This is a genomic window from Novosphingobium bradum, from assembly GCF_042646485.1.
Classification (GTDB): Bacteria; Pseudomonadota; Alphaproteobacteria; order Sphingomonadales; family Sphingomonadaceae; genus Novosphingobium; species Novosphingobium bradum.
The window spans coordinates 23,094-79,854 of sequence record NZ_JBHRTQ010000010.1; the positions used below are offsets into that span (position 1 = coordinate 23,094).

Genomic DNA, 56,761 nt, shown 5'->3' on the forward strand with positions numbered 1-56,761 from the left:
TGGTCACCCGGCTCTCGTCCCAGGGGCGCACTTTCGGGGGGGCGTCGAAGTGCTCCCAGTTGGCGAGGATATGGTGCGCCGCCGCCTCGCCGAAGACGAAGCATTCGAGCAGCGAGTTGGAGGCGAGGCGATTGGCGCCGTGCAGCCCGCTTTCGGTGCATTCGCCCGCGGCATAGAGGCCGGGCAGGTCGGTGCGGCCATCGAGGTCAATCATCACCCCGCCGCAGGTATAGTGCTGGGCGGGGACCACCGGGATTGGCTGGCAGGTCATGTCGATCCCCAGCCCCAGCAGCTTCTCGTGGATCGTGGGGAAATGGCCGCGCACGAATTCGGCGGGCATATGGCTTATGTCGAGGTGAACGTAGTCCAGCCCGTACTGCTTGATCTCACTGTCGATCGCGCGGGCAACGATATCGCGCGGGGCCAGCTCCATCCGCTCGGCATCGTAGAAGGCCATGAAGCGCTTGTTGGTGCGCGGGTTGATCAGCCGCCCGCCCTCGCCGCGCACAGCCTCGGTGATGAGGAAGTTCTTGACCTCCAGGTTGTAGAGGCAGGTCGGGTGGAACTGCATCATCTCCATGTTGCCCACCCGCGCGCCCGCGCGCCAGGCCATGGCGATACCATCGCCCGTGGCGCCGCGCGGCGCGGTGGAGAACTGATAGACCCGGCCCGCCCCGCCGGTGGCCAGCATGGTCGCCCGGGCGGTGTGCGCTTCCACCTTGCCGGTGGCCTCATCCAGAGCATAGACCCCCCAGACCCGGCCCGAGCCCGAATAGCGTTCCTCGTGGTGGCCGGTGATGAGATCGATGCAGGTGCGCCCGGCCAGCAGGGTGATGTTGGAACTGGCCTCGGCCGCCTTGAGCAGCGCCGCCTGGACCGCCCAGCCGGTCGCATCGTCAACGTGGACGATCCGCCGGTGCGAATGTCCGCCCTCGCGGGTGAGGTGGAGATTTTCGCCGTCGGAGTTGAACGGAACGCCCAGCTCCACCAGCCGGTCGATCGCACCGGGCGCCTGGCTGATCACGAATTCCACCGTTTCCTGGCGGTTCAGCCCGGCACCGGCCACCATGGTGTCGCGCACGTGGTTCTCGAAGGTGTCGCCGGCATCGAGCACGGCGGCGATCCCGCCCTGCGCCCAGGCGGTGGAACCGCTGGTCAGCGAACCCTTGGCCAGGACCAGCACCTTGAGCCGTTCCGCCAGCGCCAGCGCCGCGGTCAGCCCGGCCGCGCCCGATCCGATCACGATGACGTCGTGTTCCATTGCCGGGCTCTCCCTGGTCAGGCCGCGTGGGCCGCGCTGGTGAGCGCCACGAACACGTCTTCCAGATCGGCCTCGCGGGTGGTCACATCGTCAATCGCCAGGCCGTGCCCCTGAACCAGCGCCAGGACCTCGCCGGCATTGGTGCGGTCCTTGTCGTAGGTGATCTCGATCGTCCGCTCCCCGGTCACCTGGGCCTTGAGGAAGGCCGGGTGGCTGGGCAGGCTGGCGCCGGCGGGCAGATCACGGTCAAGGGTGAGGACGACGATCTTCTCGCGCGCGGTGGAAAGCAGCTCGGCGGTGGACTTGTTGGCGATCAGCCGGCCGTGGTTGATGATCGCGATCCGGTCGCACAGTTGCTCGGCCTCTTCGAGGTAATGGGTGGTCAGCACCACCGTCACCCCTTGCGCGTTCAGTTCGCCCACAAGCTCCCACAATTGCCGGCGCAGTTCCACGTCGACCCCGGCGGTCGGCTCGTCAAGCACCAGCACGGGGGGCGAATGGACCATGGCCTTGGCGATCAGCAGCCGCCGCTTCATGCCCCCTGAAAGCGTGCGGGCATAGGCATTGGCCTTGTCCGAAAGATGCACCGCGCCCAGCAGTTCGAGCGTGCGCCGTGCCGCGCGTGGGACGCCATAGTAGCCGGCCTGGATCTCCAGCACCTCGGCAGGCGTGAAGAAGGGATCGAACACGATCTCCTGCGGCACGATCCCGATCGAACGCTTGGCGTTGCGGACATCATGGTCGATGTCGAAGCCCCAGATCGAAACCTGGCCGCTGGTTTTCGTCACCAGCCCGGCAAGGGTGTTGATCAGGGTGGACTTGCCCGCGCCATTGGGGCCAAGCAGGCCGAAGATCGTGCCCTGGGGCACGTCGAAGCTGACATCGTCCAGCGCCAGCTTGCCCAGCTGGCCCTTGGCGCCGGCATAGCGCTTGACCAGGTTGCGGATGGAGATTGCAGCTTCAGCCATGGTCTGAGGCTCTTGCGGCAGCGCGGGCTTCGCGTAAAGGGCCGAACAAGCAATCGCCAAGGGAACCGGCACGATGAACGACCAGCCCGAGACCGTCCCCGAGACCGTTTATGTCACCACCCACCGCGTGAAGTGCGACGGCGCGGACAATGTCCCTGGCGGCGCCGCGCTGGGCCACCCGCGCGTCTGGCTGGAGATCGACGACAAGGGCTATGTCGATTGCGGCTATTGCGACCGGCGCTTCGTCCTCAAGGACGGCCACGCTCACTAACCGGCTCTTTCCCCCCGGCCCGCGCGCTCCTATATCCCGGCGATGACATCCCCGATCATCGCCGCCAATCCGCGCTCGCTGCTTTACCGTTCCGGCCAGCTTTCCCCCGAAGACGCGCAAGCTCTTGCCCGGGAAACGCTGAAGGCTTGCGACGATGGCGAGCTTTACCTCCAGTTCATCGCCAGCGAATCGTTCGGCTTTGATGATGGGCGGCTGAAAACGGCGGACTATTCGCGCGATGCCGGGTTCGGCCTGCGCGGCGTTTCCGGCGAGATGACCGGCTTTGCCCATGCCAACGAGATTTCCGTGGCCGCGATCCGCCGCGCGGGCGAAACGCTGCAATTGCTCGATCCGGCCAAGGGCGCGCGGGCCGCGCCGCCGCTGGCCACCAACCGCCACCTCTATACCGACGCCTCGCCGCTCGATGCGGTGGGCTTCGCCGCCAAGGTTGCCCTGCTCGAAACAATCGACGCCGCGGCGCGCGCGCGCGATCCGCGGGTGGTGCAGGTTTCCGCCTCGCTTTCGGCCAGCTGGTCGGTGGTCGAGATCGTCCGGCCCGACGGCTTTTGCGCCACCGACGTGCGCCCGCTGGTGCGGCTCAACGTCTCGATCGTGGCAGAACAGAACGGGCGGCGCGAGACCGGCTCGTTCGGCATGGGCGGGCGGCGGCTCTATGATGATCTGTTCCAGCCCGAAACCTGGAACCGCGCGATCGACGTGGCCTTGCAACAGGCGCTCACCAATCTCGAATCGGTCGATGCCCCGGCGGGCGAGATGACCGTTCTGCTCGGCCCCGGCTGGCCCGGCGTGCTGCTGCACGAAGCGGTCGGCCACGGGCTGGAAGGTGATTTCAACCGCAAGGGCACCAGCGCCTTTTCGGGCCGCATCGGCGAGCGCGTCGGCGCACCCGGCGTCACCGTGGTCGACGATGGCAGCCTCATGGGCCGGCGCGGCTCACTCTCGATCGATGATGAAGGCACCCCCACCCAGGAAACCGTGCTGATCGAGGACGGCATTCTCAAGGGCTATATCCAGGACCGCCTCAACGCCCGCCTGATGGGGGTGGCCCCCACCGGCAACGGCCGGCGCGAGTCCTATGCCCACGCCCCGATGCCCCGGATGACCAACACCTTCATGCGCGGCGGCCATGACGATCCGGCCGAACTGCTTGGGCGGGTGAAGAACGGCATCTTCGCCAAGGCCTTCGGCGGCGGGCAGGTGGATATCGTCTCGGGCAAGTTCGTGTTTTCCTGCACCGAGGCCTATAGGATCGAGAACGGCAAGCTCGGCGCGCCGATCAAGGGCGCCACCCTGATCGGCGACGGGCCTTCGGTGCTCACCCGGGTCATCGGCATCGGCAACGACATGGCGCTCGATGAAGGCGTGGGGATGTGCGGCAAGGGCGGGCAGAGCGTGCCGGCCGGCGTCGGCCAGCCCACCCTGCTGGTCGAAGGCCTCACCGTGGGCGGCACGGCCTAGGTTCCCGCCGCTCAGCGCCGGTTCAGCCGGGCCGTGGCACGATCGTTCCAAGCTGCCGGAGTCCCGCCATGCGCCAGACCTTCCTGATCCCCGCCCTGCTCGCCAGCGCGGTGCCCGTCGCCCCCGCCATCGCCGCGCCGCGCCCGTCGCCCGAGGCCCAGCTCGAGAAGCTGCTGGCCGGGCGGACGGCGGGCCAGCCGGTGAGCTGCATCAACCCGCGCATCAGCAGCGAAACCCAGGTGATCGACCATACGGCGATCGTCTATGGCTCGGGCCGCACGATCTACGTCCAGCGCCCCGGCAATGCCCGCGCGCTGAGCAGCGACGACGTGCTCGTCACCCGGCTGAGCGGCACCGACCAGCTCTGCGATGTCGACGTGGTCCACCTGCATGACCGATCGGGCGGCTGGTGGCACGGCTTCGTCACGCTCAACCGCTTCGTGCCCTATACCCGCACCCGGGTCGCCGCCGGCAACTGAGTCCGCCGGCCCGGCGATGCGACGAACCGCTGAGCGCGGCGGCACGTCGGTGCACCTTTGCGAATGACAAGCACTGCTGTTATCGGCACACTTGCTGGTGTGAACCCTATCGGCATGACACCGGGGCAGGTCCCCGCGAAAAGCGAAGCGCGGCAATTGCTTGCAGGACCAGTCCCGACCACCGGCGGGACGGGCCGGTTCGCCCGGCCCGGAAGCCTGTTCGGCCCGGCGGAAACCGAATGGGACGACAATCTCCCGGTTCCCCCATCGCGCCGCCCGGCCTGCGGCATCCTGGTCGCCTTCGCCAATGTCATGGTCGTGCTCGACATGACCATCGCCAATGTCTCGCTGCCGCACATCGCTGGCGACATGGGGGCCACGCTCGACCAGGGCACCTGGGTCATCACCTCCTATGCCGTGGCCGAGGCGATCTGCGTGCCGCTGACCGGCTGGCTCACCCAGCGCTTCGGCACCGTGCGGATGTTCATGATCGCGATGACCGGCTTCGGCCTGTTCTCGCTGCTGTGCGGCCTGTCGGTCACCCTGCCGATGCTGGTGGCGTGCCGGATCGGCCAGGGCGTGTTCGGCGGCCTGATCATGCCGCTTTCGCAAAGCATGATGAGCCGGCTCTACAAGCCCGAGCTGCTCCCCGCCGCCATGGCGCGCTGGTCGCTGACGATCGGGCTGGCCCCGGCCTTCGGCCCGGTGGTCGGCGGGTTCATCTCCGACCAGATCTCGTGGCACTGGATCTTCCTGATCAACGTGCCGATCGCGATGGTGGCCGTGCCGCTGGCCCACGCCTGGCTGCGCCCCGCCGAAACCGTCCGGGAGAAACGCGATATCGACAAGTGGGGCATGGCCTTGCTGGTGCTGTGGATCGGCGCGCTCCAGATCATGCTCGATCTCGGCCGCGACCGCGACTGGTTCGCCGATCCGCTGATCCTGGGGCTGGGCCTCGTCGCGCTGGTCGGCTTCGGGGTCTTCGTGATCTGGGAGCTGACCGAGGAACACCCGGCGGTCGACATCCGCATCTTCCGCCATTTCAACTTCGCGATGAGCGTCCTGTCGCTCGCGCTGGGCCAGGGCGCCTATTTTGCCGGGGTGGTCGCCGTGCCGCAGTGGCTCCAGACGACCATGGGCTATTCGGCCACCAGTTCGGGCCTGGTCACCGCGGTGGCCGCGATTTCGGGGATGATGGCCTCGCAGGTGGTGCTGCGGATCATGCTCAAGGTCGATCCCCGGGTTCTGGCCAGCTTCGGTGCGGCCTGGCTGGGCTCGACCCTGCTCCTGCGCCTCGCCTGGACCCCGCAGACCGACGGCATGACCATGGCGTGGATGCTGTTTCTCCACGGCTTCGGAATGCCCTTCATCATGATGCCGCTGTCCAGCGTCGCGCTCAGCCTCACCAGCCCCGACGAAATTCCGTCAGCGGCCGGCCTGCAAAGCTTCGTGCGGACCATGGCCAGCGCCGTGGCGACCGCCCTGGTCCTGACCGCCTGGCACACCGCCGAAATCAAGGCCCGGGCGCCGCTGGCCGGATCGCTGCACATGGACAATGCCATGGCCGATCTTGGCCGCGCCGGCCTGCCCGAACCGGCCGCGCTGAGCTACATCAGCAACCTGCTCGACCAGCAGACGATGACCCTGGGCCTGCTGGCGGTGACCAAGTTGACCGCAATCTCGATGTTCCTCTCGGCCATGGTGGTCTGGACCATGCCGCGAGTCGAGCTGACCCGGTTCAAGTCAAACCGGCAGCTGATGGACCATTAGGGTTCGGCCCAGGCACCGGGAAGCGGCACCCGCTCCTACCAGATGCGGATCTGCTGCTCGGGCGGCAGGTAAAGCTTGTCGCCCGGCTTCACCCCGAAGGCCTGCTGCCACTCGGCGAAATTGCGAACGATCCCGTTGACTCGGTACTGCGCGGGGCTGTGCGGATCGACCAGCAGCAGCTGGCGCGCGGTCTCCTCGCGGTAGCGCGAACGCCAGACCTGGGCGAAGGCCATGAAGAAGCGCTGGTCGCCGGTCAGCCCGTCGATCACCGGCGCGGGCTTGCCCGCCAGTGCCAGGTGATAGGCCCGCCAGGCGAGGCTCAGCCCGCCCAGGTCGCCGATGTTCTCGCCCAGGGTCAGCCGGCCGTTGACGCAGGTCTGCCCCGCATCGAACGGACACAGCTTGTCATACTGCGCCACCAGCCGGTCGGTCAGGGCCACGAAGCGGGCCTTGTCCTCAGCCGTCCACCAGTCGGCCAGGTTGCCGGCGCCGTCATACTTGGCGCCCTGGTCGTCGAAGCCATGCCCCATCTCGTGCCCGATTACCGCGCCGATCGCGCCATAGTTCGCCGCCGGATCGACCAAGGGATTGAAGAACGGCGGCTGGAGGATCGCGGCGGGGAACACGATCTCGTTCATCGCCGGGTTGTAATAGGCGTTCACCGTCTGGGGGAACATGAACCACTCGGCCCGGTCCACCGCCTTGCCCACGCGGGTATCGGCGAAGTCGGCCCGCCACTGCGCGCTGGCCATGGCATTGGCCAGCGGATCGCCAGGCGAAACCGCCATCCCGGCATAGTCCTTGAACGTGGCGGGCGCGCCGATCTTGGGCACGAAGGTCGCCAGCTTGGCCTCGGCCGCGGCCCGGGTCTGCGGCCCCATCCAGGCAAGGTCGGCAAGGTTCGCGGCCATGGCCTTTCGCAGGTTGGCCACCAGCCCGGCCATCTGGGCGCGGCTTTGCGCCGGGAAATAGCGCGCGGCGTAGATCCGCCCCAATTGCTCGCCCAGCTGGCTTTCCAGCACCGAAAGCCCCCGCTTCCAGCGCGGCCGCTGCTCGGGCTGGCCGCCCAGCAGCTTGCCGAAGAAGGCAAAGCTGGCCTCGTCGATCCGGCGCGGCAGGTAGGGCGCGTTGGCCGCCAGGAACTGCGCGGTCGCCCAGGCCTTCCACACCGCCACCGGCTGGCTGGCGACATAGTCGAGCATGGCCGGGAAGCCGCCGCCCATCTTCGTCTTGGCTTCCTCGGGCGAAAGACGGGCCAGGGCTAGCTGCTCGGGCGTCAGCGGCAGTTCGGCCAGCCGCACCGCGCCGGCGCCCGCGGCGCCCCGCCCCATTGCGCGGATGAAGCCGAGGAGATCGGCCCCGCGCGGCAGGGCGGCCAGCTCGGCCGGGGTCAGCTTGTGGTAGATGAGATCGTCGTTGCGAAGAACCTCGCGGTCCCATTCGATCCGCGCCATGCCCGCCTCAAGGTCATAGACCTGCTGCGCCATGACCGGGGCATCGGCATAGCCGGCTTCGGCCAGCAGCTGGGCCAGCAGCGCCTTGTAGCGGGCGCGGATCTCGGGATAGCGCGGGTTGTCGGCCAGGTAATAATCGCGGTCGGGCAGGCCCAGCCCGCCCAGCGACAGGCCCAGCGAATAGACCCCGCTTTGCTTGGGATCGGGGTCGACGCTGCCATTGATCGGGCTGGGCAGGCCCGGCTCGGCAAACAGGCGATAGAGATCGGCGGTGGTCCGCACCGAGGCGATCCGGTCCAGCCAGGGCCGGGCCGGGGCCAGGCCCGCCCGCTCGATCGCGCCCTCGTCCATGAAGGCCTGCCAGGTGGCCACCAGCCGCGCCTCTTGCGTGCCGGGCGCCGGCTTGCTCGCCACCAGTTCGCCCACGATCCCGCGCAGCCGGCTTTCCGACAGGTCGCGCAGCACCTGGAACGAGCCATAGCTGGTCCGGTCGGCCGGGATCTCGTGGGCGGCGATCCACTGGCCGTTGACGAAGCGGAAGAAATCGTCGCCCGGACGGATCGAGCGGTCGTTCCACTGCTGCTGGATGCCCGAACGCCCCCAGCCGGTCAGTGCATCCTCGGCGACCGGCGCGGCATCAGGCGCGGCGGCCATGGCCGGAACGACCGGAAACGCCAGGGCCGAAGCGGCAAGCAGAAGCAGGCGGGTCAGGGTCAACGGCTCTCGTCCTTGCAATAGGCGTCAGGTCAGCCCGAACCTTGCCGCACAGTCCTTAACCGCCGCTTGCGCGCCGCCTTACTGCGCCGCCACCGCTCGGTCGTCGAACTGGAGCGCGGCGAGGCGCGCATAGAGCCCGCCGGCGCGGCTCAACGCCTCGTGCGTGCCATCCTCGACGATTCGCCCGCCGTCCATCACCACGATCCGGTCGGCTTGGCGCACGGTCGCCAGGCGGTGGGCAATGACCAGGGTGGTGCGGCTGGCCATCAGGCGGTCGAGCGCGTCCTGCACCAGCCGCTCGCTCTCGGCATCTAGCGCGCTGGTCGCCTCGTCGAGCAGCAGGATCGGAGCCTGGCGCAGCAGCGCGCGGGCAATCGCCACGCGCTGGCGCTGGCCGCCCGACAGGCGCGAACCGTTTTCGCCGAGAAAGGTATCGAGCCCCTCGGGCAGTTCGCGCAGGAAGGCTTCGGCATTGGCCGCGCGCGCCGCTTCCCAGATGGCCTCGTCGCTGGCCTCCCAGTTGCCGTAGCGCAGGTTGTCGCGCGCATTGGCGGCGAACAGCACGGCCTCCTGCGGCACCAGGGCCATGCGGTTGCGGATTTCGGCGGGATCGGCCGAGGCCAGCGGCACCCCGTCAAGCTTGATGGTGCCGGCCTGCGGATCGTAGAACCGCTGGGCGAGCTGGAACACGGTGGACTTGCCCGCGCCCGAAGGCCCGACGATGGCCACGGTCTCGCCCGGCTCCACGCTCAGCGAGAAATCCATGATCGCCGGCAGGTCGGGCCGCGCGGGATAGCGGAAAGTCACCTTCTCGAAGGCGATCCGGCCGCGCGGCGGGGCAGGCAGGGCCATGGGCCGCGCCGGCGGGGCGATGGCCGGCTTTTCATTGAGCAATTCGTTGAGGCGGCTGGCGGCGCCCGCGCCGCGCAGCAGTTCGCCATAGACCTCGGTGAGCGCGCCGAAAGCTCCGGCCACCAGCCCGGCGGTCACCACGAAGGCGGCGATGGTCCCGCCCGAAATCGTCCCCCGCGCCACGCCCAGCGCGCCCTGCCACAAGAGCAGGGTGATCGAACCGAACACCAGCACCATGACCGTGGCGGTCATCACCGCGCGGATCGCGATACGGCGGCGGGCGGCGGCGAAGGTCTGCTCGACCACTTCGGCAAAGCGCCCGGCCTCGCGCGCTTCCTGGTTGAACGATTGCACCACCCGCATCGCGCCGAGCACCTCGGCCACCTTGGCGCCGACATCGGCGATCCGGTCCTGGCTGGTGCGCGAGGCGGACTTGAGGCGGCGCCCGAAGGTGGCGATCGGCACGATCACCAGCGGGATCACCACCAGCAGTTCAAGGGTCAGCCTGGGCGCGAGGAAGAACAGGTAGATCGTGCCGCCGATCCCGGTGATCGCATTGCGAAGCGCGATCGACACGGTGGTCCCCACCACGACCTCGATCAGCGAGGTGTCGCTGGTCATGCGCGAGGAGATTTCCTTGGGGCTGTTGGCCTCGAAGAAGCTGGGGGGCAGGCGCAGGAGATTGGCCTGGACCTTCTCGCGCAGGTCCGCAACCACGCGCTCGCCCAGCCACGACACGCAGTAGAACCGCACCGCCGTGGCCGCGCCCAGCACCAGCACGATGGCCAGCAGCCCCTCGAAGGCATGGGCGATGTCATCGACCCGCGCACCCGTGCCGAAGGCCTGGTCGACGATCGCCTTGAAGCGCATCGGGATGGCGATCGTGGCCGAAGAGGTGGTGAGCAGCGCCAGCAGCGCCAGGGTAACCTGCCGAGGATAGTTCGCCCCCAGCCGCCAGATCATGGCCAGCGGGCCAAGGCTGCGCGCGGGCTTGTCCTCGTCGGCGGGAGCGGCGGAAGTGGAAGTCGGTCGGCGGGCCATGGCCCGGGCCGTAGCGCAGCCCGGCGCGCGGCGGAAGCGGAAGCGCGGCGGATTGCCCATAATTAATCGACGCGGCGCGCGCTCACCCCACCGCCCAGGCCCGTCCAGACCCCGCCCAAGCAGGGGGAAACCCTTCATGCTGCATTGCAAAATAGTTTCACCCGGCGCATCTATGGCCAGGACAGTCCGCGCCGCGCGCGCGTCATGACGGGAACGGGTATCGTGCTGTACAACGCCTACGAACTCAATCGGGCCTTGCTGAGCGGCGCCAGCGCGCTGGCCTCGGTCACCGCCGAGCTGCTCAACAACCCAGCGCTGCCCTTTGGTTACAGCGGGTTGAGTCCGGTCATCGCCTCGGCGCTGGATGTCTTCGCCCATGCCGCCGCGCCGCGCGGCAAGCCGGCCTTCGGCATCGCCGAAGTCGTGGTCGACGGGATGGCCCACCCCATCACCGAATCGGTCGTCCTGCGCCGGCCCTTCGGCAACCTCCTGCGCTTCACCCACCCTGGCCTGGCCGCCGATGCCCCGCGGATGCTGATCGTCGCGCCGATGAGCGGCCACTTCGCCACCCTGCTGCGCGGCACCGTCGCCCGCCTGGCGGAGCGGATGGAGGTCTACATCACCGATTGGGCCGATGCCCGCCAGGTCCCGCTCGAGGACGGCCAGTTCGACCTGGATGACTATATCGACTACCTGATCGGCTTCCTCGAACATCTCGGCCCGGGCACCCATATGCTCGCGGTCTGCCAGCCTTCGGTGCCCTCGCTCGCCGCCACGGCGGTGATGGGCGCGGCCAAACACCCCTGCCGCCCGGCCTCGCTCACCATGATGGGCGGCCCGATCGACACCCGCGAGGCGCCGACCAGCGTCAACGACGTGGCCGTGACCCGCCCGCTCTCGTGGTTCCGCCACAATGTCATCGCCACCGTGCCGCTTGGCTATCCGGGCGCGGGCCGCAAGGTCTATCCGGGCTTCCTCCAGCTGGCCGGGTTCATGTCGATGAACCTGCAGACCCACCTGCAGAGCCACTACCAGATCTTCCAGCACCTGGTCGAAGGCGATGGCGAAGGCGCCGATTCCAAGAAGTCGTTCTACGACGAATACCGCTCGGTCTGCGACATGAGCGCCGAGTTCTACCTGCAGACCATCGAACACGTGTTCCAGAAGCACTCGCTGCCCAAGGGCGAATTCGTCCATCGCGGCAAGCCGATCGATCTTGGCGCGATCACCGACACCGCGATCCTCGCGGTCGAGGGCGAACGCGACGATATTTCCGGCATCGGCCAGACCAAGGCCGCGCTCAAGCTGGCCACGGGCCTGGCGAAAAGCCGCAAGGAATACCTGCTGGCCCCCGAAGTCGGCCACTACGGCATCTTCAACGGCTCGCGCTGGCGCGGCCAGATCGCGCCAGTGGTGGAACGCTTCGTCGAAACCCACCGCGCCCGCGAGCAGGCGCGCGGCTGACCTGCGGGCCGGCACGATCGCCGGCCCGCCAACCGGCGCGCTCACCCATTGCCTGACCGCCGGGCAGGCCTGATATCGGGCGGATGAGCCGGTCGCCGCCAACACCGTCCGATCGCCCGTCCGATCTTCCGCCGGAGCTGGCCGGCTGGTTCGCCGCGCGCGGCTGGCAGCCGCGCCGGCACCAGCGCGAAATGCTCGCCGCCGCGCGGGCCGGGCGCCACGCCCTGCTGGTCGCCGATACCGGGGCCGGCAAGACCCTGGCCGGCTTCCTCCCCACCCTCGCCCAGTTCTGCCCCTCGGCCGGCCCACCCCCACCCGATGGCCTGCACACCCTCTACGTCTCGCCGCTCAAGGCTCTCGCCCATGATGTCCAGCGCAACCTGCTGGCGCCGGTGGAAGAGTTGGGCCTGCCGATCCGCATCGAGTCCCGCACCGGCGACACGCCCAGCGAGCGCAAGGCCCGCCAGCGCGCCCGCCCGCCCCATGTCCTCCTCACCACGCCCGAATCGCTCTCGCTCCTGCTGAGCTATCCCGAGAGCGCGCACCTGTTCGGCTCGCTGCAACGGATCGTGATCGACGAGGTCCACGCCTTCGCGACCGGCAAGCGAGGTGATTTGCTGGCTCTCGCGCTCGCCCGGCTTTCCCGCCTCGCCCCGCAGGTCCAGCGCGTCGCGCTCTCGGCCACCCTGGCCGATCCGCAGGCCTTCCGCCGCTGGCTCTCCCCCGGCGGCGATGCCGGGCTGGTCGACCTCGTCACCGGCGAGCCCGGCGCGCCGCCCGAAATCGCCCTGCTGCTCCCCCGGGGCGAGCGCGTGCCGTGGAGCGGCCACGCCGCCGCCTGGGCCGTGCCCCAGCTCTACCAGGCGATCCGCGCCCACCGCACCACGCTGGTCTTCACCAACACGCGCTTCCTCGCCGAATACATCTTCCAGCTGCTGTGGGCCGCGAACGACGACCACCTGCCGATCGGCATCCACCACGGCTCGCTGTCGAAGGAAGCGCGCCGCAAGGTGGAGGGGGCCATGGCGCGAGGCGAATTGCGCGCGCTGGTCTGCACCGCCAGCCTCGATCTCGGGGTGGACTGGGGCGATATCGACCTCGTCGTCCAGATGGGCGCGCCCAAGGGCTCATCGCGCCTGCTCCAGCGGATCGGCCGCGCCAACCACCGGCTCGATTGCCCGAGCAAGGCGCTCTTGGTCCCCGGCAACCGCTTCGAATTCCTCGAGGCCACCGCCGCGCGCGAGGCCGCGCTCGAAGGCGAGCGCGACGGCGACCCCTTCCGCCCCGGCGCGCTCGACGTGCTCGCCCAGCACGTCATGGCCTGCGCCTGCGCCGGCCCCTTCGCGCAAAGCGCCCTGCTGGCCGAAGTGCGCTCGGCCGCGCCCTATGCCTGGCTTGACGAAGCAGGCTGGCACCGCGTCCTCGCCTTCGTCGCCTCGGGTGGCTACGCGCTCAAAGCCTATGACCGGTTCCAGCGCATCGTCCGCACGCGCGAGGGCGCGCTGGGCGAGAGCGCTGGGGGCGAGAGCGCTGGGGGCGATGCGATCTGGCGGCTGGCCCACCCCGACCAGGCCCACCGCCACCGGCTCAACGCCGGGATCATCGTCGATGCCGAGATGCTCGACGTGCGCTTCCGCAATGGCCGCTCGCTCGGCCGGGTGGAGGAAGCCTTCGGGGCCAGCCTCTCGCCGGGCGATACCTTCCGCTTCGCCGGCCTTGACCTCGAGGTGGAATCGGTCCGCGATCTCGAACTGATCGTGCGCGCCGCCCGCCGCGCCGGGGCCATCCCCAGCTACATGGGCGCGCGCATCCCGATCTCCACCCACCTCGCCGAACGCGTCCGCCGCCTGCTGGTCGACCGCGCCGGCTGGGGCCGCTTCCCTGATGACGTGCGCGAATGGCTCGAAATGCAGGACTGGCGCTCGCGCCTGCCCGGGCCGGGCGAACTGCTGGTCGAAACTTTCCCCCACCAGAGCCGCCACTACACCGTGATCCATACCTTCGAGGGGTGGAACGCCAACCAGTCACTGGGGATGCTGGTCACCCGTCGCATGGAGGAACGCGGCCTCGGCCCGCTCGGCTTCGTCGCCAACGACTATGCCTTCGGTGTGTGGAGCCTCAAGCCGGTCGACGATCCCGCCCCCCTGCTCTCGCCCGATATCCTCACCCACGAATTCATCGCCTGGGTGGAAAACTCCCACCTCCTGCGCCGCGCCTTCCGCGAGGTCGCGGTGATCGGCGGGCTGGTGGAACGGCAGCATCCCGGGAAACGCAAGTCGGGCCGGCAGGTCACCTTCTCGACCGACCTCATCTACGACGTCCTGCGCCGGCACGAGCCCGACCATCTGCTGATCGAAGCCGCCTGGGCCGATGCCCGCACCCGGCTGACCGACGTGGCCCGCGTGGCCGACGTGCTGGAGCGCGCGGGGCGCCAGGTCGTCCACGTGCGGCTCGACCGGGTGTCGCCGCTGGCCGTGCCGCTGCTGGTGATGATCGGACGCGAGAGCCTGCCCGCCGGGGCCGCCGACGACGACCTGCTGCTCGAAGCCGAAGCCCTGGCCAGCGAAGCCATGCGCCCCGACGATGCAGCACCCGCCGGCCATGCCGACGCCGCGGACTGACCAGCCCCGCCCCCGGCGAACCACGCCCGAACCCCGCCCCGATCCGGCCCCGAACCGACCCCGCTGCCGCCCGCGCGGTTCAGAGGCACGCTCACGAAAAAGGGGGCGGATCGCTCCGCCCCCTGATCGTCTTGAAAGGTCTTGCCGCGGACAGGCTTACGGAGTCGCCTTGGGCGCATTGGCCGCCTTGCCGAATTCCGAATACTGCTCGTTGCCGACGAAGCCGAACTTGGTCACGCCCGAGGCCTTGATGATGTTCAGGGCCGCGGCCGAAAGCTCGTAGCCCGCGCCCGAATCGGGCTGGAACTGAAGCTCGGGCTCAGGCTTCATCTGCAGCGTCTGCTGCAGCAGCGCCACGAACTGCCCATTGTTCACCGGCTGACCGTTCCACAACACCTTGTTGTCGTAGGTGAGGACAACCTTGTTCTTCAGCGGCTTGACCTCCGCGGTGGGTGGCGGCGGCTGGGGCGACGGAAGGTCGATATTCACCGCGTGGGTAGCAACGGGGATGGTGATGATGAACATGATGAGGAGCACGAGCATGACGTCGATCAACGGCGTCGTGTTCATTTCCATCATCGGCGAGCCATCATCCTTGCCGCCTGACATTGCCATGGGAACTTACTCCTGAAAAACGACTGGCCCCTGGGATGCGTGGTCGTTCGGGGTTTGCGTCAGCCGTTCGGGTCGACCGGGTTGGAAATGAAGCCGACGGTCGGATAGCCCGAGATCTGCACGTTGTAGATCGCACCGGCCACGCAGCGCCAGGGCGCGTTCACGTCACCGCGGATGTGGACCTGGGGCACCTTGTCCGGGTTGGCGCGCAGGGCTTCCGGACCACCTTCGCGCTTCACGATCGTGTCGAGCCGCTTGTAGGCGAGATCGCGCAGTTCGTTCGCGTCGACGGGGGTGATGTTGTTGAAGTAGATGCGGCATTCGCCATTGCGCGATGCCCCTTCATACCCCGGGTCACCCGCGCTGCGGCCGGCGTCGTCGGTGGTGGTGACGGTCAGCAGCAGGTTCTCGACCTTGTCCTTCGATTCCTGCGAGACCAGAATCGGAATGCGGAGCTTTTCGATCGTCTGGATCGCGACCGGAACCGCGATGAGGAAGATGATCAGCAGCACCAGCATCACGTCCACCAGCGGGGTCGTGTTGATGTCCGACATCGGGGTCTCTTCCCCGCCGGCGCCCATCGAAATGGCCATGAGTTACATCCTATCCTTGTATCGGACCCGGCAAGGTGGCGGACCGGCATGCAGCGGTCCGCCCCTGTCCGGCCGGACGGGGGAGCGCTGGCCGCGCGCCCCCGCCTGCGGCAGTGCTGCTTACGGCTTGGCCGGGGCAGCGGCCGGCTTGGCCGGAGCGGCCTTGGCGGCGGCCGGAGCGGTCACGGCCGGCTTCACGGCGCCATTCGAGTTGATGTTGGCGAGCACGTCGGTCGCGAAGCCCTGGAGGTGTTCGGCGATCCGCTTGTTGCGAGCCTGGAGGTAGTTGTAGGCGAGCACGGCCGGAACCGCGACGAGCAGGCCGAGCGCGGTCATGATCAGCGCTTCACCGACCGGGCCGGCGACCTTGTCGATCGAGGCCGAACCGGCGAGGCCGATGGCGATCAGCGCGCGGTAGATGCCGACCACGGTGCCGAACAGGCCGATGAACGGCGAGGTCGCGCCGACGGTGGCGAGGAAGGGCAGGCCAGCGGCGAGGCGGGCGTTGATCGAGGCTTCCGAGCGGGCGAGCGAGCCGACCAGCCAGTCATGGGCGTCGGTGGCCTGGGCCATCTTGCTGTGCTGCTCCTCGGCGGCGAGGCCGTCGTCGACGATCTGGCGCCAGGCGCTGTTCTTCTCGAGCTTGGTGGCGCCTTCCTTCAGCGTGGCGGCGCGCCAGAAGCTGGTCTTCAGCTCGCGGCCCTGGCGCAGGATCTTGCCCTGCTCGAACCACTTGGTGAACAGGATGAAGAACGAACCGAACGACATGATGCCCAGGATGGTAACCGTGGCATAGGCGATGAAACCGCCCTGCTGCAGCGCTTCGGCGAAGCCGAACTTGTTCTGCGGTGCGGCGTTGGCGCCGGCGGCAAGAAGTTCAATAAGCATGCGAAAAGTCCTCTCAAGAATGCAGGTGTCGGTGTGCCGGCTGGCCGGCGGGGGAGCCGGCCGGGCCGGCTCCCGGTAAGCAGGTCAGTCCTTCGGGATCACCCAGCGGACGCGATTGGAATAGGAACCGGAGGTGGGATTGCCCTCACCGTCCTTGGCCGGGTTGAACCGGGCGCGCTGGCGAATCTTTTCGCAAGCGGTCTGGTCAAGGTCCGGGCTGCCGCTGGAGCTGGTGATCTGGCAGTCGGTCACGCGGCCATCCGGGCCGACGCTGACGCGAAAGCCGGTGACCCCTTCACGCTCCTCGCGCAGGGCGCGCGAGGGATAGTCGTTCGGGGTTGCCCAGTTGCCGGGATTGCCCTTGGGCACCGCACCGGTCGGCGTGAAGCGCGGCGGCGGCGGCGCTGCCGGCGCGACATAGACCGGCGGCGGCGGCGCGGGTGGCGGCGGAGTCGAAACGGTTTCGATCACCGGCGCGGAAACCGCGACGTTGACCTTCGGCGGCGGCACCACGACAGGCGGCGGCGCAACGACCTTGGGCGGTGGCGGCGGCGGCTCCTTCGGCTTCTCCGGCTCCTTGATGTCGACCGTCGTCACCTTCTTGAGGATCTGCTTCGCCGCGGAATAGGCGAGGCCAGTGACCAAGGCATAGCCGACGGCGACGTGAATCAATGCTACGATGATCAGCGCGGTAATCTTGTTACCGCTCATCGATTGGTCAGCGTAAGCCATTCAGACGCATCACTCCATTACAGCGCCCCGAACAATCGGGACGGCCCGGCCCGAACGTGTTGCCACGCCCGAACCCGGAAATCTTAATTTTCCACCCTGCCGATCGATCCGGACGCCGCATGGACCCCCTTGCCCGAGCGGACGCGGATTTCAGGCCGTCCTGATCGGACGTGCCGCTTTTCCGTGAGCCTTAACGTCGGACTCTGCCTCGCGCAACGGCTGATTGCCCCCTTGCTTCAGGTTAACCCGCAATTCACAACCGTTAAGGTCAAAACCGATCGGCGCGAACACCGCACAATTGCCCCTGCCGTGCCCGGGGGAACGGAGCCACCAGATGAACCGCGCAAGCCTCGCCCTCCTGCCCCGAGCCGCCGGCGGCATCGCCGTCGGCCTCGTTGCTGGCGCCCTCGCCATCGCGGTTGCGGGCGGCGCGAATCCGGCCTTCGGCGCGGCGCGGCCCAGCTGGACGGCGGCTCCTGCCACAACGTCGGCCCCGGCGCCCACCCCGGCTCCGGCACCCGCCGGCGCCTTAGCCTCGTCCGCCCTGACCTATGCCGACCTCGTCGACCTGGCCGACCGCGCGTCCAGCGTGGTGCGGGTCCAGGTCCGCAAGATCGTGCCCGTCGAACCGGCCCGCGCACCCGGCGTGCGCGCCGGCTGGGTGCGGATCTATGTCGAGGCCCGCCCCCTCGGCCTGCTCTCGGGACCGCCGCTGCCCGCCGATTCGCTGCGCTACCTGGTCGACGTTCCGCTCGATGCCAAGGGCAAGCCGCCCAGGCTGCCGCGCCTCGGCAAGCGCGGCCTGGTGGTCTTCGCCCGCACCGTGGCCGATCGGCCGGGCGAGCTGCAACTGATCGCCCCCGACGCGCAGGTGCCATGGGACGAGGCGCTCGACGCACGGCTGAAGGCGGTGCTCACCGAACTGCTCGCCCCCGGCGCGCCCGGCCGGATCGCCGGCATCCACGAGGCGATCTTCGTCCCCGGCAACCTTGCCGGCGAGGGCGAGACCCAGCTGTTCCTGGCCACCGCCGATGGCGAGCCGGCCTCGATCACGGTCACCCGCCAGCCCGGCAAGGCGCCGCGGTGGAGCGTGTCGTTCTCCGAAGTGGTCGATTCGGACGCCGCGCCGCCGGCCCGCGAAACCCTGGCCTGGTATCGCCTGGCCTGCTTCCTGCCCGCCATCCTGCCCCCCGGGCTCAATGTCTCGGCCACCGACGCCGACCGCGCCCAGGCCCGGGTCGACTATCGCCTGGTGCGCGAATCGCTCGGCACCTGCCCGCGCTCGCGCGACTGATTCGCGGCCCTCGCGCCCGCGCCCTCTGGCCTTTCGCGCGCCAGTGCCCTAGTGGCGCGCCCCGAAAGGGATGAACATGGCCGAACCGCTTCGTATCGCGCTTGCCGGGCTGGGCACCGTCGGAGCCGGCGTGATCCGCCTGCTCGAGACCAATGCCGCGCTGATCGCCCGCCGCGCCGGGCGCCCGCTCCAGATCGTGGCGATCTCCGCGCGGGATCGCAGCAAGAATCGCGGGGTCGATCTTTCGCCCTATGCCTGGGAAGACGACATGGTCATCCTGGGCGAGCGGGACGACGTCGATGTCGTGGTCGAACTGGTCGGCGGCTCGGATGGGCCGGCGCTGGCCTGCGCGCGCACCACGATCGAGGCCGGCAAGGCGCTGGTCACCGCCAACAAGGCGATGATCGCCCATCACGGGCTTGAACTCGCCGCCAAGGCGGAAAGCGCGAAAGTCGCGCTCAAGTTCGAGGCGGCGGTCGCCGGCGGCATCCCGGTGATCAAGGGGCTGCGCGAAGGCGCCGCGGCCAATGCGATCGAGCGGGTCTACGGCATCCTCAACGGCACCTGCAATTTCATCCTCTCGCAGATGGAAGACACCGGGCGCGATTTCGCCGACGTTCTCGCCGAGGCGCAGGCTCGCGGCTATGCCGAGGCCGATCCGACCTTCGACGTCGAGGGGATCGACGCGGCGCACAAGCTCTCGATCCTGGCGGCAATCGCCTTCGGGGCCAGGATCGATTTCGCCGGAGTGGACACCGCCGGCATCTCGCGGCTGCGCGCCGCCGATATCGAGCAGGCCGATTCGCTGGGTTACGTGATCCGCCTGATCGGCATGGCCGAGCCCGATCATTCGGGCGCGCAGCCCTGCCTGTTCCAGCGCGTCCAGCCCCACCTGGTGCCGTTCAATCACCCGCTGGCCCATGTCGATGGCGCGACCAACGCCGTTGTCGCGGAAGGCAATTTCTCGGGCCGGCTGCTGTTCCAGGGCGCCGGCGCGGGCGATGGCCCCACGGCCAGCGCGGTCGTCGCCGACCTGATCGACATCGCCCGTGGCCAGCTCACCGGCGGCGAGATCGGCGCCCCCTTCTCGGTCCCCGTGGCCGAGCTGGAAGCCATGGGCCGCGCCGCCACCGGCCACCGCACCGGCCGCGCCTATGTCCGCTTCAGCGTGGCCGACCGCCCGGGCGTCCTGGCCGAGATCACCGCGGCCATGCGCGATGCCGGGGTCTCGATCGAAAGCCTGATCCAGAAGGGCCGGGCCGAGAGCGAGGGTGAGGTGCTGGTCGCCATGGTCACCCACGAAGGCCCGGAAAGCGCCGTCACCGAGGCCTTGCGCCTGCTCGAGGGTTCGCCCAGCCTGACCAGCGCGCCCCTGGTCATGCAGATCCTGGGCGACTGACCGCCGCCGGGGCGCTCCGGCGCCCCGCTGGCCTCGCCTTGCGGCACCTGCCCGCGCATTCGTATGCAAGAATCATGGTCCGGGCACTCGACAGCGCCCGGCCGCCTGTCTAAGCGAACCGCAAACGCGCGCAAAACAGGGATAGCCATGACCGATACCCCCGCCAGCAAGGTTCTCGACCGTGTCCTCGTGCTCGAGATGGTCCGCGTCACCGAAGCCGCCGCGATCGGCGCGGCAAAGCTGATCGGGCGGGGCGACGAGAAGGCGGCCGATGCCGCCGCGGTCGAAGCCATGCGCGCGGCCTTCAACGAACTCTACATGGACGGCACCGTGGTCATCGGCGAGGGTGAGCGCGACGAGGCGCCGATGCTCTACATCGGCGAAAAGGTCGGCGCGGCAATCGGCACCGGCCCCAGGATCGACATCGCGCTCGATCCGCTCGAAGGCACCACCATCTGCGCCAAGGCCGGGCCGAACGCGCTCGCCGTCCTCGCCGTCGCGGAAGAAGGCGGCCTGCTCAACGCGCCCGACGTCTACATGGACAAGCTCGCGGTCGGCCCGGGCTACCCCGAAGGCATCATCAGCCTGGCCAGGTCGCCGTCCGAAAACGTCAAGGCGGTCGCCGCGGCCAAGGGCGTGGCTCCGGCCGACATCATGGTCTGCGTGCTCGATCGCCCGCGCCATGCCGAACTGATCGCCGAACTGCGCGGCCTCGGCTGCGGCGTGGTCCTGATCGGCGATGGCGATGTCGCCGGCGTAATCGCGGTAACCGACGAGGATACCAACATCGATCTCTACATGGGCCAGGGCGGCGCGCCGGAAGGCGTTCTCGCCGCCGCGGCCCTGCGCTGCGTGGGCGGCCAGTTCAACGGCCGCCTCGTCTTCCGCAATGACGACGAAAAGGCCCGCGCCCACAAGTGGGGCATCACCGACCTCAACCGGATCTACACCCGCGACGAACTGGCCAAGGGCGATTGCATCTTCGCCGCCACCGGCGTCACCGACGGCTCCCTGCTCAAGGGCGTCAAGCGCCGCAAGAACGGCACGCTGACCACCGAATCGATCGTGATGCGGGCCTCCTCGGGCACCGTGCGCCGCGTGACCGGCGAACACCACCGCAAGTAAGGCCGGCACCGACTTCCCGCCCCTCTCTCCTGCGGAGAGGGGGCGGACATGGCCACCGCAACGCTCGCCCGGCCGCGGGATTTTCCCCCGGCCCGCACGGCGCGATGTTGCAATTGCATGACCATTGACTAGAGCCGCCCAAAGGTACGGCGGAAGGGAATCGCGCATGAAGATCATGGCCGGCAACAGCAACCTGCCGCTCGCCCGGGCGGTTGCAGCCTATCTTGAACTCCCCTTGACCGACGCCAGCGTGCGCCGCTTCGCCGACGAGGAAGTTTTCGTCGAGATCCATGAGAACGTGCGCGGCGAGGACGTGTTCGTCGTCCAGTCGACCTCGTTCCCCACGAACGACAACCTGATGGAACTGCTGATCTGCATCGATGCGCTGCGCCGCGCCTCGGCCAAGCGGATCACCGCGGTCGTCCCCTATTTCGGCTATGCCCGCCAGGATCGCAAACCCGGCCCGCGCACCCCGATCTCGGCCAAGCTGGTCGCCAACCTGATGACCACGGCCGGCGCCGACCGCGTGCTCGCCGTCGATCTCCACGCCGGGCAGATCCAGGGCTTCTTCGATATCCCGACCGACAATCTCTATGCCGCGCCGGTCATGGCCGCCGATATCCAGGCGCGCTACGGCGGCCAGCCGCTGATGGTGGTCTCGCCCGACGTCGGCGGCGTGGTCCGCGCCCGCGCCCTGGCCAAGCGGCTCGACAATGCCCCGCTCGCCATCGTCGACAAGCGGCGCGACAAGCCCGGCCAGTCGGAAGTGATGAACATCATCGGCGAGGTGAAGGGCCGCGCCTGCATCATGATCGATGATATCATCGATTCGGGCGGCACCCTGTGCAACGCGGCCCAGGCGCTGATGGATGCCGGCGCCGCCAGCGTCACCGCCTACATCACCCACGGCGTCCTCTCCGGCGCCGCCGTCGCCCGGGTCGACGCCTCGGCGCTCAAGGAACTGGTGATCACCGACACCATCCAGCCCACCGAGGCCACTCTCGGCAGCACCCGCATCCGCGTCATCGCCATCGCCCCCCTGATCGGCGAAGCCATGCGCCGGATTGCCGACGAAAGCTCGGTCTCCAGCCTGTTCGACTGAGGCAGAAGGGAAGAATGCGAGGGCCATCGCCCTCGCGCTCCCGAATCTGTCAGCGCCCCGCCAGATCCTCCCCGTTTTTGCCGAAGGCACAAATGGGGAGGGGGACCATTCGGCAAAGCCGAATGGTGGAGGGGCATCGACGTGATGCCACACGCTCACGCCCGATCGATCAGCCACAGCAGCAGAGGGGGGACTATGCCCCCCGGCACTGCAACCCAGGACCATGCAAGCACTGGCGCCGCACCGCCAGCTAAGGTCCCGATCAGCACTGCTCGGAATCGGCTCCCATGGGTGAAGGCTAGGCAATCACAAATGCGCCGGCAATGCCGCTATCCCCCTACGCCCCGATCCCCCGCGCAGCCCCCATAGAAAAAGGGGCCAGGTTTCCCCGGCCCCTCTTCCTGTTTCAGCCTGAGGCCGAAGCTTAGTTGCCCGAACCCGGACCGTAGGTGATTTCCACCCGGCGGTTCTGCAGTTCGCGAACGCCGTCGGCGGTCGGCACGCGCGGGTTGGCTTCGCCGAAGCCCTGCGCGGTGATCGCACCCGAAGGTACGCCGTGGCCGGTCAGGTAGCCCTGGACCGAAGCGTTACGACGGTTCGACAGGCCGATGTTGTACTTCGGCGTACCCGAACGGTCAGCATAGCCCGCGAGCATGATCGGAACGCTGGCGCAGTTGCCATAAGCGGTGATCGCGCTGTCGAGGATCGTCGCGGCTTCCGGCGTGATGTCCGACTTGTCCCAGTCGAAGAACACGATGTACGGACCCTTGTTGCACACGGCAGCCGGAGGCGGCGGCGGCGGAGGCGGCGGCGGCGGCGGGGGAGGCGGCGGCGGCGGCGGCGGCGGCGGAGCCGCTTCCGGTGCACCACCGAAGTTGTACGCGATGGTCGCCATCAGCGAGTGCGAACGGAACCGCGTGCGGATGTTCTTGCCGGCGACGTTGGTCAGGTCGTTGTGGAACTGGTTGTAGAAGCGATACTTCAGACCCAGGTCGATGTGATCGGTGATCGGCGCACGAACGCCGGCCAGCAGCTGCCAGGCCAGGCCCGAGTCCGAATCCGACAGATCGACGGCGTTCGGCTTGGTCACCAGGACCGCGTTCTTGACGCGGCCAACGCCGGCACCGGCACCGATGAAGCCCTGGAGGCCATTGTCGGGACCGAAATCAACGAGGGCATTCGCCATGAAGCTGAGCGCCTGGGCGCCGCCACCAACGCTGGGCTGGCCATAGACGGTCGCACCCTGGGTGTAGCGCTTCTCTTCCACGCGACGGAAGCTGGCTTCGCCTTCGAGACGGAACATACCGAAATCGTAACCGAGGATGGCACCGACATCGTAGCCGGTCTTGGTCTGCAACTCGCCGACGTTTGCCACGCCGGTGATGTTGTAGATCTTTTCCGCCTTAACCGCGCCGGCATCGCCTTCGATGTACCACTGGTTGTCGCGCGCAAGCGCTGGGCTGGCCATTGTCGCCATGGCGACGGCCGAGAGCAGGATGAGTTTCTTCATGTTCCCCTCGTGATACGTGAGATCGACGAATTCCCTAGCGGTGCGCCGATTGTGTTGCAATGCCGATGTTGCGGTGCGGTTCCCGCACTGGCCCGTCGCAATCGGTTCATGATTCCGCCAATGAACGGCAGTGTCACCATCAATATGTTCCGAGCCGGATTCTTTCCGGATTGTTTCATCGTTTGATATCGGGGGGAAATCAGCCGATTTGCACCCTGCCCGGCTCTGGCCTGGCACCAGCACCCGGAACAACCGCCGGCCACTGTTGCCCCAGCGCCACACTTGCCTAAAATCTTATGCCCGGCGGTCCCGCCGGCGCTGGAAGCCCGCCCCCCCCGGTTCACTGCCACCGTTTACCGCCCCGGATCTGCTGCCCCCGGATCTACTGGTCCTGGATCTACTGCCAGGGCCGCTGCCCACCCAGCGGAACGCGCTCGATCAGTTCGAGCCGACGCGCCTGGCGGCTCTCCAGGGCCAGGGTCAGCAGGGGCTGCGGCCGCGCGACGAACTGGCTGGGCGACATTCCGAACAACTGGGTGAAATCGCGGATCAGGTGGCTCTGGTCATAATAGCGCAGCATCAGCTCCTCGGCCTCCTCGCGGTCAGCGACGCCGCGCAGGTGGCTGCCCATGTCGAGCGCACGGGCGCGGCGCAGGACCTGCTTGGGCGCCATGCCGAAATCGCGGCGCACGATCCGCTCCAGCTGGCGCTGGGTCACGCCGCATTCGGCCGCGCAATCGGCAATGCTGGCCGAAGGGGCGGCAAAGGCCATGGCCTCGAACCGCGCGGTGACCGGATCCGGCGGCGCGACACCGGGGCGGTGGACGATCTGGCGGATCATGTCCTCCACCAATTGCAGCCGCGCCTCGGGCTCGGCGATCCCGTCAAGCTGCGCCAGGGCGGCATCGCCCGGCAGGCACAGCGCGGCGCAATCCACGATCCGGTCGAGATAGTCGGCGGCGTTGGCCCCCATGACCGCATGGCCGGTGCCCGGCCGCAGCGAGAAGCCGATGCTGAAGAAGCTGCCGGTCACCGACACCGGCATCCGCCGGGTCTGCGGGCCGAAGAACAGGGCCGCGCGCTCATGCTCCAGCGGACCATCGGCGGTGAGCGCGTGCCACCGGCCCTTGAGCTGAAGCCGCACCATGGCGACATCGTTGAACAGGCCGCATTCCAGCCTATGATCGGCCGGAGCCTCGACGTCGGAAACATAGAGCCAGCCGATCCACGGCGCGAGATCGGCGGCGGGCGCGCGGTTGTAGGACAGCGGCTGGCCTTCGCGCGTCACGCCGTGTGCCGGCGAAAGCGCCTTATCCACGGCCGGCCGTGACCGTTTGAACATAAACCCCCAGTCAATTCGCTGCCGCAGGACCCGCTTCACCCGGCAGTCGCGGCCCAATGTAATGGGCATGGCTGCCGCTGCAAAGCAGATAAAATGTAAGGATCGGCGGATACATTCTTACATTGCCGCCACTTTCCGGCCGGGCGGAGCACTGGACGAAGTACTGGGCAGGGAATGCGGCCGGGGCCGCGCGGCGCTTGACCGGCAGGCCCGCGCCGGGGCACAGCCCGGCCATGCAACTCGACGACGACATCGCCCTCGCCCAGCGCCTTGCCGAGGCCGCCGGCGCGGCCATCCGCCCCTGGTTCCGCGCTGATGCCGGCACCGAGCGCAAGGACGATGCCACCCCGGTGACCAAGGCCGACCGGGCCGCCGAGGAGGCGATTCGCCGCATCCTGGCCGCCGAAGCGCCGCGCGACACGATCATCGGCGAGGAATTCGGCACCAAGCCCGGCTCCTCGGGGCGTTCCTGGGTGATCGATCCGATCGACGGCACCGCCGGGTTCCTTGCCGGGCGGCCCCTGTTCGGCACCCTGATCGCGCTGGTGGTGGAAGGCTGGCCGGTGCTCGGGCTGATCGACCAGCCGATCCTGGGCGAACGCTGGGTGGGCGCGCGCGGGCGGCCGACCACGCTCAACGGCCAGCCGGCCCGCACCCGCACCTGCCGCGAACTGGCCGAGGCCACCCTGGCGACCACCGGCCCGCACTATTTCGACGATCATGACGGCGCCCACTTCATGGGCCTGGCGGCGAAAACCGACCACCGCCGGATGGTCATGGGCGGCGACTGCTACAACTATGCCATGCTCGCCAGCGGCCACCTCGACCTGGTCTGCGAGGCCAATCTCAAGCTGCACGACTGGGCCGCGCTGGTCCCGGTGGTCGAGGGCGCGGGCGGCCTGATGTGCGACTGGAACGGGGATCCGCTCCACGCCGGGTCCGATGGCCGGGTCCTGGCCCTTGGCGACCCGGCGCGGCTCGACGACGTGATCGAGGCGCTGGCCTGCGCCCACTGACGGGCCATTGGCCGGGCGGCCGGGAAGCGAATCCTTGCACTTGGCCGCACATGGCCCTAAGGGGCCGCCCTTCATTGACACGGAATCGATGATCGGCCTGGCTATCTAGGGCTGCCATGGCAGATCGGACGTGTCTCTATCGAGGAGACGAAAATGCCCAAGATGAAGACGAAGAGCGGCGTGAAAAAGCGCTTCAAGCTCACCGCCACCGGCAAGGTGAAGCACGGTGTGGCCGGCAAGCGCCACCGCCTGATCAGCCACAACGGCAAGTACATCCGCCAGAACCGCGGCACTGAAGTGATCTCCGACGCCGATGCGAAGGTGATCAAGAAGTGGGCGCCCTACGGGCTGAACTGAGGAGCGCTGACTTATGAGCCGTATCAAGCGGGGTGTTACCACCCGAGCCAAGCACAAGCGCATTCTGGATCAGGCGAAGGGCTATCGCGGCCGTCGCAAGAACACGATCCGCGTTGCGCGCCAGGCGGTCGAAAAGGCCGGCCAGTATGCCTACCGTGACCGCAAGGCCAAGAAGCGCACCTTCCGCGCCCTGTGGATCCAGCGCATCAACGCCGCCGTGCGTGAAGCGGGCCTGACCTATTCGCAGTTCATCCATGGCGCCAAGCTGGCGGGCATCTCGCTCGACCGCAAGGCCATGGCCGACCTGGCGATGAACGAAGGCGCGGTGTTCACCGCCGTGATCGCCCAGGCCAAGGCAGCCCTGCCCGCCGCCTGAGGCCTCCGGCCCGGCTTCGGCCGGATCGCACTACCGAAACGGGCGCGGGCGCAAGCCGTCCGCGCCCGTTTTGCGTGGGTATCGCCAGGACAATGCCGGTTCCGGCCGCCCGCAGCGGCAACTTGCTAGGCAGGCGGGCGACAGGCTATCGCTGGGCCAGTGAAGGGTTGCAGCGAGAATCGGTCCCCCGGAACGCCCCGCGAGGCGTCCGTTCGCGTGCGGTTCCACGAACCGCCGGCCGGGCTGCGGCGCTATTTCACCTCGTTCTACCTCGTCGAGATCGCCGGCGCCCCGCACGACCGCCTCGCCGATCATCTCCATCCCGAATGGGCCAACCTGCGGTTCTTCTCCGGCGGCCTCCCGCTGGCCGAGGGCACCAACGGCGACCGGGTAGACCAGGCCGCCTTCTGCGCCACCGGGCCTAGCAGCCGGGCCGTGCGGTTTTCGGTGGGGCCAACGCGGATGTGGGGCATCGGCCTGCTGCCGCTGGGCTGGGCGATGTTCGTCGACCGCCCCGCCGCCGAACTGGCCGACCGGGTGGTCGATGGCCTCGCCCACCCCGCTTTCGCCCGGTTCGCCCCGCTCGCCCACGGCCTGTTCGCGCGAGGACCTGATCCCGAAGCCGAACTGGCGCGGATTTCCGCCCATTTCACCGCCCTGGTGGCCGCGTCGGTCCCGCGCGAGGACCAGATCCTGGCGGTTCACGCCGCGCTGATCGATGCCGATGTCGCCAGCGCGCACGATCTGGCCGCGCGCACCGGCCTCAGCCAGCGGACGGTCGAGCGGGTGGCCCGCGCCGCCTTCGGCTTCACCCCCAAGCTGCTGCTGCGCCGCCAGCGCTTCATGCGAAGCCTCGCGCAATATATGCTCGATCCCTCGCTCAAATGGATCGGCGCGCTCGATGGCCACTATCACGACCAGGCCCAGTTCGTCCGCGATTTCCGGGCCTTCATGGGCATGACCCCGCGCGAATATGCCGCGATGGACAAGCCGGTGATCGGCGCGATCATGCGCGAGCGCGAACGGATCGCCGGCCGCGCGGTCCAGGCGCTCGATAGCCCCACTGGCGGTGGGCCGAGGGGCGAAGGCCCGGTTGCGGGCAAGCGGTCCAGTCCCTAAAGGGCGGCCAGCACTATCGGCCGAACGGAATTGGAACCAGTGGACTACGCGGCAACCGGACAAGCGGCGCTGACACGCATCGCGGCAGCCCCCGACCTCGACACGGTGGAGAAGCTGCGGGTCGAGTTTCTCGGCAAGCAGGGCTCGATCTCGGGCCTGCTCAAGACCCTGGGCGCGATGAGCCCGGAGCAGCGGCAAAGCGAAGGCCCGCGGATCCACACCCTGCGCGAAAGCGTGACCGCGGCCCTGGCCGAACGCAAGGCCGCCCTTGAAACCGCCGCGCTCGACGCGCGCCTCGCCGCCGAGACGGTCGACCTCACCCTGCCCGCGCCCGAAGCCCCGCGCGGTTCGGTCCACCCGGTGAGCCAGGTGATGGACGAGCTGGCCGAAATCTTCGCCGACCTTGGCTTCGCGGTCGCCTCCGGCCCCGAGATCGAGGACGACTGGCACAATTTCACCGCGCTCAATATGCCCGAAAGCCACCCGGCCCGCGCGATGCACGATACCTTCTATTTCCCCGACGAAGGTCCAAACAACACCCGTATGCTGCTGCGGACCCACACCAGCCCGGTGCAGATCCGCACCATGCTGAAGGACGGCGCGCCCTTGCGGATCATCGCCCCGGGCCGGGTCTACCGCTCCGATTCCGACGCCACCCACACCCCGATGTTCCACCAGGTCGAAGGCCTGGTGATCGACAAGGGCATTCACCTCGGCCACCTCAAGTGGACGCTCGAAACCTTCCTCAAGGCCTTCTTCGAGCGCGAGGACATCGTCCTGCGCCTGCGCCCCTCCTACTTCCCCTTCACCGAGCCTTCGGTGGAAGTCGATGTCGGCTTCGCGCTGGTGGCCGGCCCCGATGGCAAGAGCAGGCGTGTGCTGGGCGGCTCGGGCGATGCGCCCGGCCATGGCTGGATGGAGCTGCTGGGCAGCGGCATGGTCAACCGCAAGGTCATCGAATTCGGCGGGCTCGATCCTGATGAATGGCAGGGCTTCGCCTTCGGCATCGGGGTCGATCGCCTCGCCATGCTGAAATACGGCATGGACGACCTGCGCGCCTTCTTCGACGGCGACCAGCGCTGGCTGGCACACTACGGTTTCTCCGCGCTCGACGTGCCGACCCTGTCGGCCGGCGTCGGCACCCCGGCGTAAGAGGCTCGGATCAGATGAAATTCTCGCTCTCCTGGCTCAAGGACTATCTCGACACCCAGGCCTCGGTCGCTGAAATCAGCGCCACGCTGAACGCGATCGGCATCGAGGTCGAAGGCATCGAAGATCCGGCCGCGAAGCTGGCCGGCTTCCGCGTCGCCCGCGTGCTCACCGCCGCCCCCCATCCCAATGCCGACAAGTTGCAGGTGCTCACCGTCGATACCGGCGAGGGCGAACCCTTGCAGGTGGTCTGCGGCGCCCCCAATGCCCGCGCGGGCCTGGTCGGCGTGCTGGGCACGGCCGGCGCGGTGGTTCCGGCCAACGGCATGGTGCTCAAGGTCGCCGCCGTGCGCGGGGTCGAATCGAACGGCATGATGTGTTCCACCCGCGAGCTGGAACTGGGCGAGGACCACGAAGGCATCATCGAGCTGCCCGCCGATGCCCCCGTGGGCACGCCCTTTGCCGCCTATCACGGCGCCGATCCGGTGTTCGATGTGGCGATCACCCCCAACCGGCCCGATTGCATGGGCGTCTATGGCATCGCCCGCGATCTTGCCGCCGCCGGAATCGGCGCGCTCAAGCCCATCGCGGTGCTGGCGGTGGACGGCGCGTTTCCCTGCCCCGTGCCGATCCGCACCGAAGACCCAGCCGGCTGCCCGGCCTTCTTCGGCCGCGTCATCAAGGGCGTGACCAACGGCCCTTCGCCCAGGTGGCTGCAGGACCGGCTGAAAAGCGCGGGCCAGCGCCCGATCTCGGCGCTGGTCGATCTCACCAATTACCTGATGCTCGGCTTCGGCCGCCCCGCCCATGCCTATGACCTCGCGAAGCTGACCGGCGCCGTGGTGGCCCGGCCGGCGCGCGCGGGCGAGACCTGCCTGGCGCTCAACGGCAAGGAATACGGGCTCGACGCCGCGATGACCGTGATCGCCGACGAGGCCGGCGTCCACGACATCGCCGGGATCATGGGCGGCGAACATTCGGGCTGCACCGAGACGACCACCGACGTCCTGCTGGAGGTCGCATACTTCGATCCCGAAGCCATCGCCGCCACCGGGCGCAAGCTCAACCTCACCTCGGATGCGCGCAGCCGGTTCGAACGCGGGGTCGATCCGCTGTTCCTCGATACCGGCCTCGAAATGCTCACCCGGCTGATCCTCGAAACCTGCGGCGGCGAAGCTTCCGCAGTGATCCGCGCCGGGCAGGCTCCCTGCGAAACCGCCAGCATCGCCTATGATCCAGGCCTGGCCGAAACGCTGGGCGGGGTCATCATCCCGGTCGGCGAACAGCGGCGCATCCTCGAAGCGCTCGGCTTCACCGTGGCCGACAGCTGGACCGTGACCGCGCCGGGCTGGCGCCCCGACATCGCCGGCGCGCCGGATCTCGTGGAGGAAGTGGTCCGCATCTGGGGGCTGGACAATATCGCCTCGGTCGCCCTGCCGCGCGTCGACGGCGTGGCCCGGCCCACCGCCACCCCGGCCCAGAAGCTGGAACGGCGCCTGCGCCGCGCGGCGGCGGCGCGCGGGCTGAACGAGGCGGTGACCTGGTCCTTCCTGCCGGTGCCGGAAGCCGAACTGTTCGGGTCGGACCTGTGGGTGCTGGAAAACCCGATCAGCGAGGACATGAAGGCCATGCGGCCCTCGCTCCTGCCCGGCCTGCTCTGTGCCGCCGCGCGCAACCTGGCGCGCGGGGCCACCAGCCTGCGCCTGTTCGAGATCGGCCGGCGCTATCTGCGCGGAAGCGACGGGGCGAGCGATGAACGCCTCAGCCTCGCCGTGATCCTGGCCGGCGACAAGGCGCCGCGCGGCTGGGCGACTGGCAAGGCCGCGCCCTTCGATGCCTTCGACGCCAAGGCCGAGGCTCTGGCCCTCCTGGCCGAAGCCGGCGCTCCGGTGGACAGCCTCCAGGTGATGGGTGAAGCGGGGCCGCAGTTCCACCCCGGCCAGTCCGCCACCCTGCGGCTTGGTCCCAAGACCGTGCTGGCGCGCTTCGGGATGATCCACCCGGCCACCGCCAAGGCCTTCGATTGCGACGGCCCGGTGGCCATGGTCGAACTGTTTCTCGATGCGATCCCCGGCAAGCGCGGCGCCGCCACCTTTGCCCGCCCCGCCTATGCGCCCCCCGCGCTCCAGGCCGTGACCCGCGACTTCGCCTTCCTGGTGCCCGCCGACAAGCCGGCCGGCGACCTGCTGCGCGCGGTAAAGGGCGCGGACAAGGCCAACATCGTGGCCGCGCGCCTGTTCGACGACTTCCGCGGCGCCGGCGTGCCCGAGGGCCACAGGTCGCTGGCGGTGGAAGTCACCCTCCAGCCAGCCGACAAGTCCTATGCCGAGGCCGATCTCAAGACGATCGCCGACCGGATCACGGCGGCGGCGGCCAAGATCGGGGCGAAGCTGCGGGGGTAATGCGTCGTCCCGGGCTTGACCCGGGACCGGTGCGGGTTCTTCAGGCTCCAGCTTTCCGGCAGGCACTCTCGCGGCTTCGCATTGGCCAGCGGTCCCGGGTCGTGCCCGGGACGACGAGGGCCAGCCCTTGAAACAAGTTCAGGATGACGGGATTTAGGGAAGAGCCATGCCCCCCGATCTCGTCCCCATTGCCTCCGACCGGATCAGTGCGGCGATCAACCCGCTGGGGGCGGAGCTGTGGTCGCTGCGCGACGGCGCGGGGCGCAACTACCTGACCGATGCCGATCCGGCCTTCTGGACCGGCCATGCCCCGCTGTTGTTCCCGATCGTCGGCGCGCTGAACGGCGGAACCTACCGGCTGGGCGCCTGCGAATATGCCCTGCCCAGGCACGGCTTTGCCCGGACCAGCCGCTTCGCGCTGGTCGCCCACGATGCCGCCTCGGCCACCTTCCGGCTCACCGACAGCCCGGAAACCCGCGCCTCCTGGCCTTTCGCCTTCCAGCTCGACATGGTCTTCACCGCCGAGGGCGACACGCTGCGGACGGAGGCGCGGGTGACCAACCCCGACACCTGCCCGCTGTGGTTCAGCTTCGGGTTCCACCCGGCCTTCGCCTGGCCGCTGCCGGGCGGCGCGGCCAGGGAGGCGCACCGCCTGGTCTTTGCCGATTGCGAGCCCGAACCCGTCCGCCGGCTCGATCCGGCCAGTGGGCTGGTCCTGCCCGGACCGCAGCCCACGCCCGTCGATGGCGACACCCTGGCGCCAACGCCCGCCCTGTTCGAGTCCGATGCCCTGATCATGGACGGCCTGCGAAGCCGGCGCTGCACCTGGGGGGCGCCCGGCGGCAGCCGGCTGGAACTGCACTTCCCCGACAGCCCCATGCTGGGCATCTGGCAAAAGCCCGGCGCGGCCTTCCTGTGCATCGAGCCGTGGCAGGGGCTGGCCGACCCGGTGGGCTTTGCCGGCGATTTCCGGGTCAAGCCGGGCATGGTGGAGCTGGATGGCGGCGGAACCTGCCGCTTCCGGATGGACCTGCGCGTGATCCCCGGCTAGGCGCCGGGGCGCCATGACCGCTCACGCCACACGCCGTACCTTCGCCATCATCTCGCACCCCGACGCGGGCAAGACCACGCTGACCGAAAAGCTGCTGCTCCAGGGCGGCGCGATCCACCTTGCCGGCGAGGTCAAGGCGCGGGGCCAGGCGCGGCGCGCGCGCTCGGACTGGATGAAGATCGAGCAGCAGCGCGGAATCTCGGTCACCAGCTCGGTGATGACCTTCCAGAAAGACGGCATTACCTTCAACCTGCTCGATACGCCGGGCCACGAGGACTTTTCCGAGGATACCTACCGCACGCTGACCGCGGTCGATTCGGCGATCATGGTGATCGATGCGGCCAAGGGCATCGAGCCGCAGACCCGCAAGCTGTTCGAGGTCTGCCGGATGCGCTCGGTGCCGATCATCACTTTCGTCAACAAGGTGGACCGCGAGGGCCGCTCGCCGTTCGAGACGCTCGACGAAGTGGCCGATGCCCTCGCGCTCGATGTCGTACCGATGGCCTGGCCGGTGGGCCTGGGCGGCACCTTCCAGGGCGTGCTGGACTTCGCCACTGGCCTGGTCAGCCGCCCGGAGGGTGACAGCCGCGAATTCCTCGGCAAGCGCGAGGAGATGGCGCTGCCGGCCGAAGTGGCCGACGAGGTGGAGCTGGCCCGGGGCGGCTATCCCGAGTTCGATCTGGCCGCCTATCGCCATGGCGACCTGACCCCGGTCTATTTCGGATCGGCGCTCAAGAACTTCGGGGTTGCCGAACTGATCGACGCGATCGCCCGCTTCGCCCCGCCGCCGCGCCCGCAGCAGTCCGACCAGGGCGAGATCACGCCCGACCGCGCCGACGTGACCGGCTTCGTGTTCAAGGTCCAGGCCAACATGGACCCCCAGCACCGCGACCGGATCGCCTTCATGCGGATGGTCTCGGGCACCTTCAAACGGGGCATGAAGCTGACCCCCTCGGGCCTCGGCAAGCCGATCGCGATCCATTCGCCGATCCTGTTCTTCGCCCAGGACCGCGAGATCGCCGACACCGCCGAGGCCGGCGACATTATCGGCATTCCCAACCACGGCACCCTGCGCGTGGGCGATACCCTTAGCGAGCGCAACGACGTGCGCTTCACCGGCCTGCCCAATTTCGCGCCGGAAATCCTGCGCCGCGTCGCGCTCAAGGACCCGACCAAGACCAAGCAGCTGCGAAAGGCGCTCGACGACCTCAGCGAGGAAGGCGTGATCCAGGTGTTCTACCCGGAGATCGGCGCGCAGTGGATCGTCGGCGTGGTCGGCCAGTTGCAGCTCGACGTGCTGATCAGCCGGCTGGAGGCGGAATACAAGGTGGAAGCCATGCTGGAAGCCTCGCCGTTCGACACCGCCCGCTGGGTCAAGGGCAGCGACGGGGCGTTGAAGGACTTCGCATCGTTCAACATGGGCAACCTGGCCAAGGACCGCGACGGCGACCCGGTGTTCATGGCCCGCTCGGCCTGGGACGTCAGCTACCAGCAGGAACGCAACCCCGAGCTCACCTTCAGCGCCACGAAGGAGCGTTGAAGCCGTTTGCATCGGGCTTGCAACCGCGTTGCAACGCCTCACAATGGCCCGATGGACCTGACCTTCGCCTCCTACAACATCCACAAGGCGGTCGGCCTTGACCGGCGCCGCGATCCCGAGCGGATCATGGCGGTGCTGCACGAGATCGGCGCCGACGTGGTCGCGCTCCAGGAGGCCGACCGGCGCTTCGGCGACCGGCAGAGCGTCATCCCGCGCCAGCTGATCGAGGACCATGGCCACTGGCAGGCGGTGGCGCTGGGCCAGCGGCCGGATTCGATCGGCTGGCACGGCAATGCCCTGCTGGTGCGGCGCGGGCTGGCGGTGATCGAGGCCGATATCGTGCCGTTGCCCACGCTGGAGCCGCGCGGAGCGGTGCGGGTGGACCTGGCGAGCGGCGGGCGGCGGGTGCGGGTGGTGGGGATGCACCTCGACCTTTCGGGCCTGCGCCGGCGCCAGCAGGTCCGCACCGTGCTGGCCCACGTGGAGGTCTGCGGCGAGCCGGCGCCCACCGTGCTGATGGGCGATTTCAACGAATGGTCGCGCGGCGCCGGGTGCCTGCGCGAATTCCATCACGAGCGCTGGCGGGTGCTGGCGCCCGGCCGCAGCTTCCCCAGCCGCCGGCCCCTGGCCATGCTTGACCGGATCGTCGCCTCGGCCCACTGGGCCTGCGGCGAAAGCGGGGTGCACCACAGCGCGCTGGCGGCGCGGGCCTCGGACCACCTGCCGGTCTTTGCCCGGATGAGCCTGCCTGAATTTTAGGCAGTTTGCCCGAGATTCGAGCGAAATGCGGCGGCAGGGCGTGACCTGGCCGCGACAGTCCTGCGGAATCCCGACCGAATGGCAAACTGGCACGCTCCTTGCGGAACCCTCCCTGCCGGCATCGGGTCCGGTAGGCTCTAGGGGGCAGGGATGAAATTCATCATCGCCATCATCAAGCCGTTCAAGCTCGACGAGGTTCGTGAAGCCCTCGGCGCCGTAGGCGTCGCCGGGATGACCGTTTCCGAGGTCAAGGGCTTTGGACGCCAGAAAGGCCAGACGGAAATCTACCGCGGCGCCGAATACTCCACCAATATGCTGCCCAAGGTGAAGATCGAGATCGCAGCGGCCGACGACCTCGCGCCGCAGATCGTCGAGACGATCCAGCAGGTCGCCAGCACCGAGGCCATCGGTGACGGCAAGATCTTCGTGCTCGACCTGGCTGAAGCCGTGCGGATCCGCACCGGCGAGGCCGGCGACACCGCGCTGTAACCGGCAGGAGGGACACCACCATGATCCGTAAACTCGCTTACGGTGCCGGCGCGATCGGAGCTTCGCTCTTCGCCGCCACCACCGCCTTTGCCCAGAGCACCGCCGCCGCGGCAACCGAGGCCGCTACCGCAGCGGCCTCGACTGCCGCCGCGGCCGCCACCACTGCGACCAGCACCCTGATTGCCGCGCCGACCGATACGGCGGCGATGGTCAACAAGGGCGACACCTCGTGGATGCTGATCTCGTCGGCCCTCGTGCTGATGATGTCCATCCCGGGCCTCGCGCTGTTCTACGGCGGCCTTGTTCGCACCAAGAATATGCTCAGCGTGTGTATGCAGGTGTTCATGATCGTCGCCATCGCCGGCCTGGTCTGGGCCTGCTGGGGCTACTCGCTGGCCTTCACCGGCGGCTCCACGCCGTTCATCGGCGGCCTGTCCAAGGCCTTCCTGGTGGGCGTCACCGCCAGTTCGAACGCGGCGACCTTCTCGAACAACGTCTACATCCCCGAACTGGTCTACATGGTCTTCCAGATGACCTTCGCGATGATCACCCCAGCCCTGATCGTGGGTGCCTTCGCGGAACGGGTGAAGTTCACGCCGCTGATGATCTTCATGGTCCTGTGGATGACCGTGGTCTATTTCCCGATCGCCCACATGGTGTGGTACTGGGCCGGCCCGGACTTCCTTTCGGCCAACCCCTCGGACGCGGGCTACCTGTTCCAGATGGGCGCACTCGACTTCGCGGGCGGCACCGTGGTCCACATCAACGCAGGGATCGCCGGTCTTGTCGGCTGCCTGATGATCGGCAAGCGCGTCGGCTTCGGCCGCGAGGCCACCCCGCCGCACTCGCTGACCATGACCATGATCGGCGCCTCGCTGCTGTGGGTGGGCTGGTTCGGCTTCAACGCCGGCTCCAACCTTGAAGCCAACGGCGTGACCGGCGTGGCCTTCGTCAACACCATGCTCGCCACCTGCGCGGCCGCCGTCTCCTGGTCGGTGATCGAACAGCTGCACCACGGCAAGCCCTCGATGCTGGGCGGTGCCACCGGTGCGGTTGCCGGCCTCGTCGCCATCACCCCGGCCTCGGGCTTCGGTGCGCCGATGACCTCGATCGTCCTGGGCCTGCTGGTTTCGCCGATCTGCTACTTCTTCGTCAGCGTGGTGAAGAACAAGCTGAAGTACGACGACACGCTCGACGTGTTCGGCGTGCACTGCATCGGCGGCATCTTCGGCGCCATCGCCACCGGCATCGTTGCCGACCCGGCGCTCGGCGGACAGGGCTTCTTCGACTACACGAAGTTCCCCGCCGTCCCGGGTGCCTACGACATGGCCGCCCAGGTGGTCATCCAGATCAAGGCCGTGGTTCTGACGCTGGTCTGGTCGGGTGTCGGTTCGGCCGTGCTCTACTTCGTGGTCGACAAGCTGTTCGGCCTGCGTCCGACCGAGGAAGCCGAGCGCGAAGGGCTCGACATCACCGAGCACGGCGAACGCGCCTATAACTACTGACCAAAGTTTGACGGGACCGGAGGACCCTTCCTCTCCTCCCCTTCGGTCCCGCCATCCCTCGTTCCTCCTGTGAACGCAAACTCAAGCCCGGAGCCAGCCGCTCCGGGCTTTTTTTGATGGCTTGCCCGCGCCCGGCCCGCCTGCCACATCGAGCCGATGGAGGGGCGCGAGTGCACAGCGACGTGATCGTCACCATCGGCCGGGCGGAATTGCTGAACCTGGGAACGGCGCTGGCGCTGGGGCTGTTGGTGGGCATCCAGCGCGGCTGGGTCCAGCGCAAGGCGGCGCCGGGCACGCGGTTTGCCGGGGTGCGGACCTTCGGCCTGTTCGGGCTGGCCGGCGGCATCGCCGGGGTGGCCCAGCCCCTGGCCCCGGCGCTCGCCTTCGTGGTCCTGGTCGCCGCCGCCGCACTGGTGGTGCTGGGCTACTGGCGCACCAGCCGGCCCGACGCCGCCCCGGCCGGCGCCGCTTCCGTGAGCGGGACCAGCGGCATCGCCGAGGTGCTGACCATGGCCTGCGGCTACCTGGCCGGCAGCGGCGCCCTCGCCGTGGCGACCGTGGCCACCGGCGCAATCATCGCCGTGCTGTCGCTGCGTGGCGCCCTGCATCGCCTGGTCCGCAGCCTTGACGAGCGCGAGATGCTGGCGATCGGCCGCTTTGCCCTGATCGCGCTGGTGGTGCTGCCGCTGCTGCCCGATACGCCCTTCGGCCCCTTCGGCGCCTGGCGGCCGCGCCAGTTGTGGCTGGTGGTGGTGCTGGTCTCGGGCTTTTCCTTCGCCGGCTATCTCGCCGCCAAGTGGCTGGGGCCGGCGCGCGGCCTGCTCGCCATGGCGGCCAGCGGATCGCTGGTTTCCTCCACCGCGGTCACCGCCGCCATGGCCGGCCGCCACCGCGCGGGGCACGACGATCCCGATCTGCTCAATGCCGCCATCGCCCTGGGTTCGGCGGTGATGTTCGTGCGGGTGATGCTGCTGACGGCGGGCCTGGCCGGTTTTGCCCTGCCCACCCTGGCCGTGGCCGCCATTCCCGGCATGGCAGTGAGCCTGCTGGCGGCAGCCTGGTTGCGGCGGCGGGCCGGGCCACTGGCATCGGCGCCAGGCCCGGTGGAGGTACGCAACCCCTTCGATCTCGCGCCCGCGCTGATGATGATGGCGATGGTGATGGCCTTCACCCTCGCCGCCCGATGGGTCCTGGCCACATGGGGCAACCGCGAGCTGGCCGTGGTCCTGGCGATCACGGGAACTATCGATGTCGATTCGGCGATAATCACCATGGGCAGCCTGCCGGGCGGAACGCTGAGCCCGCGCATGGCCGGGCTGGTGCTGGTGCCCCCGGTGGTGCTGAACTCGCTGTTCAAGGCGGGCGTGGCCGTGACGGTCGGCGGCTGGCGGCGCGCCTGGCCGGGGGCCATGGCCCTGCTGGCGGCGGTGGCGGCGGCGGTGGCTGGGCCGGTGGTTTTGCTGATGGCAGGTTAGAAGGGGTTCGCGCAGAGACGCGAAGGAACAAAAGAGACGCAGAGAGGCTGCGGTTCATCCGCGCAGCGGCTTCCATCTTCGGCGTCGAAATTGGCCAGCGGCATCGCCGCAAAGCGCAACGCCCCTGCGTCTCCCGTTCTTCCTGCGCGAAACATCCTTGCCCCTCCACCACCCGCTAGCCGCAGGGCAGGTTATCCTGAGCGGCCGGCCTGCCGGCCAGCCGAAGGGCGGGCGATCCCCCTCCCCATTTGTCCTGCGGAAACGTGGGGAGGATCTGGGGATCAATGCCCCGCTTGCGGGCCGCGTTCGAGACCGGAGGCGGCGAGCTGGGCGTCGATCTGGGCCATCAGGCGATCCAGCCCGGCCTGGTCGAGGCTTTCGGCGCGGGCGACGAGGACATCCTGGGTGTTGGAGGCGCGCAGCAGCCACCAGCCATCGGCCGTATCGACGCGCACGCCATCGGTATCGTTGACCGTGGCACCTGAGGCGGCGAGGCGGGCCTTGACCTCTTCAACCACCGCGAACTTGCGGCTCTCGTCCACCTGGAAGCGCAGTTCAGGCGTGTTGACCATCGCCGGCATGGCGCCGCGCAGCTCGGTGACCGACTTGCCCAACCGCGACGAGGCGGCGATCAGGCGAATCGCGGCATAGAGCGCATCGTCAAAGCCATAATAGTCGTGCGCGAAGAACACGTGCCCGCTCATCTCGCCGGCCAGCGGGGCGCCGGTTTCCTTCATCTTGGATTTGATCAGGCTGTGTCCGGTTTTCCACATAAGCGGCTTTCCACCAAGCGCTGACACCTGGTCGAATAGAGCCTTCGAGGCCTTCACATCCGCGATGATCGTGGATCCCGGCACCTGGCGGAGCAGATCCTCGGCATAGATCATGAGCAACTGGTCCCCCCAGATAACCCGGCCCTCGCCGTCGATGGCGCCAATCCGGTCACCATCGCCGTCAAAAGCCAAGCCAAAATGGAGGTTCTTTGCCGCGACCAGCGCCTTCAGGTCTGCAAGGTTCTTTTCCTCGGTCGGGTCCGGATGGTGGTTCGGGAAAGTCCCGTCGACTTGGGTGAAAAGCAGATGATGTTCGCCGGGAAGCTTTTGCGTGAGCAGTTCGACCGCGGGACCAGCCGCGCCGTTGCCGGTGTCCCAGCCGATCCGCAGGGCATCCAGGTTGCTGGCCGGGATGCCCGCCAGCCCCTCGACCAGCCGATCAACGTATTCGACCAGGATCTCGCGGCTCTCGGCCTGGCCCTGGCCGTCGAGCCAGTCTCCGGCGGCGGCCATTTCGCCCAGTTTCAGGATGTCCGCGCCAAAGAACGGGCGGCCCATAAATACCATCTTGAAGCCATTGTAATTGGCGGGATTGTGGCTGCCAGTTATCTGAATGCCGCCCTGCACATCTTCCATTGAGGCTTCGGCATAATAGAGCATCGGGGTTGGCCCCATGCCCACGCGGACCACGTCGATGCCCGAGCCGGTGATCCCCTCCACCAGAGCGTGCTCCAGCATGGGCGAGCTGACCCGCCCATCATAGCCCACCGCCACCTTCGTTCCGCCGGCCCGCCGCAGCAGGGTTGCGAAGCCGCGACCGATCGCGCGGGCATCTTCGGCCCCGAGGGTTTCGCCGATGATCCCCCGGATGTCGTATTCGCGCAGGACGGTCGAGTGGAACTGATGGGTCACGCAGTTACTCCAGCAATAGGCGACCCAGTCCAGTAGAACCTGGTCGTGATCTCATGCAAGCCAGTCTCGCGCGGGGGGCGCGTCTGGCGAGGCAGTACCGGGCCAATCAGCCCCGGTAAACGTCAGTCCCGCGACAGGTCGGCAAGCAGCAGGTCGCGCGCGGCATTCGCCTCGTGGACCTGGTCGGTGGTGCCGCCACGATCGGGGTGGACCACGGCGACAAGGCGCTTGTGGGCAGTAATGATGTCGATCCGGTTGGCATCGCGCCCGACCCCGAGCAGGGCACGGGCGCGCGCCCTGGCCGACGAACGGCCAGGACCGAAGGGTAGTTCCCAGCCCGCCAGTTGCCCCATGACCTGCCAGGGCCAGCGGCCGATGGCCATCCGGCACAGCACGCTGGCCACGGCGAGAAGGAACAGCAGGCGGGCCATGCGGGGCGGCTCAGCCGGCGGCGGCGAGTTGCGGCTGCGGCCGGTCCGCGCCGACCGGCGGCAGGTTCAGCCCGGCCACGAGCTGGCGCAGTTCCTGCCGCGCGACAAGGTGGCTGGTGCCCAGTTCGCCCAGGTGCCCCTTGTCGAGCAGGGTCAGCCCCGAGGGGAACAGTTCGCGGTAGATCACCCGCTCCGACAGACCCTGGGCGACGCGGAAGCCGACCCGGCGCGACAGCTCGCCCAGCGCCTGGTCAAGCCGGCGCATATTGCGCGCCTCCACGTGCTGGGTGCGGTTGCGGACAACCACCCAGTCCATCTCGCGCCGGGCCTCGCGGATCGTGGCGAGGGCGCGCTTCTTGCGGGCCTCCCAGATCAGCTCGGCATAGAAGGACAGGCGGCGGACCTTGAAGGTTTCCGGATCGACCTGGCCGATGAGGTCGAAATCGACGAAACTGTCGTTCAGCGGGGTCACCAGCGTATCGGCGGTGACCGCGGCCTGGCGGGCGAAGGGATCGTCCTTGCCGGGGGTGTCGAACAGCAGGTAATCGGCGCCTTCGCTCATCTGCGCGGCGAGATCGTCCAGTTCCTCGGGCGTGGTGCCGTTGAACACGGCGAAGCGGGCGATCGGCAGGTCGATCTCGCGGCGGCGCAGGGTTTCGGCGCGGTTCTCCATGTAGCGATGGAGCGTGCGCTGGCGCGGATCGAGGTCGATCGCGGCGACGCGGGCGCCCTGGTAGGCCAGCGCGATGGCAATGTGGACCGCCGTGGTCGACTTGCCGGTGCCACCCTTTTCGTTGGCGAAGACGATGCGGTGCGGGACGGATGCGGTCACTGTGATCGGCGCCTTTGGCTACGCGGGAAATCGGCTCGGGAAATTGTCGGCAGCCCTTCGGCCCGCTAGGGCTTGAAGGACATGGGGTTCAATGCCCGCAGTTTAGAGCAAGGGGAAGCCGAGGTGCAAACCGTCAATCGCATTGATCCACTGCGCGATGCGGTGGCGGCCCTGCGCGCCGATGGCGCGGTGGCCCTGGTGCCGACCATGGGCGCCCTGCACGAAGGCCACCTGACCCTGGTGCGCGCGGCAAGGCGGCAGGCCGCCCACGTGGTGGTCTCGATCTTCGTCAACCCGCGCCAGTTCGGCCCGAACGAGGATCTGGCCGCCTATCCCCGCCAGCTCGCGGCCGACAGCGCGCTGCTGGAAGCCGAGGGGGTGAGCCTGCTGTGGGCGCCTGAGGCTTCGGCCATGTATCCGGCCGGCTATGCCACCAATATCTCGGTGAGCGGGGTGAGCGAGGGGCTGTGCGGCGCCAACCGGCCAGGCCATTTCGATGGCGTGGCAACCGTGGTGTGCAAGCTGTTCAACCAGGTCCGCCCCGACCTTGCCCTGTTCGGCGAGAAGGACTGGCAGCAACTGGCGGTGATCCGCCGCATGGCCCGCGACCTCGATCTGGTGCGCCCCCATGTGGACCGGATCCTGGGCGTGCCGACCGTGCGCGAGGCCGATGGCCTGGCGATGTCTTCGCGCAACGCCTACCTCACCCCGGCCGAGCGCGAGGCAGCCGCCGCCCTGCCCCGCGCGATGCGCGCGGCCATCGCGGCGATCGCCGGCGGGGCTGCGGTGGAGGCGGCGCTGGCCGGGCTGGAACAGGCGCTGCTGGGCGCGGGCTTCGCCTCGGTGGACTACGCGCAGCTGTGCGATGCCGATTCGCTGGCGCCGCTGGCCAGCCGCGGAACGGCGCCCGCCCGGCTGCTGGTGGCCGCGCGGATCGGCAAGGCCCGGCTGATCGACAATATGGCGGCGTGATCGGGCCGGGCCTGTCGGAATTTTACAAGTGTCTCCCCCGGTCGCCACAGTAACGGCTGTTTCCTTGGCGGCGATTTCAGCGTAATCGTTGACACAGGCGTTTCCATTGCGTCGGCCCATGCGGCCCGGGCGCAAGCAAGGGGGTTGAACCGATGAAGAAGCTGATTTTCGGCCTGGTGGCGGCAAGCGCCCTGGCCACTACGGCACCGGCTTTCGCGACCGACAAGGGTTCGTCGAGCCACCAGCGCGAACAGCGCGAGATGCAGCAGATCCCGCAGTGCACCCGCAAGCTGGGCACCGTGGCCATTGTCGAGCCTGACAACCAGTGGTGGCGCGAATTCAACCTCGGCAGCCCCGAGGCGATCATCAAGGTCTTCGTCCAGCAGTCGGGCTGCTTCGGCCTGGTCAACCGTGGCCGCGCGATGCAGAGCCGCGCGATGGAACGCGCCATGGCCGACAGCGGGGAGCTGCAGTCCGGCTCGAACCTGGGCCGCGGCCAGGTCAAGACCGCTGACTACTACATCGAGCCCGATATCGTTCAGGGCAACAAGAACTCGGGCGGCACCAACATCGGCGGGATGCTGGGCGGGATCGGCGGCGGCCTGTTCGGGCGTGGCTTCGGCGCGGTCGTCGGCGGGATCAACATCAAGAAGAGCGAGGCCAGCGTGACCCTGTCGGTGGTCAACGCCCGCACGACCGAGGAAGAGGCGCTGGTCCAGGGCTATGCCCGCAAGTCCGACGTCTCGTTCGGCGGTGGCGGCGGCGGCCTGTTCGGCGGCGGCACCTTCGCGGCGGCCGGTGCCGGCGGCTACCAGGACACCGCGATCGGCCAGGTCATCGTGCTCGCCTATCTCGACGCCTATACCAAGCTGGTCACCCAGCTTGGCGGCCTGCCCGCCAATGCGGCGGCGGCGGCGCCCCAGGCCAAGTAAGCCCCTTACCGGGCGCGGATCGCAACACCGAAGGGCGCCGGGCAACCGGCGCCCTTTTCGCATCCCGGCGCCGATCGGCTCACGGCGCGTTTGTCATCCGGCGGGGGGCAGGGCATAGCTTCGGCCCGACAGCGGCGCGCAAGGACCAGCGACCATGAGCGAACCCGGCCTCCACCCCTCGATCTGCCGCTTCTGCACCGTGGGCTGCCCGGTCATGGTGGAAGTGGCCGAGGGGCGCGCGGTGCGGGTCAGCGGCAACCGCAACAGCCCGACCTATTTCGGCTTCTGCTGCGCCAAGGGCCAGGCCGCGCCCGAGCAACTGGCCCATCCCGACCGCCTGCTGACCTCGCAAAAGCGCGATGCGGACGGCGTGTACCGGCCAATTTCGGCCGAGCAGGCGATGGACGAGGTGGCGGCGCAGATCCGCCGCTCGGTCGACCAGTGGGGGCCGGACAGCGTCGCCATCTATGTCGGCACCTACAGCGCCTGCTACCCGGCGGTGGGGCCGTTTGCCGGCGCGCTGCTCGAAGCGCTGGGTTCGCGCATGATGTTCAGCCCCAACACCATCGACCAGCCCGGCAAGGACATTGCCGCCGCGCTGCTCGGCGGCTGGGAAGCCGGGCCGCAGATGTTCACCGGCTCCGACGTGTGGCTGGTCGTCGGCGGCAATCCGCTGGTCTCCTATTCCAACAGCCTGCCCGGCCAGAACCCGGCCCGCCGTCTGACCGACGCGCTGCGCCGGGGCATGAAGCTGATCGTGATCGATCCGCGCCGCACCGAAACGGCGGCGCGCGCGCATATCCACCTCCAGCCCCGCCCCGGAGAAGATGCCGCGATCCTGGCCGGAATGATCCGGATCATCCTGACCGAAGGCCTGGAGGATGCCGCGTTCCTGGCCGAGAACGTGGCCGGGCTGGATGCCTTGCGCGCCATGGTCGAGCCGTTCACCCCGGCGCTGGTCTGCGCCCGCGCGGGCCTGGCCGAGGCCGACCTGATCGCTGCGGCGCGCACCTTCGCCCGGGGGCCGCGCGGCCTGGCCGTGGGGGTGACGGGGATCAACTTCTCCGGCCGGTCGAGCCTCGCCGAATACCTGGTCCAGGTGCTCAACACCATCTGCGGCCGGTTCATCCGGGCGGGCGAGCCGATCGTGACCCCCGGCGTACTCCTGCCGCGCGCCGCGCCCCGCGCCCAGCCCCGCCCCCCGCGCCCGGCGCGCGACCTGGGCTACCGCATGGCCTCGCGCGGGCTGGGGGCCAGCGCGGCCGGCCTGCCCACCGCCGCCGCCGCCGAGGAGATGCTGGCCGGGCGGATCAAGGTGCTGATCTCGATCGGCGGCAATCCGGTGGCGGCCTGGCCCGATCACCCCAAGGTCCTGGCCGGGCTGGAGGCGCTTGACCTGTTCGTGCAGGTGGACATCCGGATGTCGGCAGCGGCGCGCCTTGCCCACCATGTCATCGCCGCCAAGGCCGGCTTCGAGGTGCCCACCGCCTCGGTCGCGCGCGAGAGCCTGGAGCGGGGCAATCCGGTCCACGGCAATATCGATACCTTCGGGATGTATGCGCCGGCGCTGGTGGAGCCGCCGCCAGGTTCGGACCTCGTTGAGGAATGGGAGTTCCTCTACGGCCTTGCCCAGCGCCTGGGCCTGCCGCTGAGCCTGCGCTTTCCCGGCGGCACCAAGGGCACGGCCCGGGAATCACGCCCCCCGATCAACGTGGACATGGCGGTGCGGCCCAGTTCCGATGCGGTGCTGGAAATGCTGACCGCCGGCTCACGCATCCCGCTGGCCGAGGTGAAGGCCCACCCCGATGGCGCGCTGTTTCCCGAAGAGGTGCTGGCCGCGCCGAAAAGCCCCGACTGCACCGCCCGGATGCAGGTGGGCGATGCCGCGATGATGGCCGAACTGGCCGAGGTTCTGGCGGAACCGGATCCGGTCGAGGAGGCCTTTCCCTTCCTCCTGGTCAGCCGGCGCATGGCCCATGTCTACAACTCTTCGGGCCACGACCTGCCCCTGCTGCGGCGCAAGGGTACCCCGTTCAATCCCGCCTTCATCCACCCGGACGACCTGGCCGCGCTGGGCGTGGAACCGGGCGATCGGGTGGTGGTGGCATCGCGGCACGGCGAGGTCGAAGCGCTGGCCGAGGCTGATCCCTCGCTGCGGCGCGGGGTCATCGCGATGACCCACGCCTTTGGCGGCCTGCCCGGCGATGGCACGTCCTACCGCGAAGTGGGCAGCAACATCGCCGCGCTGATGGACGTGGCCGACGGCTTCGACCGCCATTCCGGCATTCCGCGGATGAGCGGCCTGGCCGTGCGGGTGACCGTGGGGCCGCCGGAAGGCTGACAGGCACAAAAAAGGACCCGCTTGCGCGGGTCCTTCCTTGCCATTGTTCCGGATCACGCCGGAACCGGCGGCGCATCAGCTCCCGAAGCGGTAGCGCAGACGCATACCATACATCCGCGGTTCGCCGAGGCTGTTCGACACGTGGCCAGCGGCGGTGCGATTGTCATTCGCGGTGATCACGTACTTCTCGTTCAGGAGGTTGGTGGCGAAGACCGAAAGATCGACCGGGGCGCCGGCGACCGAGTTCCAGGTCAGGTTGGCATTGACCAGTTCGGTCGAAGGCAGCGTACCAAACACGCCGGTCGTGTAGTCGTAGTCAGACGTATAGGTGTAGCTCGCGGAGACCGAGAGCTGGCCCATGCCTTCCGGCACCGGCAGGCGCAGGGTCGCCCCGCCGATGAACTTGTGACGCGGCGTGACCGGGAACCGGCTGCCAACCGTCGCCAGGCTGCGGATGATGTCATACTTGCCATAGGGCGACGGGACGGCGCCCACCGCCAGAATCTTGGTGTCAAGCAGGGCATAGCTGGCATCGAAGGTCAGGAACGGGATCGGGGTGATCGAGGCATCGACCTCGAGACCCTTGACCCGCGACTTGCCGACGTTGACCGCGACCACGGTCGACCCGACCGCGCCGGTCGAGCTGGCGAAGGCCGTGATCAGCTGCATATTCGACAGCTTGTTGTAGAACCCGGCGATGTTGAAGGTGCCGCGCACCGGCCCGTCGAAGCTGGCCTTGAGACCGGCCTCGTAGGCATCGATCCGCTCTGGCTGCCAGGTTTCGTAGCCGATCGGGGCGTTGGCGCTGTAGGCGCCCTGGCGATAGCCGCGCGAATACTTGGCATAGACCATCACCTGGTCGATCGGCTTGTAGTCAAGGCTGAGCAGCCAGGTCGGCGCCTTGTTCTTGACCGAGCCGCTGACGGTGCAGCCATTGGCCAGCACCGCGTCGTCCACCGCCTGGCTCGCCCCGCTGATCGCGCAGACATAGGGCACCGCCCCGGGCGCCAGCGCGACGCCCGTGATGCTGGCCGGCGCGCCGGCGGCGGTGAAGAAGTAGTTGCGAAGCGTGCCTCCGCCCGAGGTCTTGTCCCAAGTGTAGCGGATGCCGGCCGTGGCGTTGAGGCCGGGCGCCAGCTTGTAGGTGCCCTGGGCGTAGACGCCCACGTTCTCGAAGCTGGTATAGGTGGTGGAGAACGACGAGTTGCCGGTGCGCCGGCCGGTGAAGGTCCGCAGCACGTCCTGGCACACCGTGGTCGCGGTGCAGGAGATCAGGTTCTGCGCGCCGCCGCCGACGTTCGCCTTCATCGGCCGGCTGGTTTCGTAATAGGCGCCGGCCTGCCAGGTCAGCGCGTCACCCGCCGAGCCCTGCAATTGCAGCTCGTTGGTGAAATTCCACTGGTTGCCCGCGCCGCTCGGCGAGCTGGACAGCGCGCTGTAGCTGAAAGTGCGGCCTTCCAGACCCGCCGTGCTGATCTGCGCGGTGCCCGCGGCATTGGGCAGGGTGCCCGAGGGGATCCGGTAGAACCCGCCCTGGAGCGAGGCCTGGATGAACGAGGTGATCTGGCCGTAGCTCGAGATATTCTTGATCCGCAGGCTGTCATTGGCCTGGTAGGTCATCGTGTTGATGATCTGCCACTGCTCGAGGATGCTGCGCGGATCGGGATCGACGTTCTGCGCGGTCCAGAACCCTTCGCCGGCCTGGCGGGCCAGCTGCTGGTTGCACAGCGCCAGCAGGGTCTGGTTGGTGGTGGAACAGGCCGCCACCTTGGCGATCGGCCCAGTATCGTGCGACTTCGAATAGGACACGATCGTGTAGTTCTCGAGGTCCGGCGTCAGGTCGACGACCAGGCTGGCCCGCAGGGCGAAGGTATCGACGTTGGCGAGGCGGTCGGGGCCAACGCCGGAAACGTTCTTGATGTAACCGTCGCGCTTGTTCCAGTCGGCGCCAATCCGCAGGCGCGCGATGTCGCTGAGCGGGACGTTGACCACGCCCTGGAGCCGGGTCTGGTTGTAGTTCCCGTAAGTCCCCTCGACATAGCCCTCGAAGCGGTCCTTCGGCTTCTGGGGCACGAGCAGGATGGCGCCGCCGGTGGTGTTGCGGCCGAACAGGGTGCCCTGCGGCCCCTTCAGCACCTGGACGTTCTGGAGATCGAAGAACGAGCCGGGGCCGGCGCCGTCGCCGACCGAGGAGCCGCCATTGCCGCCGCGCTGGGCGACCACGTCGGCGAAATAGATGCCGACCGCCGCCGAGGTCCGCAGGTCCTGGCGGAAACCGCGCACAGCGAAGGTGGTGTTGTTGGTGCCGAAGCGGTTATCCGCCTGGAGCGACGGGGTGTAGGTCGCGAGGTCCGAGGCGTTGTTGACGTTGCGCTTGGCGAGATCTTCCTGGGTATAGGCCGTGATCGCGATCGGCACGTCCTGGAGGCGCTCCTCGATGCGCCGGGCGGTAACGATGATGTCGTTGCTGACCCGGGCACCCTCGCCGTCGGCGGTCTGCGCCTGGGCAGTCCCGGTCAGGCCGGCCACGGTCGAAACCAGCAGCAGTGCCTTGGCGACGTTCATTTTCATAAGCCCCTCCCTACTTTCACCTGACGTGAAATCCTCGCGCACGCTATTGTTCGGATGTTGCGTTTGGCGCGTCAATTTTTTTGAATTCGTACACCACAGATGGCAACCTCGCAATCTACTGCCGCTGGGCGCCCGCAACATTGCGACGAGACGCGAGGCGCCGCCAAAATCGCGGTTTTTCAGCATAATACCCTCCACCAACAGGGTCCACCGCCGGGGGCCATGCGCCCGGGCGCGCCAGATCCTCACGGCGTGTGATGCAAATGCCACACAGCGTATCCGGACCCCACGGCCACCGTTTCGCGGGAACGCGCCCGTGGTCAGACCGATTGCCGGCGCGGTTCAGTGACCGGGGAAATCCATTAGCGCTTCGACCTTGATCCCGGCGTCGCGCAGCCGGGCGGCACCGTGGAGATCGGGCAGATCGATCACGAACAGGGCATGGGTGACGATCGCACCGGCCCGGCGGAGGAGCTCGGCCGCGGCGAGGGCGGTGCCGCCGGTGGCGATGAGATCGTCAACCAGGACCACGTTCTGGCCGGGTCGGATGGCCTGGGGATCGATCTCGAGCCGATCGCGCCCATATTCCAGTGCATAGTCCACACCGATGGTAGGCACCGGCAGCTTGCCGGGCTTGCGAACGGGCAGGAAGCCCAGTTCGAGCCGCGCCGCAACGGCCGCGCCGAAGATGAAGCCGCGGGCCTCCATGCCGGCGACCAGATCGGCGCCACCGGACCGGGCGCGCTCCGCAAGATGGCCGACGCAGGCGGCAAGGCCCGCGCCATGGCCGATCAGGGTGGTGATGTCGCGGAACAGGATGCCCGGCTCGGGAAAGTCCGGAACAGTTCGGACGAGAGCCTTCAGGTCATCGGGGGTCATGGGAGGCTTCCACGGCGAGCGGAGTGCGAGGTAGCCCGCGATTGCTTCGCCGCGCTCGCGATGACGAAACGGTGGGGATCAACGAAAAGGCCCCCCGCATCGGCTGATGCGAGGGGCCTGATCCGGTTGCCAAGGTCTGGACCTCGGGGACGGAAAGGCTCAGTGGCCCTTCTTTTCCGCCCAGACGTTGCGGTAAGCCATATAGGCGAGAACCGTGGCGAAGAGCAGGAAGCCCAGCACTGCCCAACCCGTCTGCTTGCGCTTGTCGAGCTTGGGTTCCGCGGTCCAGATCAGGAAGGCCGAGACGTCCTTCGCCATCTGGTCAACCGTGGCCTTGGTGCCATCCGTGTAGGTCACCTGGTCATCCGCGGTCAGCGGCTGCGGCATCGCGATGTTGAGGTTCGCGAAATAGGGGTTGTAGTGCAGGCCTTCCGGGGTCTTCGCATCGGGGAACTGCTTGAGCAGTTCGGCCGGCTGCTGGGCATAGCCCGTGAGCAGCGAGTAGACGTAGGCCGGGCCTTCGTGGCGCGCCTTGGTGACCAGCGAGAGGTCCGGCGGCACGCCCTGGCCGGCATAGACGACCGGCGGGAAGTGATCCTTGGCCAGGCCTTCGTGGGTCTTCACCTCGCCGGTGGCGGGATCGTAGACCGGGATCTGGTAGCCCTTGGCGATCGCCTTCACTTCGTCATCGTTGTAGCCGATCGCCTTCAGGTCGCGGAAGGTGACGTGCTTGAGCGAGTGGCAGTTGGCGCAGACTTCCTTGTAGACCTTGAAGCCACGCTGGAGCTGCTGGTTGTCGAACCGGCCGAAGGCGCCGTTGGAAGCGAATTCGACTTCCTTGGGATGCTTGTGGAACACCGATTCCACGGTGTGGGGCAGACCGTCGTGCGACAGGGCGACACCGCCGAGCACCAGCGACCACGCCAGCGCGACCGTGAAGAACAGCCCGACGAGAATGGACAAGATGCGGATCATGGGTCTCTCTCTTTTCCGTCTCGTGGGTCAGTGGGCCGGGACGGCGGCGGGAGCCAGGGCAGCGCCTTCATCCTTGCCGAGGACAGCCTCGGTGATGGAGAATGGCAGCGGCGCCGGGCGTTCGATCGCCGAGACGATCGGCACGATGATCAGGAAGTGCGCGAAGTAGTAGATCGCGGCGAGCTGGCTGATCATCACGTAGGGTTCGGCCGCCGGGGCACCGCCGCAGTAGCCCAGGATCGCGGCATCGACCACGAGCGCCCAGAAGAACTTGCGGTAGAGCGGACGATAGGTGGCCGAGCGGACCGGCGAACGATCGAGCCAGGGCATGAAGAACCACACCAGGATCGCGCTGAACATGGCGAGCACGCCCATCAGCTTGGCCGGGAAGAACAGGAAGTCCTGGGTGAAGGCGCGCAGGATCGCGTAGAACGGCCAGAAGTACCATTCGGGAACGATGTGCGCCGGGGTGCTCATGGCATTGGCCGGGATGTAGTTATCCGGGTGGCCCAGGCTGTTGGGGAAGAAGAACAGCACCGCGCAGTAGCCGATGAGGAACACGCCCAGCCCGAAGCCGTCCTTCGCCGTGTAGTACGGGTGGAACGGAACCGTATCGCTCTCGCTCTTCACTTCGACGCCGGTCGGGTTCGACGAACCGGGAATGTGCAGCGCCCAGATGTGCAGCACGACGACCGCGGCGATCACGAAGGGCAGCAGGAAGTGGAGCGAGAAGAAGCGGTTCAGCGCGGCATTGTCAGGCGCGAAGCCGCCGAGCAGCCAGGTCTGGATCGGTTCGCCGACCAGCGGGATCGCGCCAAACAGGCCGGTGATGACCTTGGCGCCCCAGAACGACATCTGGCCCCAGGGCAGCACGTAGCCCATGAAGGCGGTGGCCATCATCAGCAGGAAGATCACCACGCCGAGCAGCCAGATCATCTCGCGCGGGGCCTTGTACGAGCCGTAGAAGAAGCCGCGGAAAATGTGGACATAGACGACGACGAAGAAGGCCGAGGCACCGTTGGCGTGCGCGTAGCGCATCATCCAGCCCCAGTTCACGTCGCGCATGATGTGTTCGACGCTGTCAAACGCCACGCCGGAGTTGGCGGCGTAGTGCATGGCGAGGATCACGCCGGTGACGATCTGCAGCACGAGGCAGAAGCCCGCCAGCACGCCGAAGTTCCACGCATAGTTGAGGTTGCGCGGAACCGGGTAGCCGGCGCCGATGGCGTTGTAGACGAAGCGCGGCAGCGGCAGCTTTTCGTCCAGCCACTGCATCAGCGGCGCTTGCGGCTTGTATTCGTTGGCCCAGGGGAAGCTCATGACGGTCTACCTCAGCCGATCTTCACGACAGTGTCGGAGGTGAAAGCATATTCCGGAACCTGGAGGTTCTTCGGCGCGGGGCCTTTGCGGATGCGGGCGGCGGTATCATAGGCGGAGCCATGGCACGGGCAGAAATACCCGCCGAATTCGCCCTTCACCTCACCCTCGCCGGCGCCAAGCGGCACGCAGCCCAGGTGGGTGCAGACACCCATGGTGATGAGCCAGTTTTCCTTGCCCGCCTTGGTCCGCTCCTTGAGGGTCTGCGGATCGCGCAGGGTCGAGACGTCAACCGCCTCGGCCTCGGCGATTTCCTTCGGGGTCAGGTTCCGCACGAAGACCGGCTGCTTGCGGAACACCGCCTTGATCGCCTGGCCCGGCGCAATCGCGCTGATGTCCAGCTCGGTCGAGCTTTCCGCCAGCACGTCGGCCGAAGGCGACATCTGGCTGATCAGCGGCAGCAGCGTGACAACGCCGCCGACACCCGCCGCGCTGACCGCGGCAATGTTGATGAAATCGCGCCGACGCACCCCTTCCCCGCCTTCGGGGAGAACGGCCTCAGTGCCCGCATGGTCTGACATGGTGAACCTTGCCTTGCTCTAACGGCCCGCGACCGGCCAATTTCCGCCTGCCACGAACCTCAATCCGTTGCGGTCGTGCAACCCGGAGACCCCCCAAAGCGCGCAAACAAGCGGCGCAATTCAGCCGTCCCCGGAACCGACTTGGCGCGCTGATAGACGCGAAACCATGCCCTGCCAACCGCCTTTTTGCGTGTGGGTGGCCACGCCCCGGACCAGCGCCTGGCAACCCGTCAGCCCGGCGGGGGCGGCAGGGAAATCGCGGAAATCTGCCGGCCATAGGCCGCCTCGTGGCGGTGGGTGGACCGCCGGAAGGAGAAATAGCGGTGTTCTTGCGAATAGGTATCAAGGCCGAGCCGCTCGACCGCGCCGATCCCGGCATGGACCAGCCGGCGCGCCAGATAGCCGGGCAGGTCGAACTGCCAGTGGCCCTCGCGGCCCGCGCCGAAGCACCCGGCATTGCCCGCATCGGCCGCGACGAACCGCGCGCGAAAGGCCTCGTCCACCTCGTAGGAGGACTGGGCGATGCACGGACCGATCGCCGCGGCGATGCGATCGGGCCGGGCGCCGAGCGCGACCATCGCGGCCAGCGTCGCATCGGTGACCCCGGCCAGCGCGCCCTTCCACCCGGCATGGGCCGCGCCCACCACGCCGGCCGCGCGGTCGGCGAAGAGGACCGGCGCGCAATCGGCGGTGAGCACGCCAAGCAGCAGGCCGGGGCGGTCGGTCACCAGGGCATCGGCCTCGGGCCGGGCGTGGTCGTCCCACGGCTCGGTCACGGTCACGCAGCGCGCGGAATGGACCTGGTAGAGCCCGACCAGCCGCGCCCCGGGCGCCACGGCTTCAGCGGCCCGCCGGCGGTTTTCGCGGACCGCCGCCTCGTCGTCGCCCGAGCCCAGGCCAACATTGAGCGAGGCGGCCACCCCGGTGGAGACGCCGCCGGTGCGCCCCAGGAAGCCGTGCGGGAAGGCCGCCAGCCCTTCGGCCCGGGCGATGTCGATCGGGGCAATGTCGATCGGCGCAATGTCGATCGGATCGTTGGCGTTCTGGTCGGGGCCGGTCATCGGCTGTGGCTCATCCCAGGCTCCGCATGACCTGCTCGCGGGTATCGCGCGAGAGGGCCGGGGCGGCGGCGATCCGTTCCAGCTCGGCGCGCATCCTCGCTGCCCGGCCGCCCTCGATCCGCCGCCAGCGCCCCAGCGGCGAGACGAAGCGCGCCGCTGTCTGGGCATTGAGCGGATCGAGCGCGAGGATCAGGTCGGCCACGATCCGGTAGCCCTCGCCGCTGGCATCGTGGAAGGCATGGGGGTTGGCGGCAAGCGCCATGTAGAGCGAGCGCACCCGGTTGGGATTGGCGAGGGCAAAGTCGGGATGGCTCGCCAGCGCCCGGACGTGATCGAGCGCGGCAGGATGGAGGGAGCCTGCCTGAAGCGTGAACCACTTGTCGATCACCAGGGCATTGCCGGCATGGCGGGCGTGGAAATGGGCGAGCTTTTCGGCTCGCAGCGGGGTTTCCAGCCCGCACAGGACCATCAGCGCGCCCTGGCGGTCGGTCATGTTGTCGGCCGCGTCATATTGGGCGGCGGCGAGGCGCGCGGCCTCTTCGGGCAGGCCGGCGGCGAGGTAGACCAGCGCCTGGGTCTTGACCTTGCGGGCGCCGCGCGCGGCGGCCTCGCGCGAATAGGGGACGGCGCTGGCCCGCTGGTGGAGGGCGCGCAGGCGATCGGCGAGGGTGGTGGCGAGCCAGGCCTTGAGCGCTTCGCGTTCCTGCCAGATCGCGGTGGGATCGGCCACGCCGAACTGCTCGGCCAGATAGCCTTCGCCGGGCAGGACCAGCAGCTCGCCGCGCATCAGGTCATCCAGCGAGCCATCGTCGAGCACGGCGGCAAGCGCCTGGCCGATCGCCTCGCGGCCAGCCGCGCGCGAGGCGGCATCGAGCCGGCCATCGACCGCCGCCACCAGGTGCCGCACGATCAGGCTCTGCAGGGCTTCGTAGCGGGCGAAGGGATCGTCGTCGCGGGCGGCCAGGAACAGCAGGTCGTCCGGCGCCATGTCGGCCTCGATCGCCACGGGCGCCGAAAAGCCGCGGTTGAGCGAGAGCACCGGACAGGTGGCGAAACCCGGGAAGGCGAAGCTGGCCTCGGCGGTATCGAGCACGACCTGCTGTTCGCCCCGGTGCCGGCCGCTCGCGCGGTCGAACAGGGCGAGGCGCAGGGGGATCGGCATCGGCTGCTTGGCCGGCTGGCCGGGGGTGACCGGAACCTCCTGGGCAAGGTGGAGCGTGGCGACATCGCCTTCGTGCGAGAGCCGCGCGGTGACCCGCGGGGTGCCGGCCTGCGAATACCACAGGCGGAACCGGGCAAGGTCCAGCCCGGCCCCCTCCTCGATCGCGCGGACGAAATCCTCGCAGGTCGCCGCCTCGCCGTCGTGGCGGGCGAAATAGAGGTCGGTGCCGGCGCGGAATCGGGCTTCTCCGGCCATGGTCCGCATCATGCGGATCACCTCGGCGCCCTTGTTGTAGACGGTCGCCGTGTAGAAGTTGCTGATCTCCTGGTAGGAATCCGGCCGGATCGGGTGGGCCAGCGGGCCGGAATCCTCGGGGAACTGGGCCGCGCGCAGCACCCGCACATCCTCGATCCGCTTGACCGGCTCGCTCCCCATGGCCGCGCTGAACAGCTGGTCGCGCAGCACGGTGAAGCCTTCCTTGAGGCTCAGCTGGAACCAGTCGCGGCAGGTGATCCGGTTGCCCGACCAGTTGTGGAAATATTCGTGGCCGATCACCCCTTCGACCGCGTCATAATCGCCATCCGTGGCGGTTTCCGGGTCGGCCAGGACATAGCGGGTGTTGAAGACGTTGAGCCCCTTGTTCTCCATCGCCCCCATGTTGAAATCGGCCACGGCGACGATGTTGAACAGGTCGAGGTCGTATTCGCGCCCGAAGGCCGCCTCGTCCCACTTCATCGAGGCGATCAGGCTGTCCATCGCGTGGCCGGTGCGCCCCTCGTCGCCGGGGCGAACCCAGATGTTGAGGGTCACCTCGCGGCCGCTCATCGTGGTGAACCGCTCGGTCCGGGCCACGAGATCGCCGGCGACCAGCGCGAACAGGTAGCTCGGCTTGGGCCAGGGATCGTGCCATTCGGCCCAATGGGTGCCATCGCCATTGTCGCCGCTGGCCACGCAATTGCCGTTGGACAGGAGGATCGGGAAGCGCGCCCTGGCCCCGCTCATCCGCACCCGGTAGATCGAGAGCACGTCGGGCCGGTCGGGGTGGAAGGTGATGCGGCGGAAGCCTTCGGCCTCGCACTGGGTGCACAGCATCCCGCCCGAGGCATAGAGGCCCATCAACTGGCTGTTGGCGGCGGGATTGAGCGCGGTTTCGACCGACACCTCGTGCGCCTCGCCGGCAAGGTCGATCAGCAGGTCCTGGCCGTCCATCCGCCAGGCATTGCTGGGCCGGCCATCGACCATGACCGAAAGCGCGGCGAGGCCATCACCCGAGAGGCGCAGCGGGGAATCGTGGGGGGCACCGGGCGCGCCATCGGGATTGCGCCGCACCGACAGGCGGCTGACCACGCGGGTGGCATCGAGATCGAGCGCGAAATCGAGCGCGACCTCGGGAACCAGCCAGGCCGGGGCGGCATAGTCTTCGCGGCGGATCACCGGTGGCGCGGGCGGGGGCGGCGCGGCATCGGCGGTCTGCGGGTTTTCGGCGGGGTCGGACGGTCTGCTGGCAATATCCATGGGGATACTTCTTAATGGCTGCGCTTCCGATTGCCAGCGGGGCCGCTATGGGAATCGGCAATGCGACGCTTGTTTGTCTTCGGCCTGGGCTATTCGGCCAAGGTCATCGCCGCTCTCGCGCAACGGCGCGGGATCGAGATCGTGTCCACCGGGCGCGACGGCCTGCTCTCCTTCGACGACGAGGGGACCGTGCGGATGGCCCTTGCCGATGCCGATGCGGTGCTGTCGTCGGTCCCGCCATCGGGCGAAGGGCCGGACCCGGTACTGGAGCGCTACGGCGATGCGCTGGGCGGCAAGTGGCTGGGCTACCTGTCCTCCACCGGGGTCTATGGCGACACGGGAGGCGCCTGGGTCGATGAAACGGCGGCACTGGTCGGTTCGGGCGGCACCGGGCGCCGCGCCGCGCGGGCCGAATGTGACGCGGCCTGGCTGGCGCGCGGGGCGCGGGTGCTGCGCCTGCCGGGGATCTACGGCCCGGGCCGCTCGGCGCTCGATCGGGTGCGCCTGGGCAAGGCCCACCGGATCGCGCCCGATCCCGCCGGGCCGGGACAGGTGTTCAGCCGGGTCCACGTCGACGATATCGCCAGCGGGGTCATGGCCGCGCTCACCGCGCCGCCGGGCGCCTACAACCTCGCCGACGACCTGCCGTCGAACCAGAACGCGGTGATCGAGGAGGCCTGCCGCCTGCTCGGCCGGGCGCCGCCGCCGCTGCTCGGGCTGGACGAGGCCGGCCTCTCGGCCCCGGCGCGGGCCTTCTATGCCGAGAACCGGCGCGTGGCCAATGGCAAGGCCCGGCGGGTGCTGGGCTGGCGCCCGCTCCATCCCACCTACCGCGAAGGGCTGCGCGCCGTGCTGGCAACGGGCGGCTAGACCGGCGCGGGAAAATCGGGAATGAGCCGGCGGGGGCGCCGGCGGGTCGCGTGCGGCTCTCGAAAGGAGCATCGGGGAGTGGAAGGACTGGACATCGCGCGGCAGGACCAGGGCCAGGCCGGAGAATACCAGGGTCGCGCGCCCGGCCATGCCGGCCTGGCGCGCCTCACCTGGGTCATGCGCGACACCGCGCAAGGGCCGGTGCGGGTGGCCGAGCACACCCTGGTCCCGCGCGAGCTGGAAGGCCGGGGGATCGCCGGCAAGCTGGTCGACGCGCTGATCGCCGATGCGCGGCAGGAGGGCTTCCGCGTGGATCCGCGCTGCTCCTACGTGGCCGCGCAGTTCCGCCGCCATCCCGAATGGTCCGACCTCCTGGCCTGATCTGCCAGCCGCCCGGCCGCCGTCAGTCGCGGCTGAGCCGC

The 56,761-nt window shown here is 68.6% G+C and carries 48 protein-coding genes (1 of these 48 running past the window's edge); 27 read left to right on the plus strand and 21 right to left on the minus strand.

All coding sequences use genetic code 11. The features are described from left to right. On the minus strand, positions 1-1,261 hold a 1,261-nt coding region (gene nadB / locus ACFOD9_RS11510), incomplete at its 3' end, for an L-aspartate oxidase (RefSeq protein WP_379510259.1). Between the two features lie 17 nt (positions 1,262-1,278). Further along, positions 1,279-2,229, minus strand: coding sequence for an ABC transporter ATP-binding protein (locus tag ACFOD9_RS11515; protein ID WP_379510260.1), 951 nt, complete (start codon positions 2,227-2,229; stop codon positions 1,279-1,281). A 73-nt stretch (positions 2,230-2,302) separates the two neighbouring features. Between ACFOD9_RS11515 and ACFOD9_RS11520 the strand changes: the two genes are divergently transcribed. From ACFOD9_RS11520 to ACFOD9_RS11535, 4 genes are all read left to right on the plus strand, one after another. After that, positions 2,303-2,500: a zinc-finger domain-containing protein gene (locus tag ACFOD9_RS11520; protein ID WP_379510261.1), complete on the plus strand. Its 198-nt coding sequence runs from the start codon at positions 2,303-2,305 to the stop codon at positions 2,498-2,500. A gap of 42 nt (positions 2,501-2,542) precedes the next feature. Next, a complete protein-coding gene (gene tldD, locus ACFOD9_RS11525; RefSeq protein ID WP_379510262.1) occupies positions 2,543-3,979 on the plus strand; it encodes a metalloprotease TldD in 1,437 nt (478 codons plus the stop codon). A gap of 68 nt (positions 3,980-4,047) precedes the next feature. Continuing rightward, on the plus strand, positions 4,048-4,458 hold the full coding sequence (locus tag ACFOD9_RS11530; RefSeq protein WP_379510263.1) for a hypothetical protein: 411 nt from the start codon (positions 4,048-4,050) through the stop codon (positions 4,456-4,458). Between the two features lie 99 nt (positions 4,459-4,557). Continuing rightward, entirely contained in the window at positions 4,558-6,228 is a 1,671-nt protein-coding gene (locus ACFOD9_RS11535) for a DHA2 family efflux MFS transporter permease subunit (RefSeq protein ID WP_379510264.1), read from the plus strand. Between the two features lie 35 nt (positions 6,229-6,263). On the opposite strand, the gene ACFOD9_RS11540 is transcribed toward ACFOD9_RS11535, so the two are convergent. Beyond that, positions 6,264-8,399, minus strand: coding sequence for a M13 family metallopeptidase (locus tag ACFOD9_RS11540; protein ID WP_379510265.1), 2,136 nt, complete (start codon positions 8,397-8,399; stop codon positions 6,264-6,266). Between the two features lie 78 nt (positions 8,400-8,477). Further along, complete coding sequence (locus tag ACFOD9_RS11545) at positions 8,478-10,292, minus strand: ABC transporter transmembrane domain-containing protein (RefSeq protein WP_379510266.1); 1,815 nt, start codon at positions 10,290-10,292, stop codon at positions 8,478-8,480. A gap of 222 nt (positions 10,293-10,514) precedes the next feature. Here ACFOD9_RS11545 and ACFOD9_RS11550 point away from each other — a divergent pair, with 222 nt between their 5' ends. Both ACFOD9_RS11550 and ACFOD9_RS11555 read left to right on the plus strand, forming a co-directional pair. Further along, positions 10,515-11,756 carry a polyhydroxyalkanoate depolymerase gene (locus tag ACFOD9_RS11550; protein ID WP_379510561.1) on the plus strand — a complete coding sequence of 414 codons (1,242 nt, stop codon included), beginning with the start codon at positions 10,515-10,517 and terminating at the stop codon, positions 11,754-11,756. Between the two features lie 83 nt (positions 11,757-11,839). Further along, on the plus strand, positions 11,840-14,377 hold the full coding sequence (locus tag ACFOD9_RS11555) for a ligase-associated DNA damage response DEXH box helicase (RefSeq protein ID WP_379510267.1): 2,538 nt from the start codon (positions 11,840-11,842) through the stop codon (positions 14,375-14,377). 156 nt (positions 14,378-14,533) lie between these two features. On the opposite strand, the gene ACFOD9_RS11560 is transcribed toward ACFOD9_RS11555, so the two are convergent. The 4 genes from ACFOD9_RS11560 to ACFOD9_RS11575 form a co-directional block, all read right to left on the minus strand. Continuing rightward, positions 14,534-14,992 carry an ExbD/TolR family protein gene (locus ACFOD9_RS11560; protein WP_379510268.1) on the minus strand — a complete coding sequence of 153 codons (459 nt, stop codon included), beginning with the start codon at positions 14,990-14,992 and terminating at the stop codon, positions 14,534-14,536. A gap of 59 nt (positions 14,993-15,051) precedes the next feature. Next, positions 15,052-15,585 carry an ExbD/TolR family protein gene (locus ACFOD9_RS11565; protein WP_379510269.1) on the minus strand — a complete coding sequence of 178 codons (534 nt, stop codon included), beginning with the start codon at positions 15,583-15,585 and terminating at the stop codon, positions 15,052-15,054. A gap of 120 nt (positions 15,586-15,705) precedes the next feature. Next, on the minus strand, positions 15,706-16,473 hold the full coding sequence (locus tag ACFOD9_RS11570) for a MotA/TolQ/ExbB proton channel family protein (RefSeq protein WP_379510270.1): 768 nt from the start codon (positions 16,471-16,473) through the stop codon (positions 15,706-15,708). Between the two features lie 84 nt (positions 16,474-16,557). Further along, positions 16,558-17,205 carry an energy transducer TonB gene (locus tag ACFOD9_RS11575; RefSeq protein ID WP_379510271.1) on the minus strand — a complete coding sequence of 216 codons (648 nt, stop codon included), beginning with the start codon at positions 17,203-17,205 and terminating at the stop codon, positions 16,558-16,560. A gap of 334 nt (positions 17,206-17,539) precedes the next feature. Between ACFOD9_RS11575 and ACFOD9_RS11580 the strand changes: the two genes are divergently transcribed. The 4 genes from ACFOD9_RS11580 (at position 17,540) to ACFOD9_RS11595 (ending at position 22,125) form a co-directional block, all read left to right on the plus strand. After that, a complete protein-coding gene (locus ACFOD9_RS11580) occupies positions 17,540-18,499 on the plus strand; it encodes a hypothetical protein (RefSeq protein ID WP_379510272.1) in 960 nt (319 codons plus the stop codon). A 76-nt stretch (positions 18,500-18,575) separates the two neighbouring features. Then, on the plus strand, positions 18,576-19,898 hold the full coding sequence (locus ACFOD9_RS11585) for a homoserine dehydrogenase (RefSeq protein WP_379510273.1): 1,323 nt from the start codon (positions 18,576-18,578) through the stop codon (positions 19,896-19,898). 147 nt (positions 19,899-20,045) lie between these two features. Further along, positions 20,046-21,023, plus strand: coding sequence for a class II fructose-bisphosphatase (glpX, locus tag ACFOD9_RS11590; RefSeq protein WP_379510274.1), 978 nt, complete (start codon positions 20,046-20,048; stop codon positions 21,021-21,023). Between the two features lie 166 nt (positions 21,024-21,189). Continuing rightward, positions 21,190-22,125: a ribose-phosphate pyrophosphokinase gene (locus ACFOD9_RS11595; RefSeq protein ID WP_379510275.1), complete on the plus strand. Its 936-nt coding sequence runs from the start codon at positions 21,190-21,192 to the stop codon at positions 22,123-22,125. Positions 22,126-22,549: 424 nt separating this feature from the next. On the opposite strand, the gene ACFOD9_RS11600 is transcribed toward ACFOD9_RS11595, so the two are convergent. Continuing rightward, on the minus strand, positions 22,550-23,635 hold the full coding sequence (locus ACFOD9_RS11600; protein ID WP_379510276.1) for an OmpA family protein: 1,086 nt from the start codon (positions 23,633-23,635) through the stop codon (positions 22,550-22,552). Between the two features lie 397 nt (positions 23,636-24,032). Continuing rightward, positions 24,033-24,953 (minus strand): helix-turn-helix transcriptional regulator, encoded by a 921-nt coding sequence (locus ACFOD9_RS11605; protein WP_379510277.1) that lies wholly within the window; start codon positions 24,951-24,953, stop codon positions 24,033-24,035. Positions 24,954-25,210: 257 nt separating this feature from the next. Between ACFOD9_RS11605 and ACFOD9_RS11610 the strand changes: the two genes are divergently transcribed. From ACFOD9_RS11610 to ACFOD9_RS11665, 12 genes are all read left to right on the plus strand, one after another. After that, on the plus strand, positions 25,211-25,993 hold the full coding sequence (locus ACFOD9_RS11610; protein WP_379510278.1) for an inositol monophosphatase family protein: 783 nt from the start codon (positions 25,211-25,213) through the stop codon (positions 25,991-25,993). Between the two features lie 153 nt (positions 25,994-26,146). Beyond that, positions 26,147-26,350, plus strand: coding sequence for a 50S ribosomal protein L35 (rpmI, locus tag ACFOD9_RS11615; RefSeq protein WP_185665791.1), 204 nt, complete (start codon positions 26,147-26,149; stop codon positions 26,348-26,350). Between the two features lie 13 nt (positions 26,351-26,363). Next, positions 26,364-26,726, plus strand: coding sequence for a 50S ribosomal protein L20 (gene rplT, locus ACFOD9_RS11620; protein WP_379510279.1), 363 nt, complete (start codon positions 26,364-26,366; stop codon positions 26,724-26,726). 216 nt (positions 26,727-26,942) lie between these two features. Next, positions 26,943-27,845, plus strand: coding sequence for a helix-turn-helix domain-containing protein (locus tag ACFOD9_RS11625; RefSeq protein ID WP_379510280.1), 903 nt, complete (start codon positions 26,943-26,945; stop codon positions 27,843-27,845). A 39-nt stretch (positions 27,846-27,884) separates the two neighbouring features. Beyond that, positions 27,885-28,997, plus strand: coding sequence for a phenylalanine--tRNA ligase subunit alpha (pheS, locus tag ACFOD9_RS11630; protein WP_379510281.1), 1,113 nt, complete (start codon positions 27,885-27,887; stop codon positions 28,995-28,997). Between the two features lie 14 nt (positions 28,998-29,011). Further along, positions 29,012-31,396, plus strand: coding sequence for a phenylalanine--tRNA ligase subunit beta (gene pheT, locus ACFOD9_RS11635; protein ID WP_379510282.1), 2,385 nt, complete (start codon positions 29,012-29,014; stop codon positions 31,394-31,396). A gap of 166 nt (positions 31,397-31,562) precedes the next feature. Beyond that, the gene (locus tag ACFOD9_RS11640) at positions 31,563-32,447 is read left to right on the plus strand and encodes an aldose 1-epimerase family protein (protein WP_379510283.1); all 885 of its coding nucleotides are present in this window, start codon (positions 31,563-31,565) and stop codon (positions 32,445-32,447) included. A 13-nt stretch (positions 32,448-32,460) separates the two neighbouring features. Further along, the gene (locus ACFOD9_RS11645) at positions 32,461-33,987 is read left to right on the plus strand and encodes a peptide chain release factor 3 (protein ID WP_379510284.1); all 1,527 of its coding nucleotides are present in this window, start codon (positions 32,461-32,463) and stop codon (positions 33,985-33,987) included. A 51-nt stretch (positions 33,988-34,038) separates the two neighbouring features. Then, on the plus strand, positions 34,039-34,746 hold the full coding sequence (locus ACFOD9_RS11650; RefSeq protein ID WP_379510285.1) for an endonuclease/exonuclease/phosphatase family protein: 708 nt from the start codon (positions 34,039-34,041) through the stop codon (positions 34,744-34,746). Positions 34,747-34,896: 150 nt separating this feature from the next. After that, positions 34,897-35,235, plus strand: a complete 339-nt coding sequence (locus ACFOD9_RS11655) for a P-II family nitrogen regulator (RefSeq protein ID WP_379510286.1) — start codon at positions 34,897-34,899, stop codon at positions 35,233-35,235. A 20-nt stretch (positions 35,236-35,255) separates the two neighbouring features. Continuing rightward, entirely contained in the window at positions 35,256-36,740 is a 1,485-nt protein-coding gene (locus tag ACFOD9_RS11660) for an ammonium transporter (RefSeq protein ID WP_379510287.1), read from the plus strand. 170 nt (positions 36,741-36,910) lie between these two features. Further along, positions 36,911-38,215: an MgtC/SapB family protein gene (locus ACFOD9_RS11665; protein ID WP_379510288.1), complete on the plus strand. Its 1,305-nt coding sequence runs from the start codon at positions 36,911-36,913 to the stop codon at positions 38,213-38,215. A gap of 281 nt (positions 38,216-38,496) precedes the next feature. Here the strand turns inward: ACFOD9_RS11665 and pgmG are convergent, their stop codons facing one another. From pgmG to ACFOD9_RS11680, 3 genes are all read right to left on the minus strand, one after another. After that, on the minus strand, positions 38,497-39,900 hold the full coding sequence (pgmG, locus tag ACFOD9_RS11670) for a phosphoglucomutase/phosphomannomutase PgmG (RefSeq protein WP_379510289.1): 1,404 nt from the start codon (positions 39,898-39,900) through the stop codon (positions 38,497-38,499). A gap of 122 nt (positions 39,901-40,022) precedes the next feature. Further along, positions 40,023-40,331: a molecular chaperone DnaJ gene (locus tag ACFOD9_RS11675; protein ID WP_379510290.1), complete on the minus strand. Its 309-nt coding sequence runs from the start codon at positions 40,329-40,331 to the stop codon at positions 40,023-40,025. Between the two features lie 10 nt (positions 40,332-40,341). Beyond that, positions 40,342-41,163, minus strand: a complete 822-nt coding sequence (locus ACFOD9_RS11680; RefSeq protein ID WP_379510291.1) for a division plane positioning ATPase MipZ — start codon at positions 41,161-41,163, stop codon at positions 40,342-40,344. Positions 41,164-41,286: 123 nt separating this feature from the next. Between ACFOD9_RS11680 and panC the strand changes: the two genes are divergently transcribed. From panC to ACFOD9_RS11695, 3 genes are all read left to right on the plus strand, one after another. Continuing rightward, entirely contained in the window at positions 41,287-42,135 is an 849-nt protein-coding gene (gene panC / locus ACFOD9_RS11685; protein ID WP_379510292.1) for a pantoate--beta-alanine ligase, read from the plus strand. 152 nt (positions 42,136-42,287) lie between these two features. Next, complete coding sequence (locus ACFOD9_RS11690; protein ID WP_379510293.1) at positions 42,288-43,067, plus strand: penicillin-binding protein activator LpoB; 780 nt, start codon at positions 42,288-42,290, stop codon at positions 43,065-43,067. A gap of 154 nt (positions 43,068-43,221) precedes the next feature. Further along, positions 43,222-45,408: a molybdopterin-containing oxidoreductase family protein gene (locus ACFOD9_RS11695; protein ID WP_379510294.1), complete on the plus strand. Its 2,187-nt coding sequence runs from the start codon at positions 43,222-43,224 to the stop codon at positions 45,406-45,408. A gap of 75 nt (positions 45,409-45,483) precedes the next feature. Here ACFOD9_RS11695 and ACFOD9_RS11700 read toward each other — a convergent pair whose 3' ends face one another. From ACFOD9_RS11700 to pepN, 7 genes are all read right to left on the minus strand, one after another. Further along, the gene (locus tag ACFOD9_RS11700; protein ID WP_379510295.1) at positions 45,484-47,973 is read right to left on the minus strand and encodes a TonB-dependent receptor; all 2,490 of its coding nucleotides are present in this window, start codon (positions 47,971-47,973) and stop codon (positions 45,484-45,486) included. A 348-nt stretch (positions 47,974-48,321) separates the two neighbouring features. Then, positions 48,322-48,858, minus strand: a complete 537-nt coding sequence (locus ACFOD9_RS11705) for an adenine phosphoribosyltransferase (protein WP_379510296.1) — start codon at positions 48,856-48,858, stop codon at positions 48,322-48,324. Between the two features lie 159 nt (positions 48,859-49,017). Continuing rightward, positions 49,018-49,833, minus strand: coding sequence for a cytochrome c1 (locus ACFOD9_RS11710; protein WP_379510297.1), 816 nt, complete (start codon positions 49,831-49,833; stop codon positions 49,018-49,020). A 27-nt stretch (positions 49,834-49,860) separates the two neighbouring features. Next, the gene (locus tag ACFOD9_RS11715) at positions 49,861-51,153 is read right to left on the minus strand and encodes a cytochrome b (protein WP_379510298.1); all 1,293 of its coding nucleotides are present in this window, start codon (positions 51,151-51,153) and stop codon (positions 49,861-49,863) included. Positions 51,154-51,164: 11 nt separating this feature from the next. Then, the gene (petA, locus tag ACFOD9_RS11720) at positions 51,165-51,731 is read right to left on the minus strand and encodes a ubiquinol-cytochrome c reductase iron-sulfur subunit (RefSeq protein WP_379510299.1); all 567 of its coding nucleotides are present in this window, start codon (positions 51,729-51,731) and stop codon (positions 51,165-51,167) included. Between the two features lie 230 nt (positions 51,732-51,961). Beyond that, the gene (pgeF, locus tag ACFOD9_RS11725) at positions 51,962-52,792 is read right to left on the minus strand and encodes a peptidoglycan editing factor PgeF (protein WP_379510300.1); all 831 of its coding nucleotides are present in this window, start codon (positions 52,790-52,792) and stop codon (positions 51,962-51,964) included. Between the two features lie 10 nt (positions 52,793-52,802). Beyond that, positions 52,803-55,469 carry an aminopeptidase N gene (pepN, locus tag ACFOD9_RS11730; RefSeq protein WP_379510301.1) on the minus strand — a complete coding sequence of 889 codons (2,667 nt, stop codon included), beginning with the start codon at positions 55,467-55,469 and terminating at the stop codon, positions 52,803-52,805. Between the two features lie 60 nt (positions 55,470-55,529). On the opposite strand from pepN, the gene ACFOD9_RS11735 reads away from it, so the two are divergent. Together ACFOD9_RS11735 and ACFOD9_RS11740 are read left to right on the plus strand one after the other, a co-directional pair. After that, entirely contained in the window at positions 55,530-56,339 is an 810-nt protein-coding gene (locus ACFOD9_RS11735) for an SDR family NAD(P)-dependent oxidoreductase (protein ID WP_379510302.1), read from the plus strand. 78 nt (positions 56,340-56,417) lie between these two features. Then, positions 56,418-56,720, plus strand: coding sequence for a GNAT family N-acetyltransferase (locus ACFOD9_RS11740; protein WP_379510303.1), 303 nt, complete (start codon positions 56,418-56,420; stop codon positions 56,718-56,720). Between the two features lie 22 nt (positions 56,721-56,742). Here the strand turns inward: ACFOD9_RS11740 and ACFOD9_RS11745 are convergent, their stop codons facing one another. Further along, positions 56,743-56,761, minus strand: the 3' end of a protein-coding gene (locus tag ACFOD9_RS11745) for a hypothetical protein (RefSeq protein WP_379510304.1). It continues 266 nt past the right edge of the window; the window shows 19 of its 285 coding nt (coding positions 267-285); its start codon lies beyond the right edge, outside the window; it ends in the stop codon at positions 56,743-56,745.

What these genes read in the sequence shown, in the direction of transcription:
- ACFOD9_RS11515 (WP_379510260.1), bottom strand. Translation starts at nt 2,229, where the DNA reads ATGGCTGAAGCTGCAATCTCCATCCGCAACCTGGTCAAGCGCTATGCC.
- ACFOD9_RS11520 (WP_379510261.1), top strand. Translation starts at nt 2,303, where the DNA reads ATGAACGACCAGCCCGAGACCGTCCCCGAGACCGTTTATGTCACCACC.
- tldD (WP_379510262.1), top strand. Translation starts at nt 2,543, where the DNA reads ATGACATCCCCGATCATCGCCGCCAATCCGCGCTCGCTGCTTTACCGT.
- ACFOD9_RS11530 (WP_379510263.1), top strand. Translation starts at nt 4,048, where the DNA reads ATGCGCCAGACCTTCCTGATCCCCGCCCTGCTCGCCAGCGCGGTGCCC.
- ACFOD9_RS11545 (WP_379510266.1), bottom strand. Translation starts at nt 10,292, where the DNA reads ATGGCCCGCCGACCGACTTCCACTTCCGCCGCTCCCGCCGACGAGGAC.
- ACFOD9_RS11555 (WP_379510267.1), top strand. Translation starts at nt 11,840, where the DNA reads ATGAGCCGGTCGCCGCCAACACCGTCCGATCGCCCGTCCGATCTTCCG.
- ACFOD9_RS11560 (WP_379510268.1), bottom strand. Translation starts at nt 14,992, where the DNA reads ATGGCAATGTCAGGCGGCAAGGATGATGGCTCGCCGATGATGGAAATG.
- ACFOD9_RS11565 (WP_379510269.1), bottom strand. Translation starts at nt 15,585, where the DNA reads ATGGCCATTTCGATGGGCGCCGGCGGGGAAGAGACCCCGATGTCGGAC.
- ACFOD9_RS11570 (WP_379510270.1), bottom strand. Translation starts at nt 16,473, where the DNA reads ATGCTTATTGAACTTCTTGCCGCCGGCGCCAACGCCGCACCGCAGAAC.
- ACFOD9_RS11575 (WP_379510271.1), bottom strand. Translation starts at nt 17,205, where the DNA reads ATGGCTTACGCTGACCAATCGATGAGCGGTAACAAGATTACCGCGCTG.
- ACFOD9_RS11580 (WP_379510272.1), top strand. Translation starts at nt 17,540, where the DNA reads ATGAACCGCGCAAGCCTCGCCCTCCTGCCCCGAGCCGCCGGCGGCATC.
- ACFOD9_RS11585 (WP_379510273.1), top strand. Translation starts at nt 18,576, where the DNA reads ATGGCCGAACCGCTTCGTATCGCGCTTGCCGGGCTGGGCACCGTCGGA.
- glpX (WP_379510274.1), top strand. Translation starts at nt 20,046, where the DNA reads ATGACCGATACCCCCGCCAGCAAGGTTCTCGACCGTGTCCTCGTGCTC.
- ACFOD9_RS11595 (WP_379510275.1), top strand. Translation starts at nt 21,190, where the DNA reads ATGAAGATCATGGCCGGCAACAGCAACCTGCCGCTCGCCCGGGCGGTT.
- ACFOD9_RS11600 (WP_379510276.1), bottom strand. Translation starts at nt 23,635, where the DNA reads ATGAAGAAACTCATCCTGCTCTCGGCCGTCGCCATGGCGACAATGGCC.
- ACFOD9_RS11610 (WP_379510278.1), top strand. Translation starts at nt 25,211, where the DNA reads ATGCAACTCGACGACGACATCGCCCTCGCCCAGCGCCTTGCCGAGGCC.
- rpmI (WP_185665791.1), top strand. Translation starts at nt 26,147, where the DNA reads ATGCCCAAGATGAAGACGAAGAGCGGCGTGAAAAAGCGCTTCAAGCTC.
- rplT (WP_379510279.1), top strand. Translation starts at nt 26,364, where the DNA reads ATGAGCCGTATCAAGCGGGGTGTTACCACCCGAGCCAAGCACAAGCGC.
- pheT (WP_379510282.1), top strand. Translation starts at nt 29,012, where the DNA reads ATGAAATTCTCGCTCTCCTGGCTCAAGGACTATCTCGACACCCAGGCC.
- ACFOD9_RS11640 (WP_379510283.1), top strand. Translation starts at nt 31,563, where the DNA reads ATGCCCCCCGATCTCGTCCCCATTGCCTCCGACCGGATCAGTGCGGCG.
- ACFOD9_RS11645 (WP_379510284.1), top strand. Translation starts at nt 32,461, where the DNA reads ATGACCGCTCACGCCACACGCCGTACCTTCGCCATCATCTCGCACCCC.
- ACFOD9_RS11650 (WP_379510285.1), top strand. Translation starts at nt 34,039, where the DNA reads ATGGACCTGACCTTCGCCTCCTACAACATCCACAAGGCGGTCGGCCTT.
- ACFOD9_RS11655 (WP_379510286.1), top strand. Translation starts at nt 34,897, where the DNA reads ATGAAATTCATCATCGCCATCATCAAGCCGTTCAAGCTCGACGAGGTT.
- ACFOD9_RS11660 (WP_379510287.1), top strand. Translation starts at nt 35,256, where the DNA reads ATGATCCGTAAACTCGCTTACGGTGCCGGCGCGATCGGAGCTTCGCTC.
- ACFOD9_RS11675 (WP_379510290.1), bottom strand. Translation starts at nt 40,331, where the DNA reads ATGGCCCGCCTGCTGTTCCTTCTCGCCGTGGCCAGCGTGCTGTGCCGG.
- ACFOD9_RS11690 (WP_379510293.1), top strand. Translation starts at nt 42,288, where the DNA reads ATGAAGAAGCTGATTTTCGGCCTGGTGGCGGCAAGCGCCCTGGCCACT.
- ACFOD9_RS11695 (WP_379510294.1), top strand. Translation starts at nt 43,222, where the DNA reads ATGAGCGAACCCGGCCTCCACCCCTCGATCTGCCGCTTCTGCACCGTG.
- ACFOD9_RS11700 (WP_379510295.1), bottom strand. Translation starts at nt 47,973, where the DNA reads ATGAACGTCGCCAAGGCACTGCTGCTGGTTTCGACCGTGGCCGGCCTG.
- ACFOD9_RS11705 (WP_379510296.1), bottom strand. Translation starts at nt 48,858, where the DNA reads ATGACCCCCGATGACCTGAAGGCTCTCGTCCGAACTGTTCCGGACTTT.
- ACFOD9_RS11710 (WP_379510297.1), bottom strand. Translation starts at nt 49,833, where the DNA reads ATGATCCGCATCTTGTCCATTCTCGTCGGGCTGTTCTTCACGGTCGCG.
- ACFOD9_RS11715 (WP_379510298.1), bottom strand. Translation starts at nt 51,153, where the DNA reads ATGAGCTTCCCCTGGGCCAACGAATACAAGCCGCAAGCGCCGCTGATG.
- petA (WP_379510299.1), bottom strand. Translation starts at nt 51,731, where the DNA reads ATGTCAGACCATGCGGGCACTGAGGCCGTTCTCCCCGAAGGCGGGGAA.
- pgeF (WP_379510300.1), bottom strand. Translation starts at nt 52,792, where the DNA reads ATGACCGGCCCCGACCAGAACGCCAACGATCCGATCGACATTGCGCCG.
- pepN (WP_379510301.1), bottom strand. Translation starts at nt 55,469, where the DNA reads ATGGATATTGCCAGCAGACCGTCCGACCCCGCCGAAAACCCGCAGACC.
- ACFOD9_RS11735 (WP_379510302.1), top strand. Translation starts at nt 55,530, where the DNA reads ATGCGACGCTTGTTTGTCTTCGGCCTGGGCTATTCGGCCAAGGTCATC.